The following is a 57087-nucleotide window of genomic DNA, read 5'->3' as shown; positions in this document are numbered from 1 at the left end:
ATCGCCGAGGCCGAGCAGAATGCCGACCTGACCGGTGCCCAGTGCCAGCAAGGTCGGCGGCGACATCCAGCTGCGCACCACGTTGGCGGTGCCCAGCGTGTAGATCCAGCCGAAACCGAGCCCACTGGCCCAGCCCACGAGACCCATCACCGCAAGGGTCAGGGCCGCCATCGCGGTGCCCGACAGCAGGAACGATTTGACCGTGCTGCCCAGCCGGTAGCCCAGTGCCATCGTGACGAAGCCCAGTGCCAGCAGTGACGGCAGCTTCACCTGCGACGACAGCACGATCAGGACCGAACCGCCAAGCAGTAGACCCAGTGGTTGCCAGTCCGGGCCGATCCGCCACGACTGCGGCTTGAGCGGCCGATCAGAATCGATGCCGCGCAAGGCGAACTCCGCGCCGGTCAGCATCAGCCCCAGCATCAGCGCCTCGTTGTGAATGCCGGCGACCAGGTGCATGAACAGCAGCGGGTTGGCGGCCCCCAGCCACAGTGCGCTGACTTCGGCCACCCCGCAGCGCCGGGCCAGCCGCGGCGTCGCCCACACGATCAACGCCACGCCGAACAACACCACCAGTCGGTGGCAGAGGACCGCGGCGACGATGTTCTCCCCGGTAAGACCCGAGATGCCGCGCCCGATCCACAGGAACAGCGGGCCGTAGGGGGCCGGGGTCTCGCGCCACAGGCTGGGCACCGACAGGGTGAACACATGGCCCAGGCCCAGTCCGGAGGCCGGCCCCACCCGGTACGGGTCGAGCCCTTCCAGCGAGATCTGGCTCTGGGCGAGATAGGAGTAGACGTCCTTGCTGTACATCGGCGGCGCGATCAGCAGCGGGAGCATCCACAACACCAGCGTGCGGTCCAGTTCGCCGCGCGACATCCGGCGCTTGCCGGAGGCGAACCGGCCGAGCATCAACCACGCCAGGGCCATCATGACCGCGCCGGTGGTGGTCATGGTCAGCGACACCGTCTGGATCCGTGACGGCAGGTTCAGCAGCCGCACTCCGAAGGTGGGGTCCTGAACCACCGGCCGGGCCCCGTCACCCAGGGCCCCGATCGCCATCAGCACCGTGCCGGTGGCGCCGAAAAGCCGGGTGCGCTGCATCGCGGTGTGCTCGGCGGCGTTGAGGGGCTTGCCCACCGTCTGCTCGTCGCCGTGCAGACTGGCGATCGACGAGCTCAGGGTGTGGTGGCGGGCTGCCATCAGAGCAGACTAGCCCCGGCGACAATGCCGGCCGCAAAATGCGGCCGGTTGAGGAGCGGGGCAATCGGGTGAGCACGCTGGTCCCGCAACTGTTGCGCTCGTCACCTAAGGGCACCCTTGCTGGACCGATCCCCGGAATTGCGACACACTGGTGTTGTGAAAATCCAATCCGAACCGCATGCTGCCGTGCCCGCGGCCGGCGCTGTCGGGTCGGACGGACACACCCGGCGATCCATCGTCCGCCTGCTGGTCGAGTCCGGCTCCATCACCGCCACCGAAATCAGCGACCGGCTGGGCCTGGCGCCCGCCGGTGTGCGCCGGCACCTGGACGCGCTCATCGAGGCCGGCGACGCGGAATCCTTTGCGTCGTCGTCGTGGCAGCAGGTGGGACGCGGACGGCCCGCCAAGCGGTACCGGTTGACCGCGGCCGGCCGTGCCAAGCTCGACCACGCCTATGACGACTTGGCTTCTGCCGCAATGCGGCAACTGCGGGAGGTCGGCGGCGAGGACGCGGTGAAGACGTTCGCGCGGCGCCGCATCGACGCGATTCTGTCCGGGGTCGAGGCGACCGACGGCTCCGACGAGGACGCTGTCGAAGAGACGGCCGACCGGATTGCGCAGGCGCTGACCAAAGCCGGATATGTCGCCACCACCACCCGGGTGGGCGGCCCCATCCACGGTGTGCAAATCTGCCAGCACCACTGCCCGGTGTCCCATGTCGCCGAGAAGTTCCCGGAATTGTGCGAAGCCGAGCAGCAGGCCATGTCCGAGGTGCTCGGCACCCATGTGCAGTTGTTGGCGACGATCGTCAACGGTGACTGCGCCTGCACCACCCACGTACCACTCAGCCCGGCGCCCAGCCCGCGCCACACCGCAACGAGCACCAAAGGAGCGTCCTCATGACACTCGAAGCCGCACGGACGGTCGAGCCATTGACCCAGGAGCAGACCATCGAGTCGCTGGGCCGGTACGGCTACGGCTGGGCCGACTCCGACGTCGCGGGCGCCAGCGCGCAACGCGGGCTGTCCGAGGCGGTCGTGCGGGACATCTCGGCCAAGAAGAACGAGCCCGAATGGATGCTGAACATCCGGCTCAAGGCGCTGGGCATCTTCGACAAGAAGCCGATGCCGAACTGGGGTTCCAACCTCGAAGGCATCGATTTCGACAACATCAAGTACTTCGTGCGCTCCAGCGAGAAGCAGGCCGCGACGTGGGACGATCTGCCTGCGGACATCAAGAACACCTACGACAAGCTGGGCATCCCGGAGGCCGAGAAGCAACGGCTGGTCTCCGGTGTCGCCGCACAGTACGAGTCCGAGGTCGTCTACCACTCGATCCGTGAGGATCTGGAGAAGCAGGGCGTCATCTTCCTGGACACCGACACCGCGCTGCGGGAGCACCCGGACGTCTTCAAGAAGTACTTCGGCACCGTGATCCCGGCGGGGGATAACAAGTTCTCCGCGCTGAACACGGCGGTGTGGTCGGGCGGCAGCTTCATCTACGTGCCGCCGGGTGTGCACGTCGACATCCCACTGCAGGCCTACTTCCGGATCAACACCGAGAACATGGGCCAGTTCGAGCGGACCCTGATCATCGTCGACGAGAACGCCTACGTGCATTACATCGAGGGCTGCACTGCGCCGATCTACAAGTCCGACTCGCTGCACTCCGCGGTGGTGGAGATCATCGTGAAGCCCGGAGGCCGGTGCCGTTACACGACCATCCAGAACTGGTCGAACAACGTCTACAACCTGGTCACCAAGCGGGCCCGGGCGGAGGCCGGCGCCACCATGGAGTGGGTCGACGGCAACATCGGATCCAAGGTGACCATGAAGTACCCGGCGGTCTGGATGACCGGCGAGCACGCCAAGGGCGAGGTGCTGTCGATCGCTTTCGCCGGCGAGGACCAGCACCAGGACACCGGTGCCAAGATGCTGCACCTGGCGCCGAACACGTCGAGCAACATCGTGTCGAAGTCGGTGGCGCGCGGTGGCGGCCGCACGTCCTACCGCGGCCTGGTGCAGGTGAACAAGGGCGCGCACGGCTCCAAGTCGAGCGTGAAATGTGATGCCCTGCTGGTCGATACGATCAGCCGCAGCGACACCTACCCCTACGTCGACATCCGCGAGGACGACGTCACGATGGGCCACGAGGCCACCGTCTCGAAGGTCAGCGAGAACCAGCTGTTCTATCTGATGAGCCGCGGCATGACCGAGGACGAGGCCATGGCGATGGTGGTGCGCGGATTCGTCGAGCCGATCGCCAAGGAACTGCCGATGGAGTACGCGCTCGAGCTCAACCGTCTGATCGAGCTGCAGATGGAGGGTGCGGTCGGATGACCGCCGCGCTCAACAAAGGGGAACTGTTCTCCTCCTTCGATGTCGACGCGTTCGAAGTCCCGCACGGGCGCGACGAGCTCTGGCGCTTCACCCCACTCAAGCGACTGCGCGGCTTGCACGACGGCACCGCGGTGGCCACCGGCACCGCCACCATCACGGTCAGCGAGCAACCCGGTGTGCGGACCGAGTCGGTGCGCCGCGGCGACGGACGCCTCGGTGAGGCTGGAGTTCCGGCAGATCGTATTGCGGCGCAGGCATTTTCATCGTTCAACTCGGCGACTGTGGTCACCGTCGGGCGCGACACCCAGGTCGGCGAACCGATCAATATCAGCGTCAACGGACCTGGGCAGGGCGCTGCGGCCTACGGGCACCTGCAGCTCCGGGTGGAAGAGCTCGGCGAGGCCGTGGTCGTCATCGACCACCGGGGCAGCGGAACCTATGCCGACAACGTCGAATTCGTGATCGGTGACGCCGCCCGGCTCACCGTTATCTGGATCGCCGACTGGGCCGACGATGCGGTGCACGTCAGTGCTCACCATGCCCGGCTCGGCAGGGACGCGGTACTGCGCCACGTCACCGTCACGCTGGGCGGCGAGGTGGTGCGGATGGCCGCCAACGTGCGGTTCGCCGGACCCGGTGGGGACGCCGAACTGCTGGGCCTCTACTTCGCCGACGACGGCCAGCACCTCGAGTCACGGCTGCTGGTGGACCACGCCCAGCCTGACTGCAGGTCCAACGTGTTGTACAAGGGTGCGCTGCAAGGAGATCCGTCGTCGAAGTTGCCCGACGCGCACACGGTATGGATCGGTGACGTGCTGATCCGCGCCGCGGCGACCGGCACCGACACCTTCGAGATGAACCGCAACCTGGTGCTGACCGACGGCGCGCGCGCCGACTCGGTGCCCAATCTGGAGATCGAGACCGGCGAGATCGCCGGGGCCGGACACGCCAGTGCCACCGGGCGATTCGACGACGAGCAACTGTTCTATCTGCGCTCCCGGGGCATTCCCGAAGAGCAGGCCCGCCGGCTGGTGATCCGCGGCTTCTTCGGCGAGATCATCTCCAAGATCGCGGTGCCCGAAGTGCGGGAGCGCCTCACCGCGGCCATCGAACACGAACTGGAAAAGACGGAGAAGGCAACAACCGCATGACAACCCTGGAAATCAGAGACCTGCACGTCAGCGTCGTCAACCCGAGCGGCGCCGACGGCGAACGCGAGATCCCGATCCTCAAGGGCGTCGACCTCACCGTGAAGTCCGGCGAGAAGCATGCCCTGATGGGGCCCAACGGCTCGGGCAAGTCGACCCTGTCGTACGCGATCGCCGGACACCCCAAGTACGTCGTCACCTCCGGTTCGATCACGCTGGACGGCGCAGACGTGCTCGCGATGAGCGTCGACGAGCGGGCGCGGGCCGGCCTGTTCCTGGCCATGCAGTACCCGGTCGAGGTGCCCGGCGTCTCGGTGTCGAACTTCCTGCGCTCGGCCGCCACTGCCATCCGCGGCGAGGCGCCGAAGCTGCGGCACTGGGTCAAAGAGGTCAAGGCAGCGATGTCCGCCCTCGAAATCGACCCGGCCTTCGCCGAGCGCAACGTCAACGAGGGTTTCTCCGGCGGTGAGAAGAAGCGCCACGAGATTCTGCAGCTCGAGCTGCTCAAGCCCAAGATCGCCATCCTCGACGAGACCGACTCCGGCCTGGACGTCGACGCGTTGCGGGTGGTCAGCGAGGGTGTCAATCGTTACGCGGAAGCCGAGAACGGGGGCATCCTGCTCATCACGCACTACACCCGGATTCTGCGCTACATCAAGCCCGAGTACGTGCACGTCTTCGTGGGCGGCCGGATCGCCGAATCGGGCGGCTCCGAGCTGGCCGACGAACTCGAGCAGAACGGCTACGTGCGCTTCACCCAGGCGACCGCAGGCGCGTAAGCATGCTGGACCTCACGGCGATCCGCGCCGATTTCCCGATCCTCAAGCGCGTGATGCGCAGCGGAAATCAATTGGCGTACCTGGATTCCGGGGCGACTTCGCAGCGCCCCTTGCAGGTGCTCGACGCCGAGCGTGAGTTTCTCGTCACCTCCAACGGGGGCGTGCACCGCGGCGCGCACCAGCTGATGGAAGAAGCCACCGACGCCTACGAGCAGGGTCGCGCCGACATCGCCGCGTTCGTGGGTGCTGAGCCCGACGAACTGGTGTTCACCAAGAATGCGACGGAGTCGCTGAACCTGGTGTCGTACGTATTGGGGGACAGTCGTTTCGAGGCTGCGGTCAGACCGGGCGACGTCATCGTCACCACCGAACTGGAGCACCACGCCAACCTGGTGCCCTGGCAGGAACTGGCCCGCCGCACCGGCGCCACCCTGAAATGGTTCGGGGTGACCGAAGACGGCCGCATCGACCTGGACTCGCTGCAGCTTGACGAGAAGGTCAAAGTCGTTAGCTTCAGCCATCATTCGAATGTCACCGGCGCACTGGCGCCGGTCGCCGAACTGGTCGAGCGGGCCCGCGCCGTCGGCGCCTTCACGGTGCTCGACGCCTGCCAGTCCGTCCCGCACCAGCCGGTCGACTTCCATGCACTCGGCGTGGACTTCGCCGCATTCTCCGGGCACAAGATGCTGGGGCCCAACGGGATCGGCGTGCTCTACGCCCGCCGCGAGTTGCTCGCCACCATGCCGCCGTTCCTCACCGGCGGATCGATGATCGAGACCGTCACCATGGAGACCTCCACGTACGCGCCCACCCCCCAGCGCTTCGAAGCAGGCACCCCGATGACCTCGCAGGTCGTCGGATTGGCCGCAGCCGCACGGTATCTGGACGCTGTCGGCATGCACGCCGTCGAGGCGCACGAACGTGAGCTAGTGGCCAAGGCCATCGAGGGCCTGTCCGCAGTCGACGGTGTGCGCATCGTCGGGCCCACAACGATGGAGAACCGGGGGTCTCCGGTCTCCTTCGTCGTCGACGGCGTGCACGCGCACGACGTCGGCCAGGTGCTCGACGACGAGGGCGTGGCCGTGCGGGTCGGACACCACTGCGCGCTGCCGCTGCACCGACGGTTCGGCCTGGCGGCCACCGCGCGCGCCTCGTTCGCGCTCTACAACACCGAAGAGGAAGTCGACCGCCTGATAGCCGGCGTTCGGCGGTCCGTGGAATTCTTTGGGAGAGACTGACGTTGCGTCTCGAGCAGATGTACCAGGACGTGATCCTGGATCACTACAAGCACCCGCACCACCGTGGGCTGCGGGAGCCGTTCGGCGCCGAGGTATTTCACGTCAACCCGGTTTGCGGTGACGAGGTCACCCTGCGCGTCGCGTTGTCCGAGGACGGCCAGACCGTGGCCGACATCTCTTATGACGGTCAGGGCTGTTCGATCAGCCAGGCCGCGACATCGGTGCTGACCGAACAAATCATCGGCCAGAGCGTGCCGGAGGCGCTGAAGACCATCGACGCTTTCACCGAGATGGTCTCGTCGCGCGGCAACGTGCAGGGCGACGAGGACGTGCTCGGCGACGGAGTAGCGTTCGCTGGAGTGGCCAAGTACCCGGCGCGGGTGAAATGTGCACTGCTGGGCTGGATGGCTTTCAAGGATGCCTTGGCCCGAGCCCATGCCGGCTTCGAAGAGGAGGAGGTTGCCCAATGAGCGACACCGCGGCATCTGACGAACTGCTGCTCGCAGATCTCGAAGAGGCGATGCGCGACGTCGTCGACCCGGAACTGGGGATCAACGTCGTCGATCTCGGCTTGGTCTACGGCTTGAATCTGGAAAAGGGCGACGAGGGAACCGTCGCCCTGGTGGACATGACCCTGACGTCGGCGGCCTGCCCGTTGACCGATGTCATCGAGGATCAGTCGCGCTCGGCGCTGGTAGGGGCCGGCCTGGTCGACGAGCTCAGGATCAACTGGGTCTGGAACCCGCCGTGGGGCCCGGACAAGATCACCGAGGACGGCCGCGAGCAGCTGCGCGCCCTCGGCTTCACGGTCTAAGCGCCGCGCCGCCTTTCAGCGCCGGTGCGGGCTCCCGCCGTCGGGGCACTTGCCGTTGGCGGCCTGCCGCAGGCTGATCGACGTCGCCTGCAGGGCGCCGCTGTTTTCGCTGCCACGGGCGGTGATGCATTTGCCCTGCGCGATCTCCTGTGACGCGGCCGGCCCTTCCTCGGTGTATTTCGTCTTGTCCGTGACCGTCACCGTTTGAGGCGCTCCGGACGTGTTGACCGTGATGGTGTTGCCGTTGACCGAAGCCACGGTGCCCTGGATCGGCGCATGGCGGCCTGGTGTCGTCGGTTGCTTGCCCTGCGGACATTTGCCGTCCACGGCCTGGCTGACGCGCACCAAGGCGGCGGGCTGGCCCTCGTCCTTGGAGCGGGCCGTGACACAGGCGCCCGGGGTGACGTCCGTCAGGGCCGCGTTGGTGACCTCGGTGATTTTCGTCGAGCCGGTGAAATCGACTGTGGCGGTAACGCTTTGCTGTGTCACCTGAACAGCGTTGCCGGCCACGGAAGCGATCAACCCGCGGACCTGTGTCTCGCCCTTGGGGGGCGCGGAGGCACCACTGGTCGGGGACGCCACCACGGTGCTCGGTGATGTGGCGGGACTGGAGTTGTGCGACGAGCTGCACGCCGCCAGAGACAGCCCGGCGGCGACCGCGGCAATCGCGATACGAGTAGATGACAACGTTCCTCCCCAAATCGTCAGTGCTTCTGACGATCCGGTCTACCCGCGTGAGCTGTGCGGACTCTGTGTGTTCAGAACGCGTCTTCGGAGACGCGCATGACTTCGTCGTCGATGTTCTCCAGCACCGCCCGCACGCCGGCCAGCTTCGGCAGGACGTTCTTGGCGAAGAATGCCGAAACCGCGACCTTGCCTTCGTAGAAAGCCTTGTCGGCCGCTGACAACTCGCCGGCCAGAGCCGCCTCGGCCACGTTCGCCTGCGCCAGCAGCCGCCAGCCGATGAGGAGATCTCCCACGGCGAGCAGGTAGCGCACCGACCCGAGCCCGACCTTGTAGATGTCGGTGGTGTGTTGGGCGGCGGACATCAGGTATCCCATCAGCGCACCTGTCATGCCGGTGACGTCTTCGACCGCGGCCTGCAGCAACTCGGCCTGATCCTTCAACGACTCCGTGGTGGTCTCGATGGTCTTGTTGATCTGAGTCGTCACGTGCTGCAGGGACTGGCCGTGATCGCGCACGATCTTGCGGAAAAAGAAGTCCATCGCCTGGATCGCGGTCGTCCCCTCGTACAGGGAGTCGATCTTGGAGTCGCGGATGTACTGCTCGATCGGATAGTCCGTCAGGAAGCCCGACCCGCCCAGCGTCTGCAGCGACTCGGTCAGCACCTCGTAGGCCCGCTCGGAACCCACGCCCTTGACGATGGGCAGCAGCAGATCGTCGACCCGGTGCGCCAGATCGTGATCCGCACCCGAAACATGTTGCGCCACAGCATCACATTGATGCGCGGCGGCATACATATACACCGCCCGCAGGCCCTCCGCGTACGCCTTCTGGGTCATCAGGCTGCGACGCACGTCGGGGTGGTGCATGATCGTGACCCGTGGTGCGGTCTTATCCGTCATCTGCGTCAGGTCAGCGCCCTGCACCCGCTCTTTGGCGTAGGCAAGGGCGTTGAGGTAGCCCGTGGACAGAGTCCCGGCGGATTTGACCCCGATCGTCATGCGCGCGTTCTCGATCACGTGGAACATCTGCGCGATGCCGTCGTGGACGCCGCCGACCAGATATCCGACGGCCGGGACGTCGGTGGCGCCGAAGGTCAGCTCGCACGTGGGGGAGGACTTCAGGCCCATCTTGTGTTCGACGCCGGTGACATACACCCCGTTGCGGGCGCCGAGTTCCCCGGTGTCCGGGTCGAACAGGAAGTTGGGGACGTAGAACAGGCTCAAGCCCTTGGTGCCGGGTCCCGCGCCCTCGGGCCTTGCCAGCACCAGATGGAAGATGTTCTCGGTGGTGTCGCCGACATCGCCACCGGAGATGAACCGTTTGACGCCTTCGATATGCCAAGTGCCGTCTGGTTGCTCAATCGCCTTCGCGCGACCGGCCCCCACGTCCGAACCGGCGTCGGGCTCGGTGAGCACCATGGTGGCCTGCCAGCCACGCTCGACTCCCATTGCGGCCCAACGCTTCTGCTCGTCGTTGCCCTCGACGAACAGGGATTGCGCCAGAATCGGCCCCAGGTTGAAGAAGCAGACCGACGGGTTGGCGCAGAAGATCATCTCGTTGACCGCCCAGTTGAGCGGCGGCGGCGCGGCCATCCCGCCGATCTCCTCGGCCAGGCCCAGCCGCCACCATTCGGCGTCCTTGATCGCCTGCACCGTCTTCACCAATTCCGGTGCGACGCTGATGGAGTGCGTGGCGGGGTCGAAGACCGGCGGGTTGCGGTCGGCGAAGGCGAAGGACTCGGCCACCGGACCTTCGGCCAACCGGGCCGCCTCCGACAGGATGGTGCGCACCGTGTCCTCGTCGAGGTCGGCGTATTTGCCGGTGCCGAGGACGGCGCCTACGTCAAGAACCTCGAACAGGTTGAACTCGAGGTCGCGCACGTTGGCGATGTAGTGCCCCAATGTGGTTCCTTCCACTCAGACTGATCGGCCCGATGATCAGGCACAGTCTTGCTGCTGGGGGAAAACGTACGCAACCGTAGGTAAGGGCTACCCGTGCGCGCCGAACAGCAGGCCGCCCTGGCCACCGACGCCGTTTGGAGTGCCGCCTCTGCCGCCGTTGCCGATCAAGACCGCGTTACCGCCGTTGCCGCCGTTCAAATTGCCATTGCCTCCGGCTCCGCCGTTGCCGATCAGCCCGGCCTGCCCGCCGGGCCCGGAGACGCCACCCATCGGGGCGTTGCCGCCCGCACCGCCGTTGCCGACGAACACCCCTCCTGCGCCGCCGGCTCCGGCCGGGGCGGCGTTGGCCGCGTCTCCGCCACCGCCGCCGTCGCCGAACAGGAAAGCCCTGCCGCCGTTGCCAGAGGCGCCGATGAGGGAGCTGCCGCCGCCATGGCCGCCATTGCCGTACAGCAGGCCGCCGTTGCCTCCGGCGCCGCCCGCCCCCATCCCGTTGGGGCTGGTACCACCGGCACCGCCGTTCCCCAAGAGGAATGCGGAGCCGCCGAGACCGCCGGAGCCGCCGCCGCCACCGCTGTTACCGCCGGCTCCGCCACCGCCGAACAGCCAGCCGCCGGCGCCACCCGCGCCGCCGTTCGCGCCCAACCCACCCACGCCGCCGGCCCCACCAAAACCGAGCAGCCCCGCGGCTCCGCCGTTGCCGCCGCCTACTCCCGCGACGCCTGACGAGAAACCGTTGCCGCCGTTACCGATCAGGAGGCCACCGGCCTGACCGTTCGGGCTCGCTGCCGTGCCGTCAGCGCCGTTGCCGATCAGTGGCCGTCCCAACAACAGGTTCGTGGGTGCGTTGATCAAATCGAGGATCGGTTGCAGCGGGCCGATGTTGGTCGCTTCGGCGAGGGCGTACGCGTTGGCGCCGCCGGAGAGCAACTGCACGAACTGTTCGTGAAACGCGGTGGCACTAGCGCTCAGCGACTGATACGTCTGCGCGTGTGCGCCGAAAACGGCGGCGACGGCGGCCGACACCTCATCGGCGCCGGCGGCGGCGACGGCGGTGGTCTGGGCCGCCGCCGCGTTGTTGGCTTCGCTGATCAGTGATCCGACCCGGGCCAGATTGCCCGCCGCTTGTGACACGAAATCGGTATTGGCGACCAGAAACGACATCTCGCACCTCCAGAGCGCAGAGTCGGCGATCCCAGAATCGTATCGCGATTCGGCAACGATGAATCCTTTTCGCGAGTCTTTTTGAGGGCAATTTCCGGCCGAATTTGAATAGTCCGCCAATGGAATTCGCCCGGCGGCGCTCATGGTGTCGATAGCGCCCGAACTCCGACAACCTTGCGTATAGCGAAGTGCCATAAGCCAATTCAATGACATACCGGAATCAAACCGAGACCTCTGACGACCCCGTTGTCAATACACTCGGTGCATCCTGACGCACTGCCACCCCCTGTGAGGCCGCCGGAATGACCTTGACCGCCTTCGAAGTGACCGCCCCGCAGGCTTCCTTCGACCGCGTTCCCGCCAGTGCTGCCCGCGGACTGAGTTGGCGGGCAGCGCTGTGGTCGGTGCTCTCCGTACGCTGGGCGGCCGTGGCGCTGGCGCTGTTTCTGGCAGGGCTGGCCGCTCAGCTCAACGGTGCGCCGACGGTCGTGTGGTGGACGTTGTATCTGGCCTGCTATCTGGCCGGCGGCTGGGGCTCGGCATGGGCAGGCGCGCAAGCACTCCGGAATAGGGCGCTCGACGTCGACCTGTTGATGATCGTGGCCGCGCTCGGGGCGGTGGCAATCGGGCAGATCTTCGACGGGGCCCTGCTGATCGTGATTTTCGCGACGTCCGGTGCCCTCGACGAGGTTGCCACCAAACACACCGCGGATTCGGTCAAGGGTCTGATGAGCCTCACGCCGGACCAGGCAGTGCTGTTTGACGGCGCAGGCGCCGAACATGTGGTGCCCGCCGGCCAGTTGGTGGTGGGCGACCGGGTGGTGGTTCGCCCCGGCGAACGCATACCTGCCGACGGCGTGGTGCTGTCCGGGGAATCCGAGGTCGACCAGTGTTCCATCACCGGTGAGTCGATGCCGGTCGTCAAGACCGTCGGCGACGAAGTGTTCGCCGGCACGGTCAACGGCTCCGGTGTGCTGCGCGTGGTCGTCGCCCGCGACCCCTCGCACAGCGTGGTCGCCCGGATCGTCGAGCTGGTGTCCGAGGCGTCGGCTACCAAAGCCAAAACCCAACTGTTCATTGAAAAGATCGAGCAGCGCTATTCGGTGGGAATGGTGGCGGCAACCTCGGCGCTCATCATCATCCCGCTGATGCTCGGCTGTCCGCTGCAACCGACTCTGCTGCGGGCCATGACTTTTATGATCGTCGCCTCGCCCTGTGCCGTGGTGTTGGCCACCATGCCGCCGTTGCTGTCGGTGATCGCCAATGCGGGCCGGCACGGAATCCTGGTGAAGTCCGCGGTCGTCGTCGAACGCCTCGCCGGCGCCAGCATCGTCGCGCTGGACAAGACGGGCACGCTGACGTGCGGCATGCCGCGGCTTACGGTCGTGAAGGCGCTGCGACCGGACTTGATCGGCGTGCCGAAATTGCTCGAATTAGCTGCTGCGGCAGAACAATTCAGCGAGCATCCGCTGGGCCGGGCGATCGTCGGGGCAGCGCGGCGGCGCGGTGTCGCGATCCCGGCCGCCGAGGACTTCCGCGCGGTACCGGGCCACGGCGTGCGCGCCACGGTGGGGCGGGACTTCGTCGAGGTCTGCAGTCCGCACAGTTTCCGCGGGATACTGCCGCGCGAGGTGGCACGCCTCGTCGAGACCGGTGCCACAGCCGCCGCCGTCGTCGTCAACGGGACGGCCGTCGGTGCGCTGGGGCTCACCGATCAGATCCGTTCCGACGCCGTGGACTGCGTAGCCGCCCTGGCGGAGTTGACAACGGCGCCCCCGGTGCTGCTGACCGGCGACACTGACCGCGCGGCCCGTCTCGTCGCGAGTGAGGCCGGCATCGTCGACGTGCGCGCCGGTTTGCTGCCCGAGCAGAAGGTCGCGGCGGTGCGTGAACTGCAGGCCGGCGGCCACCGGGTGCTGGTGGTGGGAGACGGCGTCAACGACGCCCCCGCCATGGCCGCGGCGTGCGCCTCGATGGCCATGGGTGCCGGCTCCGACATCACCCTGCAGACCGCAGATGCCGTGACGGTCCGCGATGAACTGCACACCATTCCGACGATCATCGGCCTGGCCCGGCAGGCGCGCCGGGTGGTGACCGCCAACCTCGCTCTGGCGGGCAGCTTCATCACGGTGCTGGTGCTGTGGGATCTCTTCGGACAGCTCCCGCTGCCGCTGGGCGTGGCCTGTCACGAGGGTTCGACTTTGCTGGTCGCCCTCAATGGCATGCGCCTGCTGAGTAACCGAACCTGGCGGTCCGCGGCAGCGCGTTGACGTACGCTCGTGTGCTGATGGGAACAGGATGTACGCGGGATCTGACGGCGGCCGACTTCCGGCAGGCGGTCAGGGGCAACGAGAACGTGTTCGTCTACTTCTGGGCGCCGTCGTGCTCACCGTGTGCCATCTTCACGCCCACTTATGAGACATCCGCGCAGAATTGCCCGGACATCGTGCACGGCAAAGTTAATTTCGAAATCGAGAAGGATCTGGTCCAGACGGCTGGCGTGACGTTGCTGCCGACCCTGATGGCCTTCAAGAAAGGCCAACTGGTCTTCAAGCAACCGGGAATCGCCAATCCGACGGTGATGGGCGAACTGGTGACGCAACTCAGGGCATATCGGCACAAGCCGACGACGCCCAGCCTCTTGTGAACGGCTGGGAACAACAACCACAACCTCGGCGTTAGGGCGAATGTGACTACCCAAGACCTCACTGCTGCGCAGTTCAACGAAACCGTCAACGGCAACGACATGGTGCTCGTTGATTTCTGGGCCTCCTGGTGTGGCCCGTGTCGCGCCTTCGCGCCCACTTTCAAGGCGGCGTCGGAGAAGCACCCTGACGTGATCTTCGCCAAGGTCGACACCGAGGCCGAGCAGGAGTTGGCTGCGGCCGCCCAGATCCGGTCGATCCCCACGCTGATGGCGTTCAAGAAGGGGCAGTTGCTGTTCAACCAGGCCGGCGCGCTGCCCCCCGCGGCGCTGGAAGACCTGGTCCAGCAGCTCAAGGCCTACGACGTCGAAGCGGCGACCGAAGTCTGAGCCCTGCCGGGGTTGGGTTCGCGGCTCGGCGCACTGCCTGCGCTACCGTTTCAAGGTGAGTTTGGTCCTCCTGGAACACCCGCGGCCTGAGATCGCCCTGATCACGTTGAATCGCCCCGAGCGGATGAACTCGATGGCGTTCGACGTCATGGTGCCGTTGAAAGAGGCCCTCGATCAGGTCACCCACGACAACTCGGTGCGTGTGGTGGTGCTCACCGGCGCCGGCCGCGGCTTCTCCTCAGGCGCCGACCACAAGTCCGCCGGCACGGTGCCGCACGTCGACAACCTCACCCGGCCGAGCTACGCGCTGCGGTCGATGGAGCTGCTCGACGAGATCATCCTGAAATTGCGACGGTTGCACCAACCGGTGATCGCTGCGGTGAACGGAGCGGCCATCGGCGGAGGACTGTGTCTGGCGCTGGCCGCGGACATCCGGGTGGCCTCCACCAGCGCATATTTCCGGGCGGCCGGCATCAACAACGGTCTGACTGCCAGCGAGCTGGGCCTGAGCTACCTGCTGCCCAGGGCCATCGGGTCGTCGCGGGCTTTCGAGATCATGTTGACCGGGCGCGATGTCTCGGCCGAGGAGGCCGAGCGGATCGGATTGGTGTCCTGTCAGGTCCCCGGAGCGCAGCTGCTCGACACCTGTTATGCGATCGCGGCGCGCATGGCGGCCTTCTCGCGGCCGGGTATCGAGTTGACCAAACGCACGCTATGGAGTGGACTGGACGCTGGCAGCCTCGAGGGGCACATGCAGGCCGAAGGCCTCGGACAGCTTTTCGTCCGTCTGCTCACCTCCAACTTCGAAGAAGCGGTTGCCGCACGCGCAGAGAAGCGCCCGGCGGTATTCACCGACGACAAATAGCGCCAAACACTTAAAGGAGCGAATGTGATCACGGCTACGGACCTCGAGGTCCGCGCTGGTGCGCGCATCCTGCTCTCGCCCGACGGTCCGGATCTGCGGGTGCAGCCCGGCGACCGGATCGGGCTGGTCGGGCGCAACGGCGCCGGCAAAACCACCACCATGCGCATCCTGGCGGGGGAGGGCCAACCGTATGCCGGTTCGGTCACCCGCAAGGGCGAAATCGGTTATCTCCCACAGGATCCCAAAGAGGGTGACCTCGACGTGCTGGCCCGTGACCGGGTCCTTTCGGCGCGCGGGCTGGACGCGCTGCTCACCGACCTGGAGAAGCAGCAGGCCTTGATGGCCGAGGTCGCCGACGACGACGCGCGCGACCGCGCGATCCGCCGTTACGGCCAGCTGGAGGAGCGGTTCGTTGCTCTCGGCGGTTACGGTGCCGAGAGCGAGGCGGGCCGCATCTGCGCGAGCCTCGGACTGCCCGACCGGGTGCTCACCCAGCAACTGCGCACCCTGTCCGGCGGCCAGCGCCGCCGAGTCGAACTGGCGCGCATCCTGTTCGCGGCATCGGACAGTGGTTCAGGGTCGTCCACGACGTTGCTGCTCGACGAACCGACCAACCACCTCGACGCGGATTCGGTTGGCTGGCTTCGGGATTTCCTGCGATCGCACAACGGCGGGCTGGTGATCATCAGCCACAACGTCGAACTGCTCGCCGACGTGGTCAACCGGGTGTGGTTCCTGGACGCGGTACGCGGTGAGGTCGACGTCTACAACATGACCTGGCAGAAGTACCTCGACGCGCGTGCCACCGACGAACAGCGCCGGCGCCGAGAACGGGCCAATGCCGAACGCAAGGCCACCGCGCTGCGGAACCAGGCCGCCAAGTTGGGCGCTAAAGCCACCAAAGCCGTTGCGGCACAGAACATGTTGCGCCGCGCCGATCGAATGATGGCGGCACTCGACGAGGAGCGGGTCGCCGACAAGGTGGCCCGGATCAAGTTCCCGACCCCGGCCCCGTGCGGACGGACGCCGTTGGTGGTCAAGGGACTGAGCCGAACGTACGGGTCACTGGAGGTGTTCACCGGGCTGGATCTGGCCATCGACCGCGGCTCACGCGTGGTGGTGCTCGGACTCAACGGCGCCGGCAAGACCACGCTGCTGCGGCTGCTGGCGGGCGTAGAAACGCCCGACACCGGCGGCCTGGAACCCGGCCATGGTCTGCGGATCGGTTACTTCGCCCAGGAGCACGACACCCTGGACAATGACGCGACCGTCTGGCAGAACATCCGGCACGCCGCGCCCGAATCCGGTGAACAGGAACTGCGCGGTCTGCTCGGTGCCTTCATGTTCACCGGTCCGCAGCTGGACCAGCTTGCCGGCACGCTGTCCGGCGGCGAGAAAACCCGGCTTGCGCTGGCCGGTTTGGTCGCGTCGACCGCCAACGTGCTGCTGCTCGACGAACCGACCAACAACCTGGACCCGGCCTCGCGCGAGCAGGTGCTCGACGCGCTGCGCAGCTATCAGGGCGCGGTGGTGCTGGTGACGCACGACCCGGGTGCGGCCGAGGCGCTCGACCCGCAGCGGGTGGTGCTGTTGCCCGACGGCACCGAGGACTACTGGTCTGAGGATTACCGCGACCTCATCGAACTGGCCTGAGGGTCGATTTCCGCCAAAGTGGCCCACCAAGGGTTGCGGATTCCTACCCTGTTGCCATGCGGAAGTCAAAGGAGACCCGCGACCAGCTGTTGCACGAGCTTCGCAACGCCTACGAGAAGGGCGCCAGCATCCGAAATCTGGCGGCCTCGACCGGGCGCTCGTACGGCTCAGTGCACAGCATGCTGCGCGAGTCGGGAGCAGTGATGCGCGGCCGTGGCGGACCCAACCACCGCGCCGTCAAGCCGTCGGCGTAGCCCTACTACGCCCGCGGCTCAGCCGCGGTGCGCACCGAATTCTCCACCAGGTCCAGCACCGCGGCCAGGCGGTGCGGATCTTCGCCGGACGCCAACCGCGCGATCAGGCCATCCAGCACCAGATCCAGGTAGCAGTGCAACACGTCGGCGGGGACGTCGTCGCGTATCCGCCCGGCCTGCTTCTGCCGGTGCAGCCGTTCGGTGGTGGCCGCCGCCAGCTCCGCTGAACGTTCGGCCCAGCCGCGACTGAACTCGGGGTCGTGTCGTATCTTGCGGGCGATCTCCAGCCGGGTGGCCAGCCAGTCGAACTGCTCGGGGGCGGCGAGCATGTCGCGCATCACCTGGATGAGGCCCGAGCGCGCCGCGACCTCCGCCATCCGCTGGGTGTCCTCGCGCGCCAGCGCGAAGAACAGGGCGTCCTTGTCCCGGTAGTGGTGGAAGATCGCGCCGCGCGACATCCCGATCTCTTGCTCCAGCCGTCGCACCGTGGCTTGGTCGTAGCCGTACTCGGCGAAACAGCGGCGTGCACCGTCGAGGATCTGACGGCGCCGAGCCTCCAGGTGGTCCTCGCTGACCTTCGGCACTGGCGGGCGCGGTGCTCGTTAGCCGGACTTGCCGGACTTGAGCATGTTGCGCAACACGTACTGCAGGATGCCGCCGTTGCGGTAGTAGTCGGCCTCGCCGGGTGTGTCGATACGGACCACCGCGTCGAACTCCACCTTGCTGCCATCTTCCTTGGTGGCGGTCACCTTCACGGTCTTCGGCGTCTTGCCATCGTTGAGCGCCTCGATGCCGGTGATGTCGTAGGTCTCGGTGCCGTCCAGCTTCAACGACTTGGCCGACTCACCCTCGGGGAACTGCAGCGGGATGACACCCATGCCGATCAGGTTCGACCGGTGGATGCGCTCGAAGGACTCGGTGATCACCGCACGCACGCCCAGCAGCAGCGTGCCCTTGGCCGCCCAGTCCCGCGACGAGCCCGACCCGTACTCCTTGCCGCCCAGCACCACTAGCGGAATCTGCTGCGCCGCATAGTTTTGCGCCGCGTCGAAGATGAACGCCTGCGGACCGCCGTCCTGGGTGAAGTCGCGGGTGTAGCCGCCGGAGACATCGTCGAGCAGCTGATTCTTCAGCCGGATGTTGGCGAACGTCCCGCGGATCATCACCTCGTGGTTGCCGCGCCGCGACCCCAGGGAGTTGAAGTCCTTGGGCTGCACCCCGTGCTCCTCGAGGTACTGGGCCGCCGGGGTGCCCTTCTTGATGGCACCGGCCGGCGAGATGTGGTCGGTGGTCACCGAGTCACCCAGCAGCGCAAGGACTCTGGCGCCCTTGATGTCTTTGACCGGCTCCGGGTCGGCGGGCATGCCGTCGAAGTACGGCGCCTTGCGCACATAGGTCGAGTCGTCGGCCCACTCGAAGGTGTTGCCCTCCGGAGTGGGCAGCGAGCGCCACCGGTCGTCACCCTTGAAGACGTCGGCGTAGGACTCGGTGAACATGTCCCGGTTGATCGAGGACGCGATGGTCTCCTCGATCTCCTGGGTGGTGGGCCAGATGTCCTTGAGGAAGACGTCGTTGCCGTCGGTGTCCTGACCGAGCGGGTCGTTTTCGAAGTCGAAGTCCATGGTGCCGGCGATGGCGTAGGCGATCACCAGCGGCGGTGAGGCCAGGTAGTTCATCTTGACGTCGGGGGAGATGCGGCCCTCGAAGTTGCGGTTACCCGAGAGCACCGCGGTCACCGACAGGTCGTTGTCGTTGATCGCCTGTGAGATCTCGTCGGGCAGGGGGCCGGTGTTGCCGATGCACGTGGTGCACCCGTAGCCACCGAGGTAGAAGCCCAGCTTCTCCAGGTAGGGCCACAGACCGGCCTTGTTGTAGTAATCGGTCACCACCTGCGAACCGGGCGCCATGTTGGTCTTGACCCACGGCTTTGAGGTCAGGCCCTTCTCGACGGCGTTGCGGGCCAGCAGGGCGGCGCCCAGCATCACCGACGGGTTGGAGGTGTTGGTGCACGACGTGATGCCGGCAACGACGACGGCGCCGTGGTCGAGCACGAATTCGCCACGCTCATCGGACTTCACGTCGATCGGCTTGGACGGCCGGCCGGAGTGGCCGTTGGCGGCGGAGGGGACCCGGTCTTCCTCGCCGTCGTCGGCGAAGGACAGCGTCACCGAGTCGCTGGCCGGGAAGGACTCCTCGACGGCCTCGTCGAGCTTGGTCTCCGGCGCCGGGTGGTTCTCCTCGACGTAGTTGTGGATGTCCTTGCGGAAGGCGACCTTGGCCTCCGACAGCGGAATCCGGTCCTGCGGACGCTTCGGGCCGGCGATCGAGGGCACCACCGTGGACAGGTCGAGCTCCAGGTACTCGGAGTACTTGGGCTCGTGATCGGGGTCGTGCCACATGCCCTGTTCCTTGGCGTACGCCTCGACGAGCGCGAGCTGCTCCTCGGACCGGCCGGTCAGGGTCAGGTACTTGATGGTTTCCTCGTCGATCGGGAAAATTGCTGCGGTGGAACCGAATTCGGGGCTCATGTTGCCCAGGGTGGCGCGGTTGGCCAGCGGCACCTCGGCCACGCCGTTGCCGTAGAACTCGACGAACTTACCGACCACACCGTGCTTGCGCAGCATGTCGGTGACGGTGAGAACGACGTCGGTGGCGGTGACGCCGGGCTTGATCTCACCGGTGAGCTTGAAGCCCACCACGCGCGGAATCAGCATCGACACGGGCTGGCCCAGCATGGCCGCCTCGGCCTCGATGCCGCCGACGCCCCAGCCCAGCACGCCCAGTCCGTTGACCATGGTGGTGTGGCTGTCGGTGCCCACACAGGTGTCGGGGTACGCCACGCCGTCACGGACCATGACGGTGCGGGCCAGGTATTCGATGTTGACCTGGTGCACGATGCCGGTGCCGGGCGGCACCACCTTGAAGTCGTCGAAAGCGCCTTGGCCCCAACGCAGGAATTGGTAGCGCTCGCCATTGCGCTCGTACTCCAGCTCGACGTTGCGCTCGAAGGCGTCGGCACGGCCGAACACGTCGAGGATCACCGAGTGGTCGATCACCAGCTCGGCCGGCGCCAGCGGGTTCACCTTCTCCGGGTCGCCGCCCAGATCCTCGACGGCCTCGCGCATGGTGGCCAGGTCGACGATGCAGGGAACGCCGGTGAAGTCCTGCATGACCACCCGGGCCGGGGTGAACTGGATCTCGATGCTCGGGTCGGCGTCGGGGTCCCAGTTGGCGATCGCCTCGATGTGCTCTTTGGTGATGTTGGCGCCGTCTTCGGTGCGCAGCAGGTTCTCGGCGAGGACCTTCAGGCTGTACGGGAGTTTCTTGGTGCCTTCAACGGCGTCGAGGCGGTAAATCTCGTAGCTGTTGTCGCCGACCTTGAGTGTGTCGCGGGCTCCGAACGAATTCTTGCTGCTCACATCAACTCCCGAAGATTAAGTTCTTGCCGCCGACGGGCCGTGTCGACGGTTGCGGTGCAACTTTAACAGTACGCTTGTCCTGCAATACGGGGGGCTGCCCGTAGGTCCCAGTCTTGTCCAGTGGGCTTCGCGGGGAAAGGGCGGCCACCTTGTTCATCGAAACTGAACACGAGCACACCGGCGCGGCGTGTCGGGCGCTTTGGTTGCAGTGTCGCGGTAACCCGGGGGCGCGGCCGCCACAAGCGGAGCCGGTACGGTGCTCGTAGCACCGTGGGAGGAGCGACGACTTTGACCTATTTGCCGCAGACGATCCCGTTCCTGCCGGAGTACATCCCGCAGGACGTCGACATCAACTCGATCAAGGCTCAGGTCGCCGCGGACGGCGTCGCCGCAACGCCCAACGTGGAACCGGGCCTGCAGGAAGTGGTCAGCCAAGCCCGAGGCGACGGCATCAATCTCAAGATCGTGCTGCTCGACCACAACCCGCCCAACGACACACCACTGCGCGACATCGCCACCGTGGTCGGCGCCGACTACCCGGACTCCACGGTGCTGGTGCTCAGCCCAAGCTACGTCGGCAGCTACAGCAGTCACTACCCGCGCGTCACGCTCGAAGCCGGCGAGGACCATTCGAAAACCGGCAATCCCGTGCAGTCCGCACAGAATTTCCTCAACGAACTCAACACGCCCGAGTTTCCCTGGACTGCGTTGACGATTGTTTTGCTGATCGGGGTGTTTGCCGCAGCCGTCGGCACCCGCCTGATGCAGCTGGGCAACCGTCGACCAGCAACGTCATCCCCGGCATCTGAAGGCCCTTCGGGCGAGGACATACAGGGCGTTTAACCAGCTCTTAACCTATTCCTCGGCGTTGATACGACACGCTGGCCGCTGATCGCGGCAAACCCCCCAGGTCACTGTTCGGTCACAGTAAACGCACTTCCAGAGTGCAATTTGTGACTTGCGTTTCTTTAGCGACAAGTGTGACGTACGGTGCGAATGATGCTTGTGATGCCTATCGCACTTTTCTGAAAACCCGCGTCGTACACCCGATTTGCCCATAGGAGACCCAAGTCGCATGAGACGGACACGCCCGGGCTCTGCTTCGCGAACCGCCGCCAGGCTGGTGCGGCCAGCCGTGCCGACCGTGCTCAGCGTCGCGCTGCTGTTCGGTACGCCCGAGCTCGGAATGGCCAGGGCCGACCCGGCGGCTGACTCGATGGCGGTGCTGATCGCCAACGTCGCCAAGGCAAGCCAGCGTCTGGAAGACCTCGCCAACGCCGTCGAGATGGAGCAGGAGGGTGTCAACAAGGCGCTGGTGGCCGTCGAAGAGGCGCGCGAACAGGCCGAGGTCGCCGGGCGGGAATTGGAAGCCAGTCAGCAATCGGTCAAGGACGCGAACGCGGCCATTGCCGCGGCGCAGCAGCGGTTCAACACCTTCGCCGCTGCTACCTATATGAACGGTCCGTCGGACGGCTTCCTGACTGCCCGCAGCCCCGAAGACATGATCGCCGCGGCGTCGGCGGCCCAGACCATGACCACCAGTTCACAGGCGGTGATGGCCAGACTGCAGCGGGCACGCACCGAGCAGGTGAACAAGGAATCGGTCGCGCGCCAGGCCAAGCAGAAGGCCGACAAAGCCGCCGCCGACGCCAAGTCCAGCCAGGACGCGGCGGTAGCGGCACTGGGCGACACCCGGCGCAAGTTCGACGAGCAGCGCGACGAGGTCAATCGCGTCGCCGCCGAGCGCGAGCAGGCCGAGGCCAAACTTCAGGCCGCACAACTCGTCGCGTGGCACGCGGCCGGCGGACAGGGGACGCCGCCGTCCGGCATGTGGGACACGGCCGACGGACCCGGGGGTGGGCGTCGCTGGGACGGTTGGGACCCCACCCTGCCGCAGGTGCCCAGCGCCAACATCCCGGGCGACCCGGTCGCCGTGGTGAACCAGGTGCTGGGCTACTCGGCGACGTCGGCGCAGGTGACCGCCCAGATGGGCCGCAGCTTCCTACAGCAGCTCGGCATCCTCAAGCCCGACGACACGGGCATCACCAACGCGCCCGCGGCGGCAAGCTCGGGCCGCATCCCGCGCGTCTACGGACGACAGGCCTCCGAGTACGTCATCCGGCGCGGCATCTCACAGATCGGCGTCCCCTACTCCTGGGGTGGTGGCAACGCTGCGGGCCCCAGTAAGGGCATCGACTCGGGCGCCGGCATCACCGGCTTCGACTGTTCGGGACTGGTGCTCTACTCGTTTGCCGGAGTGGGCATCAAGCTGCCGCACTACTCGGGTTCGCAGTACAACCTGGGCCGCAAGATTCCGACGGCCCAGATGCGCCGCGGCGACGTCATCTTCTACGGCCCCGGCGGGAGCCAGCACGTGACGATCTACCTCGGCAACGGCCAGATGCTCGAGGCGCCCGACATCGGTTTGAAGGTGCGTACCGCGCCCGTCCGCACCAGCGGTATGACGCCGTTCGTGGTCCGCTACATCGAGTATTAACGAGGTTTCATGCGTCACAAGCGATTCCGTTTCTCCCTGGCCTGGGTCACCGCGTTGGTGACCGGGCTGTTGATCGCTGTGGCCGCGCCGGCCCCGGCTTCGGCCGAGCCGGGTGAGTGGGACCCCACCCTGCCTGCCGCGATCAGTGCAGGCGCTCCCGGTGACCCGCTGGCCGTCGCCAATGCCTCGCTGCAGGCCACCGCACAGGCCACCCAGACCACGCTCAACCTCGGTCAGCAGTTTCTGTCCGGGCTGGGCATCAACCTTGGCGGTTCGGCCGCGCCGGCGGCCGCCAACACCAGCGGGAGCCGGATTCCGCGGGCGAATGGCCGGGAGGCGATCGAGCACGTGATCCGCCGCGCCGGGTCGCAAATGGGCGTTCCGTATTCCTGGGGCGGCGGCTCGCTGGACGGCCCCAGTAAGGGTGTCGACTCCGGCGCGGGCATCAACGGTTTCGACTGCTCGGGTCTGATGCGGTACGCCTTCGCCGGTGTCGGTGTGCTGATCCCGCGGTTCTCCGGTGACCAGTACAACGCCGGGCGTCACATCCCGCAGAACGAGGCGAGGCGCGGCGACCTGATCTTCTACGGCCCGAACGGGGGCCAGCACGTCACCATGTACCTCGGTAACGGTCAGATGCTGGAAGCCTCCAGCCTGGCGGGCAAAGTCACCGTCAGCCCGGTCCGCAAGCCCGGCATGACGCCGTACCTGACTAGGATCATCGAGTACTGAGCCGGTGGGGGACCCTGAGAGTCGCCTGATAGCGAACCGGTGACGTCGACGGAATTCCAGACGCCTGGAATAGTTGAACGCGGGCACGTCGCTGCCCCGCGACAGTGGTCGTGACAGCAGTCGTGTCCCGAATGAGCTCTGGAGGGTTATTGATGACAACGGCAGGTGGCGGTTACCCGGGCCAGGGTGCTCACTCGGGCCCACCCACCCAGGAGGCGCCGGCGGGCGGTGCCGACGGGCTGGCCGCCGAGGTACACACCCTGGAGCGGGCCATCTTCGAGGTCAAGCGGATCATCGTCGGCCAGGACCAGCTGGTGGAGCGGATGCTGGTCGGCCTGCTCGCCAAGGGGCACGTGCTGCTGGAAGGTGTTCCGGGCGTCGCCAAGACGCTGGCCGTCGAGACCTTCGCACGTGTCGTCGGCGGGACGTTCGCGCGCATCCAGTTCACCCCCGACCTGGTGCCCACCGACATCGTCGGTACCCGCATCTACCGGCAGGGCAAGGAAGAGTTCGACACCGAACTCGGCCCGGTGGTGGTCAACTTCCTGCTCGCCGACGAGATCAACCGTGCGCCGGCAAAGGTGCAGTCGGCGCTGCTCGAGGTCATGGCCGAGCGTCACGTCTCCATCGGCGGTAAGACCTTCCCGCTGCCCAACCCGTTCCTGGTGATGGCGACGCAGAACCCGATCGAACAAGAGGGCGTCTACCCGCTGCCCGAGGCGCAGCGCGACCGCTTCCTGTTCAAGATCAACGTCGGCTACCCGTCGCCCGAGGAAGAGCGCGAGATCATCTACCGGATGGGTGTCACCCCGCCGCAGCCCAAGCAGATCCTCGACACCGGCGACCTGCTGCGCTTGCAGAACGTCGCGGCCAACAGCTTCGTCCACCACGCGCTGGTCGACTACGTGGTCCGCATCGTGACCGCCACCCGCCACCCCGAGCAGCTGGGGATGAACGACGTCAAGACATGGATCGCGTTCGGTGCCTCGCCGCGTGCCTCACTGGGCATCATCGCCGCGGCCCGGGCGCTCGGCCTGGTGCGTGGTCGCGACTACGTGATCCCACAGGACATCATCGACGTCATCCCCGACGTGCTGCGGCACCGGCTGGTGCTCACCTACGACGCGCTCGCCGACGAGATCACCGCCGAGACCGTGATCAACCGCGTGCTCCAGACCGTCGCGCTGCCGCAGGTGAATGCCGTTCCGCAGCAAGGACATTCGGTGGCACCGGTGATGCAGGGCGCCGCGGTGGGCGGTCGGTGACAGATAAGAAGGCGGTTCGCCATCCGCCCTCGATGATGCGCGGCACCATCGACGACCCGAAGTTGTCGGCGGCGCTGCGCACCCTGGAGCTGACGATCCACCGCAAGCTGGACGGCATCCTGCACGGCGATCACCTGGGTCTGATCCCGGGGCCGGGCAGCGAGCCTGGGGAGTCGCGGACCTACCAGCCCGGCGACGACGTGCGCCGGATGGACTGGGCGGTCACGGCGCGTACCACCCACCCGCACGTGCGGCAGATGATCGCCGACCGGGAGCTGGAAACCTGGCTCGTCGTCGACATGTCGGCCAGCCTGGACTTCGGCACCTCGGTGTGTGAGAAGCGGGACCTGGCGGTGGCCGCGGCGGCCGCGATCGCCTATCTCAACGTCGGCGGTGGCAACCGGCTGGGTGCGCTTATTTCCAATGGGGACAACATGATTCGGGTCCCGGCGCGGTCTGGTCGGGAGCACGTGCACACGTTGCTGCGCACCATCGCGACCACTCCGAAGGCACCCGTCGGCGTACGCGGAGACCTGTCCGCGGCGATCGATGCGCTACGCCGCCCGGAGCGTCGGCGCGGAATGGCGGTGATCATCAGCGACTTCCTGGGCCCGATCAACTGGATGCGCCCGTTGCGCGCGATCGCGGCCCGCCATGAAGTGCTGGCTATCGAGGTCCTCGACCCGCGCGACGTCGAACTGCCCGACATCGGCGACGTGGTGCTCCAGGACGCCGAGTCCGGTGCGGTGCGCGAATTCACCATCGACGCGCAGTTGCAGACAGATTTCGCTCGGGCTGCGGCAAAGCACCGCGAGGACGTGGCCCGCACCATCCGCGGCTGCGGCGCGCCGGTGATGACACTGCGCACCGACCGCGACTGGATCGCCGACATCGTCCGCTTCATCTCCTCCCGCCGGCGCGGTGCAATGGCGGGACGACGGTGACGGACTTCTACAACATGACGGGTTTGTTATGACGTTGCCGTTGCTGGGGCCGATGTCGCTGTCCGGCTTCGAACACTCCTGGTTCTTTCTGTTTCTGCTCGTTGTCGCCGGGCTGGTAGCCCTCTACGTGGTGCTGCAACTGGCACGGCAGCGCCGGATGCTGCGCTTCGCCAACATGGAGTTGCTGGAAAGCGTTGCGCCCAAACGGCCTTCGAAGTGGCGGCATATTCCCGCCATTCTGCTGGCGGCGTCGTTGGTGCTGTTCACCATCGCGATGGCGGGGCCGACGAACGACGTCCGCATTCCGCGAAACCGCGCCGTCGTGATGTTGGTGATCGACGTGTCGCAGTCGATGCGCGCCACCGACGTCGAACCCAACCGGATGGTGGCCGCGCAGGAGGCGGCCAAGCAGTTCGCCGACGAGCTCACTCCGGGTATCAACCTGGGTCTGATCGCCTATGCCGGCACTGCGACGGTGCTGGTGTCGCCGACCACCAACCGGGATGCGACCAAGGCGGCTCTGGACAAGCTGCAATTCGCCGACCGCACGGCCACCGGGGAAGGCATCTTCACCGCACTACAGGCCATCGCCACCGTCGGCGCCGTGATCGGTGGCGGAGACACGCCTCCGCCGGCCCGCATCGTGCTGTTCTCCGACGGCAAAGAGACGATGCCGACCAACCCTGACAACCCCAAGGGCGCCTTCACCGCTGCGCGCACCGCCAAGGATCAGGGCGTGCCGATCTCGACCATCTCGTTCGGCACCCCGTACGGCTTCGTCGAGATCAACGATCAGCGTCAGCCGGTCCCGGTCGACGACGAGACCCTGAAGAAGGTCGCGCAACTGTCCGGTGGAAATGCCTACAACGCCGCCACGCTGGCGGAGTTGAAGGCGGTCTACGCCTCGCTGCAGCAGCAGATCGGCTACGAGACGATCAAGGGTGACGCGAGCGTCGGTTGGTTGCGGCTGGGCGCCTTGGTGCTGGCGATCGCCGGCTTGGCAGCGTTGCTGATCAACCGTCGCCTGCCGGCGTAATCGCCTTCTGCCCGTTGGTCCGGCCGTTGCCGTTGTGATGACCGTTGCCCTCGACGCCGTTGCCGCGTTCGCGTAGCGCGGTCAGCGCCCGCTGCTCGCCGGCGTGGGCCGCCTCGCGCAGTGCCGCCGCCTCGGCGGGTGGATCGGCGAACAGGAAGCTGCCCTGGCCGGGGCGTCCGCCCAGGCCGAGTTTGTTCATCCGCTTGGGAACCGGCGTGCCCTGGTATTCCAGCGGCAGCGGGTGGCCCTGTTCGTCGACAGCGCCCAAGGGCTGGTGCAATTCGACGTAGGCGCCGTGCGGCAGGCGTCTGATGATGCCTGTCTCGACACCGTGCTCGAGCACGGCACGGTCACTGCGCTGCAGGCTGATGCACCAGCGGTAGCTGATGAAGTAGACAAACGGCGGCAGCACCACCATCCCGATCCGGCCGATCCACGTCATCGCGTTCAACGAGATGTGGAACTGGTAGGCGATGATGTCGTTGAACGACGAGAACGTCAGCACGATGTAGAACGCGATCGCCATCGCCCCGATCGAGGTGCGCACCGGGACGTCGCGGGGACGCTGCAGCAGGTTGTGGTGAGCGTTGTCGCCGGTGAAGCGCTTCTCCAGGAACGGGTACGCCACCAGCCCGCCGAGCATGACTCCCATCAGGACGGCGACGGCGACGGCGGCCGGAACGGTGTAGTGCCCGATGTACAACTCCCAGGCCGGCCAGAGCCTTACCAGCCCGTCGGTCCACATCATGTAGAAGTCGGGCTGCGAGCCGGCCGCGACCTGAGATGGCTTGTAGGGACCCAGGTTCCAGATCGGGTTGATCTGCAGCAGGCCGCCCATCAGGCCCAGGACTCCGACGATGGCGGCGAAGAAGGCGCCCGACTTCACCGCGAAGACCGGCATGACCCGCACGCCGACCACGTTGTGCTCGGTGCGGCGGGGTCCGGGGAACTGGGTGTGCTTCTGGAACCACACGAGCGCCAGGTGCACACCGATCAGCGCCAGCATGATGCCGGGGAAGACCAGGATGTGGATGGCGTACAGCCGCGGAATCAGGATGTTGCCCGGGAAGTCTCCGCCGAACAGCCCCCAGTGCAGCCAGGTGCCGATCACCGGAATTCCCAACGTGATTGACGACAACGCGGCCCGCAGTCCGGTACCCGAGAGCAGGTCGTCGGGAAGTGAGTAGCCGAAGAAACCCTCGAACATGGCCAGGATCAGCAGCAGCGACCCGACCACCCAGTTGGCCTCCCGTGGCCGCCGGAACGCGCCGGTGAAGAAGACGCGTGCCATGTGCACCATGATCGAGGCGGCGAACATCAGCGCGGCCCAGTGGTGGACCTGTCGCACGAACAGCCCGCCCCGTACCTCGAAGGAGATGTTCAGCGCGGTTTCGTAGGCCCGCGACATCTCCACGCCGCGCAGCGGCTGGTAGACGCCGTTGTAGGTGACCTCGCTCATTGACGGGTCGAAGAAGAGCGTCAGGTAGACACCGGTCAACAGCAGGACGATGAAGCTGTACAGGGCGATCTCGCCGAGCAGAAACGACCAGTGCGTCGGAAAGATCTTATTCAGCTGGCGCCGGAGCGCCGCGGACGGGTGGTAGCGGGTGTCGATCTCGTCGGCCTGACGGGCCAGCACCGCGCCGGCATCGATTTTCGGACTCATCGGCGAACCTTCTGACTTGGCGGCTTGCAGTACAGATTCTCCACTAATGTACTACTCGTTCATTAATGAAGTAACAATAAGCTTCTGGCCTTTGTGTTCATCAGTTAACTTTTCAGGATCATCCGCACGTTTGGCAGCGGGAAGGACGCCCTGCGATGACACCTGGCCGCGGTCCGCAGGCCGCCGACACGGGGGAGGACGCCCGGGTCGTCCGAACCCGTGCCGACGTTGCGCGGACCGCCTTCGACGTGCTGGTCCGGGAGGGGGCCGACGCACTCACGCACGCTCACGTCGCCGAGCGGGCCGGCTACTCCAAGACCACCCTGTACAAGCACTGGCCCACCCGCTTCGACCTCGCCGCGATCGCCCTGGAGGCGCTCGGTGAGGTGGAGCATCACCAGCCCACCGGCGACCTCCGCACCGACCTGATCGGCGAGCTCACCACATTCCGGCAGGCCGTGCTCGACCATCGACTCGATCAGGTGCTGTCCGCGATGGCCCAGTGGGCGACCGACGACATGATGAGAGAGGTCCGCAACCAGATCAACACCGACGGTCAGCGCACCATCCGGGGCATCCTGCAGGACGCTTTCGATGGCGCCGAACTGGAAGCGGCGATCTCGATGTTGTCCGGCGTGGTCGCATGCCCGTCGCTGATGTTCGGCACCCTGCCCGACGACGAAGTCATCGAGGCGGCGGTCGACATTGTCCTGCGCGGCGCCCGGCCCTGAGCGCGCCTGTGCTGAGGGCCGCGAGAGGAACCTGGCTGCGATTTCCAGGCGGGAATCTCGCAGTGCGGTTCCTCTCGCGATCAAGCACCACGTGAGGCGCGCGCTTCCCTGACGCGGTGGATGATGTCGGCGGGATGATCTCCCGCAACGACTCGGACCACGATCCACCCGTAGCCGAGGGTCACCTTCTCGTGCCGCAGGATGTCCTTCTTGACGTGGTAGCGATTGCTCAGATGGTGATCGCCGTCGTACTCGACCGCGACCCTGATGTTTTCCCACCCCATGTCCAAATAGGCTTCGGCCCAGCCCCATTGGTTGCGCACGGCGATCTGCGTCTGGGGACGAGGGAAGCCGGCACGGATAAGCAGCAATCGCAGCCAAGTCTCTTTCGGGGACTGCGCACCGCCGTCAACCAGATCGAGCGCCGTCCGGGCGGCTTTGATGCCCCGGCGGCCCCGATGGCGTTCGGCGATCACTTCGATGTCGGGCAGTTTCAGAGAGGTTGCCTGCATCAGCGCGTCGACCGCTGCGATGGCAGGGTCCAGCGGGTACCGGCTCGCCAGGTCCAGAGCCGTCCGGGCTGGCGTGGTCACGCGCATTCCCTCGATGACGGTGATCTCGTCGGGTTCCAGGCGGTCTTTCCATACCTGCACTCCCGGCGCGCGGCGGCGGTTGGTATCGATGATTGCGGCCGGCATTTCGGCGCCGATCCACTTGGCGCCGTGCAGGGCAGAAGCCGAATAACCCGCCAGCACACCGCGCCGGCGCGAGCGTAGCCACAGCGCCTTCGCCGTCAGTCGTGCGGTCAACTCCTGGTCGCGCGGGACATAGACGTCCTTGTGTACTGCGACGTACCGGCTGCGCAATTGGTAGGGCGTCAGTGTTCGCGCTGCGAGGGCTTCGCTGCTGAGAATCGGATCGGTCATGACCGCAGCGTGCTGAGCCACCCCGACATCTCCGCGCTCCACCCGCGCAGCGGGGAGCCTGGCTGTGGACAACCGCGCCGCAGAAAGGCCCAATTTCGGCCACCAAGCGTGAAGGCGCTAGGTTGTCGGGGTGACTGACACGGCCACCGACACCACGAGCGAGGCCGCCACCGAGGGCGGCAAACCCCCATTCGTCTCCCGATCGGTGCTGGTCACCGGCGGGAACCGGGGGATCGGGCTGGCAATCGCGCAGCGGCTGGCCGCCGACGGCCACAAGGTTGCCGTCACCCACCGCGGATCCGGTGCGCCCGAGGGGCTGTTCGCCGTCGAGTGCGACGTCACCGACAACGACGCCGTCGACCGCGCCTTCAAAGTGATCGAGGAGCACCAGGGTCCGGTGGAGGTGCTGGTGTCCAACGCCGGCGTCTCCGCGGACGCGTTCCTGATCCGGATGACCGAGGAGCGGTTCGAGAAGGTCATCGACGCGAACCTCACCGGGGCGTTCCGGGTGACTCAGCGGGCCGCGCGCAGCATGCAGCGAAAGAAGTTCGGCCGGTTGATCTACATCGGTTCGGTCTCCGGCAGCTGGGGCATCGGCAACCAGGCCAACTACGCGGCTTCCAAGGCCGGCGTGATCGGCATGGCACGTTCGATCGCCCGTGAGCTGTCCAAGGTCAATGTCACCGCAAATGTGGTCGCCCCCGGTTACATCGACACCGACATGACGCGAGCCCTGGATGAGCGCATCCAGGAGGGGGCGTTGCAGTTCATCCCGGCCAAGCGCGTCGGCACCGCTGCCGAGGTCGCCGGGGTGGTCAGCTTCCTGGCGTCGGAGGATGCCAGTTACATCTCCGGCGCCGTCATCCCGGTAGACGGCGGCATGGGCATGGGCCACTGAGAGCTAGAGGGGACGAAACAATGGCAGGACTGCTCGAAGGCAAACGGATCCTGGTGTCCGGGATCATCACCGACTCATCGATCGCGTTCCACATCGCCAAAGTCGCTCAGGAACAGGGCGCTTCGCTGGTATTGACGGGATTCGACCGGCTGCGGCTGATCCAGCGGATCTGCGACCGGCTCCCGGAGAAGGCCCCGCTGATCGAACTCGACGTGCAGAACCAGGAGCACCTCGACAGCCTGGCCGGCCGGGTGACCGAGGTCATCGGCGAGGGCAACAAGCTCGATGGCGTCGTGCACTCGATCGGATTCATGCCGCAGAGCGGGATGGGCATCAACCCGTTCTTCGACGCGCCCTACGAGGACGTGTCCAAGGGCATCCACATCTCGGCGTACTCCTATGCCTCGTTGGCAAAAGCGTTGTTGCCGATCATGAATCCCGGCGGCGGTATCGTCGGCATGGACTTCGACCCCACCCGCGCGATGCCGGCCTACAACTGGATGACGGTCGCCAAGAGTGCGCTGGAGTCGGTCAACCGGTTCGTCGCGCGTGAGGCCGGCAAGTACGGTGTGCGCTCGAACCTGGTTGCCGCAGGCCCGATCCGGACGCTGGCGATGGCCGCGATCGTCGGTGGAGCACTGGGCGACGAGGCGGGTGCCCAGATCCAGTTGCTCGAGGAGGGCTGGGACCAGCGCGCGCCGATCGGCTGGAACATGAAGGACCCGACTCCGGTCGCCAAGACGGTGTGCGCGCTGCTGTCCGAGTGGCTGCCGGCGACCACCGGTGACATCATCTACGCCGACGGTGGCGCCCACACCCAATTGCTCTGACACACTATGGAATTCGATGCGGTCCTGCTGCTGTCGTTCGGCGGGCCGGAAGGGCCCGAACAGGTCCGGCCGTTTCTGGAGAACGTCACCCGCGGCCGGAACGTGCCCCCGGAGCGGCTCGATGACGTCGCCGAGCATTACCTGCACTTCGGTGGTGTCTCGCCGATCAACGGCATCAACCGTGCGCTGATAGCCGAGCTGGAGAAGCAACAGGAGCTGCCGGTCTACTTCGGCAACCGGAACTGGGCGCCTTTCATCGAGGACACGGTTGCGGCCATGCGCGACAACGGTATCCGCCGTGCGGCAACGTTCACCACATCAGCGTGGAGCGGCTACTCCAGCTGCACCCAGTATGTCGAGGACATCGCCCGGGCCCGGGCGGCGGCCGGTTCCGGCGCGCCCGAGCTGGTCAAGCTGCGTACCTATTTCGACCATCCGCTCTTCATCGAGATGTTCGCCGACGCGGTCACGGCGGCCGCCGCGACCGTGCCTCGAGACGCACGCCTGGTCTTCACCGCCCATTCCATACCCGTCGGCGCCGATCAGCGCTGCGGGCCCAACCTCTACAGCCGCCAAGTCGCCTACGCCGCAAGGCTTGTCGCTGCGGCGGCCGGACATGCCGAACACGACCTGGTGTGGCAGTCGCGCTCGGGCCCGCCGCAGGTGCCCTGGCTGGAGCCCGATGTCGGCGATCACCTTTCGGCACTGGCCGGAGCCGGCACCGAGGCGGTCATCGTCTGTCCCATCGGCTTCGTGGCCGACCACATCGAGGTGGTATGGGATCTCGATCATGAGTTGCGGCTGCAGGCCGACGAACTGGGCGTCGCGCTCGCCCGCGCCGGCACGCCGAATGCCGACCCTCGATTCGCCCGGCTGGCAATCGATTTGATCGACGAAGTGCGCGAAGGCCGCGAGCCGGCGCGGATCGCCGGACCGGGTCCGGTACCGGGTTGCCTGGGCAGCGTCGACGGCGCACCGTGCCGTCCGCCGCACTGCGCGGCCGGCTAGTCCATCCAGGCCGAGTGCAGGATGGCGTCGACAGCGGCCATCCGGGCCGAACGCACCACGGCGGTCAACGGCCGCAGTGCGTCGGTTGCGATCTGACCCTGTGACGACGATTGGGTGCCAACCAGTTCCGGTGCGGCGGTCATGCGGTCGGGCAGCCGGCTGAGCCCGGCGCTGACGGCGATGATCGCGTCGACGTGTGCCGCGTTCTCGAGCACCCGAAGCGCACGCGTCGGCGCATGATCGGGAACCCGGTGCTGGCGTTGCGATTCCAGCAACTGCTCGACCAGGCCGCGCGGATTGTCTACCCCGCTCGACGATCCCAGTCCCATCACGCTCAGCGCATCGGCGGCCGAGCGTACCGCTGACTTCAACTCGTATTCGGCGCCGCCGAGATCGTGGTAGTCAGAGGCCGGCGGGCCGGGCAGCGAATACACCATCCATGTCAGCGCACACAATTCCGGCTCGTCATCACTGTCGTCGCTGTCGCTGTAGGTGAAATCGGGGACAAGGCCGATAGCGGTGCGCGAATCGGTCGGATGACTGATGATCACGGCTTCACCGGCGGCCATCGCGTCGGTCGCAAACTGTGTTCCGGCGAAAAGACCCCGCACATCGCCGGGCACCGGCAGGACCACGTTGATCGTGCCGCGCAGCGAGCCTGTGGAGCGACCTACCGCGCCGCGCAACGTCTGCAGCAGACACACCGTTCCGGCGTCGTTCACATCGGGCCACGGCAGACCGGTGTGGCCCGCCGCCACCGCATCATACGCTGCTACCGATTGCCTTGGCGCCCATAGTGATAACGCGTCCAGGACGTCGTCGGGCGCGGCCTTGCCGGCGAGCCAGGCGTTGGCCCACATGGACAGCGAAACACTCGGGCACCACATGACCTCGCAGTGTAGTTGTTCGCCGCCATTGAAGTGGATCACGCGTATTCTGTGCCCATGCCCGCCGCGCTGATCTGGTTGATCGCCGCGCTGGTGCTCGCCGGCGCCGAAGCTCTCACCGGAGACATGTTTCTGTTGATGCTGGGCGGTGGCGCGCTGGCCGCGGCCGGTGCCAGCTGGCTCACCGACTGGCCGGTCTGGGCCGACGGGCTGGTGTTCCTCATCGTCTCGGTCCTGCTGCTGTCGGTGGTGCGGCCCGAGCTCAGGCGGCGGCTGACGCCGGCCAAGGCGCCGGCCATGGGCATCAAAGCGCTCGAGGGCAAGAACGCGCTGGTGCTTGACCGGGTGGCCCGCGACGAGGGTCAGGTGAAGCTTGACGGTCAGGTGTGGACGGCGCGCCCGCTCAATGACGGGGACGTCTATGAACCCGGGCAGTCGGTGACCGTCGTCAAGATCGACGGTGCCACCGCGGTGGTGTTTCAGAGTTTGTAGGGCTTTCGAGAAAGGGAATCCCGGTGGAAGGTGCGGTAGCTGGTCTGGTGTTGCTGGCCGTTCTGGTGATCTTCGCGATCATCGTGGTGGCCAAGTCGGTTGCGTTGATTCCGCAGGCCGAGGCCGCGGTCATCGAGCGGCTGGGCCGCTACAGCCGTACGGTCAGCGGTCAACTGACCCTGTTGGTGCCATTCATCGACCGGGTGCGGGCCCGGGTGGACCTGCGCGAGCGCGTTGTCTCGTTCCCGCCGCAGCCCGTCATCACCGAGGACAACCTGACCCTCAACATCGATACCGTCGTCTACTTCCAGGTCACCGTGCCGCAGGCGGCGGTCTACGAGATCAGCAACTACATCGTCGGCGTCGAACAGCTGACCACCACCACGCTGCGCAACGTCGTCGGCGGCATGACCCTCGAGCAGACCCTGACCTCCCGCGACCAGATCAATGCACAGCTGCGCGGCGTGCTCGACGAGGCGACCGGTCGGTGGGGTCTGCGTGTCGCCCGGGTGGAGTTGCGCAGCATCGACCCGCCGCCGTCGATTCAGGCGTCCATGGAGAAGCAGATGAAGGCCGACCGCGAGAAGCGCGCCATGATCCTGACGGCCGAAGGCACCCGGCAGGCGGCCATCATGCAGGCGGAGGGGCAGAAAGCGTCGCAGATCCTGGCCGCTGAGGGTGCCAAGCAGGCGGCGATCCTGTCCGCCGAAGCCGATCGGCAGTCCCGGGTGCTGCGCGCCCAGGGTGAGCGGGCCGCGGCCTATCTGCGGGCGCAGGGTCAGGCCAAGGCCATCGAGAAGACCTTCGCCGCGATCAAAGCCGGCCGGCCCACGCCCGAGATGCTGGCCTACCAGTATCTGCAGACGCTGCCGGAGATGGCGCGCGGGGACGCCAACAAGGTGTGGGTGGTACCCAGCGATTTCAACGCGGCGCTGCAGGGCTTCACCCGTCTGCTCGGCAAGCCCGGTGAAGATGGTGTCTTCCGGTTCGAGCCGTCCCCGGTCGACGATCAGCCCAGGCACGCCGCCGACGCCGACGACGCCGAGGTCGCGGACTGGTTCTCCACCGAGACCGACCCGACGGTCGCGCAGGCGGTGGCAAAGGCGGAGGCGATCGCCAACAAGCCGGTGGATCGCCCGCTGGGCGCACCCCCGGAGTTGCGTCAATAGGATTGACGGATGAGCACTCTGAGTTCACCGAAAACCTATGCCGCGCTGGCAACTTTTCATGCCGTAGACGCGGTGGCGTGCGCCGTGCAGGTGCCCCCGATCAAGAAGGTGCTGGACACCGTGGAGGTTCCGGAGAACGTCCGCCCTGTCCTGCCGGTGGTCAAGGCCGCCGCCGCGGTGGGGCTGGCGTCGGTCACCCGATTTCCGGGGCTGGCCAGGCTGACCACCGCGATGCTCACCGTCTATTTCGTGCTGGCTGTGGGTGCCCACGTCCGCGTGCGGGACAAGGTGACCAATGCCCTTCCGGCGGTGTTGTTCCTGGCCTTGTTCGCCGCGATGACGGCCAAGGGGCCCGAGAACAGTTAGTCCCGCCGCAGCTCGACCATCGGCAGGGGGGCGCCGGCGTCGGTGATCGGCGCGCCGAGCGTCTCCTCGAGCACGTGCTTGAACTGCCCCCACGCGCGCGGATGGCGCTCGCGGTAGCTCGCCAACACCCGATCGACCTCCTGCTGGCCGAGCACCCGTGCGGTGGCGGGCGCCGGCGCGTGGCTGCCGAGGTAGATCCGTACCCGCGGATTGGCCTCAATGTTGCGGAACCACTGAGCTTTTGGGCCAAACCCTGACGGGACGACATAGCTGTCGGGGGCGGGACGGTCGACCACTTCCAACACGACGTAGCGGGGCCGGCCCGACTTGCGTCCGACGTGCTCGAGCATCAGCGTGCGGGATCCGAAGAGTGCCCCGGCGCGTGCCCGGTAGATCCAGATCGGTGCGCGCACCAGGCGGCGGGAGCGCAACAGCCGTGCCCCGGCCCGGGCTAACGCGTGAGATGTCATATGTGCCTCCCCTCTTAACGAGGGTGCCACGCGCTCCTCACCCCGGCCGGTCGCGAGGGTGCGCAGAGGTACAGCGACACGCCGTCGGGCGTGACATTCCGCGCACCCTCGCGAAGCCGAAGTGGGCTACCGCGGCGCGGCCGGAGTCGCGCTAGGCCCGGCCGACGGCGGCGCCGGCACCTGGCCCGGTTGGGGCGGCTGGGCACCCGGGCCACCCGGCGCCATCGGCGGCGGGCCGCCGGGGAAGGGCGGCCGCAGGCCGGGGCCACCCGGCCCCATCGGCGGCGCCATGCCCAGCGGGCCCTTCGGCCCGGCCATCGGCCCTCCGGGACCGCCCGGTCCGCCCGGTCCACCCGGTCCCGGGAAACCGAAGTGCGACGAGCCGGGCGGGCCGAAGCCCGGCCCCGGCGGCGGCGGAGGCCCGAAACCGAAGGCCATGATCAGAAACGCGGCGCCCGCGGTGAAAACAGCACCGAAAAGCCCACCGAGAAGCCCGGCGCCGAGCACCACGCGGGTGGAGAAGTGGCGCTTCTCTGCCACTACCGGTGCTGCGGGCACCGGGGCGGGTGGCGCGGTCGCGGGGACGGCGGCTGACGGGTCAGTCGTCGGGGTGTCGTCGGAGGTCATGCGACTCCTCACGTCGTTGAATGGTTGGTGATCGCGACGGTAGAAGCCGAACTTGAAGTGGATCTGAAGAAATCAGGGCGGTCCGGGCAGCGGAGGCCGGCTGGGGAGCAGACTGGCCGGCGCGGATGTCGGGGGTGCGCTCGGCGGCTGGGTTGGCACAGCAGTCGAGAACTGCGGGTACGGCGGCGGGGGTAGCTCGACGCGGACCGTGAAGACCAGGCCGGTCACTGCGAACGCGGCGGCCGCGCCGAGTGCCGCGCCGGCGATCCCGGCGCCGACCAGCGCGCCGGTGGAATAGCGGCGAGGAGGTGCTGGGGTATTGGTGCGGTCGGAGGTCATAGGGGGATTGTGCGCCGTCAGCGGGAAATGCGGCCGGAAATTCGCGGGCACGTCCGGGTCGCGACTAAGAATGGGGGCATGACGGACAGCCGGTCGGCGACGGACCAGTTCAGTGTCGGCACTCCGCGTGTGTTGGTGGTCGAGGACTCCGAAACTATTCGTGAGATGGTCAGCGAGGCATTGGCCGATGCCGGATATCACACCGACACCCGTTGCGATGGAACAGGATTGGAAGAGACGCTGGCGGGTCTGCGGCCCGATCTGGTGGTGCTCGACGTGATGTTGCCGGGCCGGGACGGGTTCGAACTCATCGATGTGGTCCGCGAATACGGTGAGGTCGGGATCGTGTTGATCACCGCGCGTGACGGGCTGCCGGACCGGTTGCGCGGCCTCGACGGTGGCGCCGACGACTACGTGGTCAAACCCTTCGAACTCGCCGAACTGGTATCGCGGGTCGGCGCTGTGCTGCGGCGACGGGGACGACTGCCCAAAGTGGTGCAGTTCGGCGACGTGATCCTCGACGCCGACGCCGGGGTGGCGGCGCGCGACGGGCACCCCCTGGACCTGACCGCCACCGAATTGCGGTTGCTGGAATTCCTGGTCGAACAGCGCGGCCGGATCGTCAGCGCCCACCAAATCCTGAACGCGGTCTGGGGTTACGACGCCTACGACGCGAACCTGGTGCAGGTGCACGTCAGCAGCCTGCGGCGCAAACTCGAAACGCACGGACCCCGGATTCTGCAGACCGTGCGCGGCATCGGGTACCGCCTGCAGCCGCAGCGATCATGACCACCGACCCGACGACCGCCACCCCGTCACTGCAGCGCCGGGTGGTGCTGCTGGTGGTGGCACTGCTCGCCGCCCTGCTGGCAGTGCTCGGCGTGACGATCGACGTCACCCTGGGCATGCAGGCCCAACGCAGTCTGCACGACCGCCTGCTCGCTGCCACGTCGCGGGCCGACGCCCTGGTCGCCGCCAATACGCCGCCCGATCTGCTGGCCGCTCAGCTCAACGGCGGCACCGTGCGGGCGCTGGTGGTGCTTTCCGACGGCGCGAAATATGGCGACCCGGGAATCAGCCCCGACATCAAAGCGGGATCGGTGGTACCGCCACCCGGCCCACCGCCGCCACCCGGCCCGATGCCGATGCCGCCGTCAGGTCCGGTGCTGTTGCCTCCGCCACCGCCGCCGGGACCCCCGCCTGACGGCACGGCCACGGTGGTGGTGCACCCGTTGCCCGACGGCGCCCGGCTGATCCTGGTCGCGGACACCACTCAGACCACCCAGGTGACCCGGCAGCTGCGGCAGCTGATGGTCGGTGCCGGACTGGTGACGCTGCTGGTGGCGGCGCTCCTGCTGATCGCCGTCAGCAAGGCGGCCCTGCGGCCCTTGGACCGGTTGACGACCCTGGCCAGGGACATCGCCACCGGCGATCGTGGCCGACGGCTGCGTCCGTCCCGGGCCGACACCGAGTTGGGCCGGGCCGCAAACGCTTTCGACGAAATGCTGGACGCCCTGGAGGATTCGGAGCTGCGGGCCAGGCAGGCTGCCGAGACCGCGCAGCGGGCCGAAGCCGCGACCCGTCAGTTTCTGGTCGATGCCGCGCACGAGTTGCGCACCCCGATAGCGGGCATGCAGGCGGCCGCAGAACAGCTGGCCGCCCACGAGAGCGACTCGGCGGCGAGTGCGCAATACCGGCGGGCCAGCCTGTTGCAGTCCGATGCTCGCCGGGCGGGACGGCTGGTCGCCGACATGCTGGACCTGAGTCGCATCGACGCGGGGCTGCCACTCGACGTCCAGGACACCGACCTGGCGGCCATCGCCGAGGCCGAGGCGCAGCGCGCCGCGATGCTGGCTCCGCAGCTTTCCGTCGTCCGGACCGGCCTGCCGCAGCTGAGCGTCCGGGCGGATCCCACGCGCGTCGCGCAGATTCTGTCCAACCTGCTGGACAACGCCCGCCGGCACACTCCGGCCGACGGCGTCATCACCGTCGACGTGACCGCGGACGCCGCGGCGGCGCAGGTGATTGTCACCGACACCGGCCCGGGCATCCCGGACGACGAGCGTTACCGCGTTTTCGAGCGGCTGGTGCGCCTGGACGCCGCGCGTGCCCGCGACCATGGCGGGGCCGGGCTGGGACTCTCGATCGCGCGCGCCCTGGCCCGCGCGCACGGCGGTGACCTGGTGTGCCTGCCGCACGACGGAGGCGCGCAGTTCAGGCTGAGCCTGCCGTTGGGTGGTCGGCCCGGGTCCGCGTCGAGATTGCCGTGACGGCTGTGCGTTGCGCCTAAGGCACAACCGTGGTCGCAATTTCGCCGTCACGGGGACCGCGCCGCGTCAGTCCGTCACCACCGTCAGTCCCCACTGGTCGAGCCACGGCCGCACCAGTTCGGCGACGGAAAACGTTGCGGGGCGCGAACATCCGGGATTGGGGTCATTGGCTCGCCCGCCGCGGATGTGAATTCCCACCGCCGCCGCGCCGTCGGGCTGGATGAGGTAGACGGGCCCGCCGGAGTCGCCACACTGGCTGGCCGCCAGGAACACCACCTTGCTCTCGGTGACTTCGGTGACCTGACCGCATTCGACCCGGCCGGTCTTCATCCCGAATTTGCACAACTGCTCGCCGACCTGGACGTCGCCGGCCACCCGGGCGACCGGCATCGCCCCCGCGATCGACGCGGTCCGGGGAACGGTGTCGGAGTCCAGAGTGATGAGCCCCATGTCGTGGGCCTCGCCGCGGGTGCCCTCGCTGACGGTCTGGGTGAACGTTCCCACGCTCTGGTACGGACCGCCACCGGCATTCATGCTCACCCGGCTGGCCTCGCCGGGCTTGTTGCAGTGACCCGCGGTGAGCAACCCGGTCTCGCCGCCGGCGCTGCGCACCAGAAACCCTGCGGTACAGGCCATTCCGCCAGTGCCGTCGGCAAAGGTGACGGCGACGGCGGTTCCGGGGCCGATGGTGGGCAGCGGAGGCAGTTCGACGAGCGGCTGCGCGGTGGGCTTCCTGACACCGGGCACGAAGATGGCGGCCACGAACGCTGCCGCGCTCAACAGCGCGACGAACGACAATCGCCAGCTGTAGGCACGTGACTGCCCGCGCGCCAGCAACGGCCAGGACGCCACCACCAGCGACACCAACGCTCCGGCCAGCAGCGCGAGCGTGCGCAGGAACTGCGCCTGTGACATCAGAAGAGACCCTGCGCGGGCAGGTCAGGCGTCAGGGCGTGACCGCCGGTTCGTGCTCCGGTTCGGAGACATGCGCCGGCCCGGAGACAGGTTCCGCCTCGGTGGTGTGCCGGTGGTGTTGCCGGTACTGGTGGATCTCGTAGCCCAGCCCGCACAACCCGAGCGCCCCGGTGCACACCGACACCAGCACCAGCAGCGGGCTGGCATCCCCGGCGAACGCGTTGCCGAGAATCACCACGGCCGCGGTACCGGGCAACAGGCCGGCCACCGTCGACCACGTGTAGGGCATCACCCGCACGGCCGAGGCGCCGGCGGCGTAGTTGATCGCCGAGAACGGCACAAAGGGAATGAACCGTAGCGACAGGATGGCCAGCCAGCCTCGCTCGCGCAGTCGCTGATCAAGCCGCCCGATCGTGCGGCTGCGCACCAGCCGGTTGAGCCGCCAGCCGGTCGCGCGGATCAGCAGTGTCGCCAGCACAGCGCTGGCCGTGCTGGCCGTCACCGCGATGGCCACGCCGATCACCGGTCCGAACAGCAGGCCGGCAGCCAGGGTGAACGCGGTGCGGGGGAAGGGGGGCACGGTGACGACGGTGTGCACCAGCCAGAACACCAGCGGGAACCACGGTCCCAGTGAGCGGGCCCAGTCGCGCATTTCCATCGCCGTAGGCAGCGGGACCAGCAGCGCCACCGCCACCAGGACTGTGATTCCCACCACGGTTGCGATAAGTCGCGGCACCGATGCCTGACGCGCCGCCGAGATCAGAGCGAGGGCGATGCCGCGCACCGTATCGGTGGTTTTGCTGATCGCGGCGGTCGTCACGGATATCAAGCGTACGGGGCGAAAATGAATATCGAGTTTCCCGGGGCTGGCGTTTCGTGGCGGTGGTGTTCCGCTCGGCGGCACCTCGATTCCTAGATTTTGGTGCCGATCAATTAGCCTTATTAGCCAAGCGACAAGCCCGAAGTAAGCCGAAGCAAGACTGCCTATTGCTGCGGAAACAGGAGTAAATCGGTGTCCATTGACGTACCCGAACTCGCCGACCTAGAACAGGTTCGCGGGCGCTGGCGCAGTGCGGTTGCCGGTGTGTTGGCCAAGAGCGCCCGAGTCGATCCCGCCGAGCTGGGCGATCACCCGGAGCAGCGCCTAGAGACCCCGACCTACGACGGGTTCGTCATCCGGCCGCTGTACACCGCATTCGACGAATTGCCCGAGCCGCCGCTGCCCGGGCAATGGCCGTTCGTGCGTGGCGGTGACCCGTCGCGCGACGTCAAGTCCGGCTGGAAGGTCGTCGAGGCGTTCCCCCTGCCCGGGGTGTCGGTAGGTGAGGCCAACGCAGCGTTGCTGGCCGCGCTCGGCGAGGGGGTCAGCGGGCTGCTGCTGCGGGTCGGGGAGTCCGGTGTGGCGCCCGACCAGCTGGCGGGTCTGCTCGACGGTGTGTACCTGAGCATGGCTCCGGTCATCATCGACGCCGGGGCCGACTACGTCGCCGCCGCCGACGCCATGTTTTCGCTGGCTGAGCAGGTGGAGGCCGATCAGCGCGCGCTGGTGTCGGTGGATCTGGGCGCCGACCCGCTGACCGCGACGCTCAGTGAGCGCGACGCCCCGACGCTCGAGGACGTCGTCGCGGTGGCGACGCGCGCCGGCGACCAGCATGGCGTGCGGGCGATCACCGTCGACGGACCTGCTTTCCACAATCTGGGCGCCACCGCCGCCTGGGAACTCGGCGCGACGATCGCGGCGGCGGTCGCCTACCTGAGGGCGCTCACCGAAGCCGGGCTGCCGGTGCAGCAGGCGCTGCGTCAGGTCAGCTTCCGGCTTGCCGCCGACGACGACCAGTTCATGACGCTGGCCAAGATGCGTGCCGTGCGCCAGTTGTGGGCGCGGGTGGCCGAGGTGGCCGGAGAAGCCGACAGCGGCGCGGCCGTCGTGCACGCGGAGACGTCGTTGCCCATGATGACCCAGCGCGACCCCTGGGTGAACATGCTGCGCTGCACGCTGGCGGCCTTCGGCGCTGGTGTCGGTGGAGCCGACACCGTGCTGGTCTACGCCTTCGACGTGTCTATCCCCGGCGGCTGGCCGGGCACGGCCACCAGCTTCGCGCGCCGGATCGCCCGCAACACCCAGTTGCTGCTGCTCGAGGAGTCGCACGTGGGGCGGGTCCTCGACCCGGCCGGCGGGTCGTGGTTCGTCGAGGACCTGACCAAGCAGCTGGCCGAGCGGGCCTGGGAGCACTTCCAGTCCATCGAGTCGCACGGCGGGTTCGTCGACGCGCACGACTACCTGGCCGCACAGATCGGCGAGCTGGCCGCCCGGCGCGCCGACGACATCGCGCACCGCCGCATCGCGATCACCGGCGTCAACGAATTTCCCAACCTCGGCGAAGCGCCGCTGCCACAAGGTGATTCACTTGGCAGAGCGGGCCACGTGGTGCGCTACGCCGCGGAGTTCGAGGCGCTGCGCGACCGCTCGGACGCCTATCTCGCCGAGCATGACGCGCGCCCACAGGTATTGCTGCTGCCACTGGGACCGCTGGCCGAACACAACGTCCGCACCACGTTCGCGGCAAACCTGTTGGCGTCCGGCGGCATCGAAGCGGTCAACCCCGGCACCGTCGACGCCGCGAGTGTCGCGCAGGCCGCCCTGGCGGCGGGGTCTCCCACGGCGGCGGTGATCTGCGGGACCGACAAGCGCTACCCGGACGAGGTGTCCGGTGTGGTGCAGGCCGCACGCGACGCCGGCATCGAGCGGGTGTACCTGGCCGGGCCGGAAAAAGCCGTGGGCGATGCCGAGCACCGGCCCGACGAGTACTTGACAGCGAAAATCAATGCAGTCGAAGCGCTTTCGAATCTGCTCACCAGGTTGGGGGCATAACGGTGACGGCCACAGTTCCTTCAATCGGAAGCTTCGCCGACGTTCCGCTACAGAGCGAACGCAGCGCGCCGAAACCCACGGCCGCCGCCGTGGATGAGCACATCGCCGCCGCGGCCAAGGCCCATTGGTACACCCCAGAGCAACTGCAGTGGCAGACACCGGAGGGCATCGACGTCAAGCCGGTGTACATCTCCGAAGACCGGGCGGCGGCCGGCGAAGAAGGCTACCCGCTCAACACTTTTCCGGGCGAGGTGCCGTTCCTGCGCGGGCCGTATCCGACGATGTACGTCAACCAGCCGTGGACCATTCGCCAGTACGCCGGGTTCTCTACCGCCGCCGAGTCCAACGCCTTCTACCGGCGCAACCTGGCCGCGGGTCAGAAGGGTCTGTCGGTGGCCTTCGACCTGGCCACCCACCGCGGGTACGACTCGGATCACCCACGAGTGCAGGGTGACGTCGGAATGGCCGGTGTGGCAATCGATTCCATCCTCGATATGCGCCAGCTGTTCGACGGTATCGACCTGTCCTCGGTGTCGGTGTCGATGACCATGAACGGCGCGGTGCTGCCGATCCTGGCGCTCTACGTAGTGGCAGCCGAGGAGCAGGGGGTGCCGCCGGAGAAGCTGGCCGGCACCATCCAGAACGACATCCTCAAAGAGTTCATGGTCCGCAACACCTATATCTACCCGCCCAAGCCGTCGATGCGGATCATCTCCGACATCTTCGCCTACACCAGCGCCAAGATGCCGAAGTTCAACTCCATCTCGATCTCCGGTTACCACATCCAAGAGGCCGGTGCCACAGCCGATTTGGAGCTGGCCTACACCCTGGCCGACGGTGTCGAGTACATCAAGGCGGGTCTGGACGCCGGCCTGGACATCGACAAGTTCGCGCCCCGTCTCTCGTTCTTCTGGGGCATCGGGATGAACTTCTTCATGGAGGTCGCCAAGCTGCGGGCCGGCCGGTTGCTGTGGAGCGAGCTGGTGGCCAAGTTCGATCCCAAGAGCGCGAAATCGCTGTCGTTGCGCACCCATTCGCAGACCTCGGGCTGGTCGCTGACCGCCCAGGACGTGTTCAACAACGTCGCCCGGACGTGCATCGAGGCGATGGCCGCGACCCAGGGCCACACCCAGTCGTTGCACACCAACGCACTGGACGAGGCGCTGGCGCTGCCGACGGATTTCTCCGCCCGCATCGCGCGCAACACTCAGCTGGTGCTGCAGCAGGAGTCGGGCACCACCCGGCCGATCGACCCGTGGGCGGGTTCGTATTACGTGGAGTGGCTGACTCATCAGCTCGCGCAGAAGGCGCGCGCCCATATCGAGGAGGTCGCCGAGTACGGCGGCATGGCCCAGGCGATCGGCGAAGGTATCCCGAAGCTGCGCATCGAGGAAGCGGCCGCGCGCACCCAGGCCCGCATCGACTCCGGCCAGCAGCCGGTGATCGGGGTGAACAAGTACCAGGTGGTCGAGGATCAAGAGATCGAGGTGCTCAAGGTCGAGAACAGCCGGGTGCGCGCCGAGCAGTTGGCCAAACTCGAACAGCTGCGGGCCGACCGGGACGCCGACGCGGTCGCGGCCGCCCTGGCCGAGTTGAGCCGCGCTGCCGCGGCCAGCGGCCCGGCCGGTGAAGACGGGTTGGGCAACAACCTGATGGCTCTGGCCATCAACGCGGCACGAGCCAAGGCGACGGTGGGGGAGATCTCGGACGCGCTGGAGAAGGTCTACGGACGTCACCAGGCTGAGATCCGCACCATTGCCGGCGTCTACCGTGACGAGGTGGGAACGGCCCCGAACATCGCCAAAGCAACCGAACTCGTCGAGAAGTTCGCCGAGGCCGACGGCCGACGGCCCCGGATCCTGATCGCCAAGATGGGCCAGGACGGACACGACCGCGGCCAGAAGGTGATTGCGACGGCGTTCGCCGACATCGGGTTCGACGTCGACGTCGGCTCGTTGTTCTCCACGCCGGAAGAGGTCGCCCGACAGGCCGCTGACAACGACGTGCACGTCGTCGGGGTGTCGTCGCTGGCCGCCGGGCACCTGACCCTGGTGCCGGCGTTGCGCGACGCATTGGCCGAGGTCGGGCGCCCGGACATCATGATCGTGGTCGGCGGGGTCATCCCGCCCGGCGACTTCGACGAGCTGTACCAGGCGGGGGCCGCCGCCATCTATCCGCCGGGGACGGTGATCGCCGACTCCGCGATCGGCCTGCTGCACAAGCTGGCCGACCGGCTGGGATATGACCTGGATTAGTGCGCGTGTGACGACTCTTACGTCCGCTCAGGGTGGCCCTGCGGTGAAAGGCTCGCCGAGACTGAAACTACGCACTCCGTCCTCGGCGTGTCTTGTACCTGGATTCAGTGTCGACGCAACCGCGGGGTGGGCCCGGGCATGAACGTCGAGGATCTGGCCGAGGCGATTCGCTCCGGTGACCGCGCCGCGCTGCCGCGGGCCATCACCATGCTGGAATCCACCCGCGCCGACCACCGCGAGAACTCCCAGCGGCTGCTGCTCGCCCTGCTGCCGGATGCCGGCAACGCGCATCGAGTCGGAATCACCGGGGTGCCCGGGGTGGGCAAATCCACCACCATCGAAGCGCTGGGGATGCACCTGATCGAACAGGGGCACAAGGTCTCGGTGCTGGCTGTGGACCCTTCGTCCACTCGCACCGGGGGGTCGATTCTGGGTGACAAGACCCGCATGGCTCGCCTCTCGACGCACCCCCACGCCTACGTCCGGCCGTCTCCGACATCCGGAACCCTCGGCGGGGTAGCAAAGGCCACCCGGGAAACCGTTGTCCTGTTGGAGGCGGCGGGTTTTGACGTGATCCTGATCGAGACCGTCGGGGTAGGGCAGTCCGAGGTGGCGGTGGCCAATATGGTCGACACCTTCGTGCTGCTCACCCTGGCCCGCACCGGGGATCAGCTGCAGGGCATCAAGAAAGGCGTGCTGGAGCTCGCCGACATCGTCGTGGTGAACAAGGCCGACGGTGAGCACCTCAAGGACGCGCGGCTGGCGGCCCGAGAGCTCGCCGGAGCGATCCGGTTGATTCATCCGCGCGAATCGATTTGGCGGCCACCAGTTCTCACGATGAGCGCAATCGAAGGCACCGGCCTGGCCGAGCTGTGGGAAACCATTCAGAAGCACCGCGAAGTGCTCACCGAAGCCGGCCAGTTCGAGGCGCGCCGCCGCGAGCAGCAGGTTGACTGGACCTGGCAGATGGTCCGCGACACCGTGTTGGACCGGGTGATGTCCAATCCCGAGGTGCGAAAGATCCGCCGGGACGTGGAACGTCAGGTACGCGACGGCGAGCTGACGCCGGCCCTAGCCGCCCAGCAAATACTTGAGATCGCAACGACCTAACGGAAAGGTAAATTTGTCCTTGTTTGCCCGTGGACTCTACGAAAGCGAAGTAAATTCAAAGCCGTGACGGTAGACATCGGAGTCGATCGCCGCGCTGTCCCTTCTCACGATGCCCCTGACGCAGGGCATGGTGTGTTCGGTGCCGCGGACTCCCACTTTGGTTGCGTCGTTCGTGCATTCTCGACCATGTTCCCTGGTCACCGCTTCGGCGGCGGGGCGCTGGCGGTCTATCTCGACGGGCAACCCGTCGTCGATGTCTGGAAGGGCTGGGCGGACCGCGACGGCAAGGTGCCGTGGTCGGCGGACTCCGCCCCGATGGTCTTCTCGGCCACCAAAGGCATGGCGGCCACGGTGATTCACCGCCTGGCCGACCGCGGGCTGATCGACTACGACGCACCGGTCGCCGAGTACTGGCATTCCTTCGGCGCCAATGGCAAGGCGAACATGACGGTTCGCGACGTCATGAAGCACACCGCCGGCCTGTCGGGGCTGCGCGGGGCCAAGCAGGAGGAGTTGCTGGACCACGTCCTGATGGAGGAGCGGCTGGCCGCGGCGTCTCCGGGACGGCTGCTGGGCAAACCGGCCTATCACGCGCTGACGTTCGGCTGGCTGATGTCCGGGCTGGCCCGGGCGGTCACCGGCAAGGACATGCGCGTCCTGTTCCGGGAGGAACTGGCCGAGCCGCTGGGTACCGACGGCTTCCACCTGGGCCGCCCGCCCGCCGGCTCGCCGACCCGCGCGGCCGAGATCATCATGCCGCAGGACCTCGCGGCCAACCGGCTGGTGACCTGCGCCGTGCAGCGAATCGCCAACCAGTTCTCCGGTGGTTACCGGTCCATGTACTTCCCGGGTGTGATCGCTGCCGTGCAGGGCGACATGCCGATGCTGGACGGCGAGCTTCCCGCCGCCAACGGGGTGGTGACGGCCCGCGCGCTGGCGCGGATGTACGGCGCGATCGCCAACGGCGGAGAGGTCGACGGCACCCAGTTCCTGTCGCGGCGGCTGGTCGCCGGCCTGACGGGGGAGAAGGTCGTGCAGCGCGACCGCAACATCTTCGTGCCGATGGCCTTCCACCTGGGCTACCACAGTCTGCCGATCGGCAACGTGATGCCGGGATTCGGTCACGTCGGTCTGGGTGGCTCGGTCGGGTGGAACGACCCGGAGACCGGGGTGGCGTTCTCCGTCGTGCACAACCGGTTGCTGACGCCGTTCGTCGCCACCGACCATGCCGCGTTCCTCGGGCTCTACAAGATGATCCGCGACGCCGCCAAGAAAGCGCGCAAGCGCGGGTACCGTCCGGTGCACGGGCTCGGTGCGCCCTACACCGAGCCGGGTCAGGTCGCGGGCTGAGCATTCTGAGTCGACGGGATCGCTTCCAGCCGTCGAACGCTCTGCGGTGAGACAATCGAACGGTGAATGAGGTTGACACCCGGATCGCGGACGCCACCGAGGCGCTGCGCCAGCACGGCGCCGTGTTTGCCTACTTGCACGGCAGCCGAGCCTCGGGCACTTCCGATGCACAATCCGACGTCGATATTGCGGCCTATTTTGAAGAGCCGCACCCGGACGCGTTCGAGGTCCTGCTGCCCGTTGGTGTCGACCTGCTCGTACTCAATGACGCTCCTCTTGAACTTGCGGGACGGATCGCGTTGTACGGAAAGCTCCTATTCGAGCGCGACCGCAATGCCCGTGTGGTGTGGGAGGCGACGAAACGCAAGATCTATCTTGATGAGCTGCCGCGGATAAATAGCGCTCACCGCGACTTCGCCCAAGCGGTGCTCCAACGTGGTGGATGAGGTCCGCGTACTCAGACTTCTGCGAGTCGTCACAGACGACCTCGACGTGTTGCGTCAAGAGGCGAAGGCTAACGAAGAGCGTCGCACCGACCCGATGTGGCTACGCGGAGTGAAGTACACCTTCGTCACGTCGATCGAAGCGTGCATCGACGTGGCCCAGCACATCTGTTCAGCGCAGGGGTGGGGTCCGCCGGCCGATAACGGAGACGCGATGAAGGTGCTGGGGCGTCACGGTGCACTCTCGGCTGATGCGTCTGACTCCATGCGCAGGGCGGTCGGGTTCCGCAATGTTCTCGTGCACGAGTACGTCAAGGTGTCGGACGAGATTGTCGTGTCCAGACTGCAGGACTTGCGCGATCTAGAGCAATTCGTTGCGCAGGTGACCGCTTACTTGCCCTGAAGCGCGCGGGCTGAGCCGGGTTTACGAATCTTCCAGGCGGAAGCCGACTTTCATGGTCACCTGGTAGTGCGCAACCTCGCCGTCTACCAGGTGACCACGAACGGATTCCACCTCGAACCAGTCCAGATTGCGCATCGTCTGCTTCGCTCGGGTGAGACCGCTTTGGATGGCGGCGTCGATCCCGTCCGGTGAGGTGCCGACGATCTCGATTACGCGGTAGGTGTGGTTGCTCATCGTCGCGACCCTATACGGCCGCGGGGGTCAATCGAGGCTTTCGAACGCGGCGATTTGCTCCGTGGTGACTGCGAGCAGGTCGGCGCCGTCGTGCACGCGGCGTTCCCACTCGATGGTCCAGGCGACGGCATCGTGGAAGCCGAGGCGGTTGCGCCAGCCTAGTTCGGCCTGCGCCTTGGTGGCGTCGAGGGCCAGCAGGTTCGCCTCATGGGGGTGCTCGCCGGGTTGGCGGTCCCAGTGGGCGCCGCCGCCCCACAGTTCCGCAGCCAGGCCGGCCACTTGGCCGACTTCGACGAAGCTGTCCCGGCCGGGCCCGATGTTCCACTGGCCCAACCCAGTACCGCCGAGCAGTGCGTCGGCGATGGTGAGGTACCCGTTGAGGCAGTCGAGCACGTGCTGCCAGGGGCGCACAGCCTTGGGGAATCGCAACAACGGCGCCTGGCCGCTTGCATAGGCACGCACCAGGTCGGGCATCAGCCGCTCGTGGCTGGCGTCGCCGCCTCCGATGACGTTGCCGCCCCGGGCAATTGCGGTGGGGCACCCGGGAAAGCTGCGGATCCAGGACTGAGTCAGCAGATCGGCCATCGCCTTGGAAGCGCTGTAGGGATCGTCACCGCCGAGTGGGTCGGTTTCGACGTAGCCGGCTTCCTGGTCGACGTTGCGGTAGACCTTGTCGGTGGTGATGACGACATGCGCGCGCACCGACGGAGTGGCTCCGACCGCCTCCAGCACATTCATCGTGCCCATCGCGTTGGTCTCGTAGGTGAAGCGCGGTTCCCGGTAGGACTCGCGAACCAATGATTGGGCGGCCATGTGCACCACGACGTCCGGGGCGGCGGCCTGGATCGCTGATGCAGTGGCGGCGGCGTCGCGGATGTCGACGCGGTAGTCGTTCAGCAGGTGGTCGGCGAGGTTGGCCCGTTCGAAAAGGCTGCCGTCGGGTGGATCCAGGGCGAGACCGGACACTTGGTGGCCGCGGCCGAGAAGGAGCAACAAGAGCCAGGGACCCTTGAAGCCGGTGTGCCCGGTGATGAGGTAGTGCATATGAGGTCTCCTCACGGTGCATCACGTCAGACGGGCAGCATCCGAACCTACAGCATGCATTCGGCACGGAATGGCCGCCGTCGGCATACCTGCGGTATATGCGCCAAACGCCGCATCTGCGCACAAGAAATTTCGTACGCTCAGGCGTGTTCGGCTGACTGTTGGGGACAGTTTGGCCGCGTCCGCATTCGGACGGGGCCGGGCATGCATGGGAGGGGCGATTCGCGTGGCGAATCAGCACAACAAGCGCATCTGCATCGTCGGCGGTGCGGGGCACGTCGGTTTACCGCTGGCGCTGGTCTTGGCCGACGAGGGCTACACGGTCGACATCCTGGATACCAATGCGCTGGCGTTGAAGACGATCATGGCCGGCAACATGCCCTTCATCGAGAACGGCGCGGAGGAACTGCTCAAGCGTCTGCTGCCCACCGGGCGTCTCTCGGCGAGCACCGATTCATGGATTGTCCGCAACGCCGACATCGTCATCTGTGTCGTCGGTACGCCTGTCGACGAGTTCCTGACTCCACAGGCCCACACCTTCTTTCGGATCATCAACGAAATCAGCCCGTACTTCCACGACGAGCAGACACTCGTGCTCAGAAGCACGGTGTACCCGGGGCTCACCCAGCGCGTGCATGACCTTTTCCAAGAGCGCGGCATCGGTGTGCACGTGACCTTCTGCCCGGAGCGCATCGCGCAGGGACACTCGCTCCGTGAGTTGAGGATCATTCCGCAGATCATCAGCGGATTCGACGACGAGGGTCTGCGCGTGGTGCGGGAGCTGTTTTCCGGGATCACCAGCGAGATCATCGAGGTGGCGCCGCAAGAAGCCGAACTGGCCAAACTGTTCTGCAACAGCTATCGCTACATCCAGTTCGCGGTTGCCAACCAGTTCTACCTGCTCAGCCGCGAGGCCGGGCTGGACTACAACCGCGTCCACCACGCGGCAACGTACAAGAACGGTCGAGTCGACAGCTTGCCGAGAGCCGGCTTGGCCGCCGGCCCCTGCCTGTTGAAAGACACGATGCAGCTGGCGGCCTTCAGCAACAACAACTTCATGCTCGGTCACTCGGCCATGCTGATCAACGAAGGACAGCCACAGTTCATCGTCAACATGCTCAAGCGCCGAGTCGACCTGCGCGACAAGGTCGTCGGCATCCTGGGTATGACGTTCAAGGCCGATTGCGACGACACGCGCGATTCGCTCAGCTTCAAATTACGGCATCTGTTGATGCTCGAGGCGAAAGAAGTGATCCGTCACGACCCCTTCCTCGACGGTCCGGATTACCTGCCCCTGGAGACCGTTGTCCGTCGCGCCGACGTCATCGTCGTCGGAGTTCCGCACTCGGAATACCGAGGCCTGCGGGTGCCCGAGGGCACTATCGTCGAGGACGTCTGGGGTTGCCTTGACCTCACCGAGGCAGATGACAACGCACTCAACGGAGCAGAATTGGCAACTCTGGGAATGGGAGCTGCAGCCCGGTGAGAGTATTCGTTACGGGCAGTGCGGGATTCATCAACGGTTACGTAGTCGACGAGTTGCTGCGGGCGGGTCACGAAGTCGTCGGCATCGACAACTACTCGAAATATGGTCCCGTCGCGAAAAGCTACGACAATCATCCGAACTATCAGTTCGTAGAGGGTGACGTCAAAGACGTTGACCTGATGTTCCGCCTGGTGGAGGGGTGCGATCAGATGGTCGCCAGCGCGGCACGCATCGGTGGCATCACCTACTTCCACGAGTATGCCTACGACCTGCTCGCCGAGAACGAGCGCATCGCAGCCGCTCACTTCGATGCCGCGATTTACGCATACAAGAAGGGCTGGTTGAAGAAGATCAACGTGATCAGCTCGTCGATGGTGTTCGAGAACGCGACGATCTTTCCGACGCCGGAGAAGCACATCACCGAGTGCCCGCCTCCGACAAGCACTTACGGATTCCAGAAGCTGGCGTGCGAGTACTTCGCGCACGGCGCCTACGAGCAGTACGGATTGCCGTACACCATCATCCGTCCCTTCAACTGTGTCGGGACGGGGGAGCAGCGGGCTATCGGTGGCCGTGAAATCCCCAGCGGTAACGTCAAACTCGCCATGAGTCACGTCGTCCCGGACCTGATCCAGAAGGTGGCGAAGGGGCAGGACCCACTGCACCTACTCGGCGACGGCACGCAGGTGCGGCACTACACCTACGGCGGGGATCTGGCCCGCGGTATCCGTACCTGTATGGAACATCCGGCGGCACTCAACGGCGACTTCAACCTGTCCACCCCGGAGGCGACCACCGTCGTGGAACTCGCGGAAGTGATCTGGCGCAAGATGCGGCCGGACACGCCCTTTCGCTACGAAAGCGACCCGCCGTTCGAGCACGACGTTCAGTTGCGTTCGCCGGATGTTCAGAAGGCTTCGGAGGTGCTTGGGTTTTCCGCGGCGACAACCCTCGATGCCATGCTCGACGAGGTCATCCCCTGGGTCGTCAGCGCCGTTGAAGCGGGCACCATCTGACGCGCGGTCGAGCTGGCCCAGAGGACAATATGCGAATCGCTGGTGAAACCGACCTACAGCAGCTGTACCGCAACCGATTCGGTCATGACCTCGAGGCGCGATCCGAGATATGGACCGTTCTGGTACATGACTTCTTCCAAGCGTGGATCAGGAGAAGCGACACCGTCGTCGACCTGGGTTGCGGCTACGGCGAATTCCTGAACCAGGTGAAGGCGGCGCGGCGGATCGGGGTCGATCTGAACCCCGACAGCGCGAGCAAGCTCAATGCCGACATTGAATTTCACGAAAGCCGGGCAGACGAGCTCGATTTTCTCGCCGACGGCTCGGTGGACGTCGTCTTCAGCAGCAACATGCTGGAGCACTTACAGGACAAGGCGCAGGTGGAGCGCACCATCGCCGAAGTTCGGCGGGTGCTGCGACCGGGGGGACATTTCATCGCCTTGGGGCCCAACATCCGATTCCTTGCCGGCGCCTACTGGGATTTCTGGGATCATTCGGTCCCGATCAGCGATCGCTCGCTGACGGAACTGTTGCAGCTCAACGACTTTGAGGTGGTCGACACCCACCAGCGATTCTTGCCGTACTCCACCTACTCACCTTTGCCCAAGGCGCCGATCCTGGTCCAGCTGTACGTGCGATCCAGGTGGGCCTGGCCGGTGTTCGGCAAGCAGTTCGTCATTCGCGCCCGCAAACCGGCCGAGTCGGCCGACAGCGAGCGGCTGATCAGCGTGGTGATACCGGTCTACAACGAAGGCGAGAACATCCAGGTCTGCGTCAGGCGGCTCGCTCAGACACTGGCGGACACACCGCACGAATTGCTGATCTGCTACGACTTCGACGAGGACACCACACTGCCGGCTTTGGCCGCGATGGCCGACCGTCCCCCGACAGTCCGTCTGGTGCGCAACTCCCTGGGCAAGGGCGTGGCCAATGCTCTGATCGCCGGCTTTGCGGCGGCCCGGGGTGATGTGATTGTCAGCAGCATGGCCGATCTGTCGGATCCGCCGTCGGTTATTCCCCTGATGGCGGCCAAGATTCGCGACGAGGGCGCAGACGTCGTGAGCGGTTCGCGCTATATGCCCGGTGGCTCGCAGACCGGTGGACCCCGGTTGAAGACTGCCATGTCGCGCACGGCGGGTCTGAGTCTGCACTACGTCGGTCGCTTGCCCACACACGACGCCACCACGAATTTCCGCGGCTACAGCCGTCGACTCCTCAGCGAGGTCGCGATCGAAAGTGAGCGTGGATTCGAGGTGGGTCTGGAGCTCACGACGAAGGCGCATCTGCTCGGCTACCGGGTGGACGAGGTCCCGAGCAGCTGGGAGGACCGTACCGCCGGGGAAAGTAAATTCGATCTGGTCGGGTGGTTGCCGGCGTACTTGCGGTGGTACGGCCTGGCGATGCGGCGCCCGGTGATGCAGTGGGCCGGAAGCGGTGCCGCCGGGCTAGGCGCAGTGAATGCGTTGCAGCGATTCCGACGGCGAAAGAGCCTTTCGTCCTGACGAGTTGGCTCAGGGGGTAGATCAACCGATGAATCAGATGGAGCGTCGACGTTCAGTCCGGGGGAGGTGCGCGTGACCCGGACGACTGAGGGACTGACAGTGCGTGGAGGCGACGAGGTGATATCAACCGAGGCGAATACTCGGTCGCCGGTCGGACGACGACGCTGGTTTGCTTTGTTCACGGCTTTGGCCTGCACGGTGTTCGGGTCCCGGCTCATCATCGTTTCCGCGTTCAGCTCATCAGTGCCGCTGCTCGATCAATGGGACGCTGAGGGGCAAGCCCTGTATTCGCCGTACCTCAAGGGCACCTTGTCCTTTGCCGACCTCGTCGCATCGCACAACGGCCACCGCATCCTGATCACCCGCCTCGTTGCGTTGTCTCACCTCGAGATGGCCGGTGAATGGAACACCCGCCTGGAAATGATTTTCGGCGCTGCCGTGCTGACCGCTCTAGTCACGTTGCTCGCCGCCCTGCTGATTCCTCTTGTCGCACCACACCTTCAGGTGCTCCTGACCTGCTTTGTCGCGCTGATTTTCGCATTTCCGATCGACTTCGAGAACACCGTGTGGGGATTTCAATCCCAGGTCTATCTGTCGTTGTTCTTCGGCGTACTTGCAGTAGCCGCTTTCTCCACTGCGCCGGCATTCTCGTTGCGCTGGTTTGCCGGTTTGTCGGCGGCAATCCTCAGCTACTTCACCTTTGCCACAGGCGTTGCCACCCTGCCGGCCGCCGCGACGTTGGTGGCACTGCAGATCGTGACGAACAGCAGGAAGCGCAGTACCCGCGAAATCGCAGCCGTCCTCTTACTGGCGTCGATCGCCGTCGCGGTGACCGCGTGGGGAGCTGGGAGCGCGAAGTCAATGGCCACTCCTGCGGGTTTCGTTGCAGGACTTGGGATTTTCGCGGCTCTGACGATTGCCGGAGGAATCCCGATCGCCCTGTACTGCCGGCATATCTTGAAGACCCGCCCGAGTATTTCCGACGGCGCCTGGGTCGTCCTCGGAATCTCCTGCTGGGTCACCATTCAACTAGTGCTGTTCGCCTACGGACGCGGAAGTTTGGTAGCACCACGTTATTTGGACGTGGTGCTGCTGGTGTATCCCATGGCCTTCGTAAGCATCTTCGCCCTGTGGGACAGGGCGCGCGGCGCGGAGGTGAGCCCACGGGTCCAACGTGGCCCGGTGTTCTGGGTGTTCGCCGTGGCCGCCGCATTCACGGTGGCAGGTTGCGTGTCGGTGCTCGCCTGCAGTTACTGGAGCAAGGCGGCAGACCAACAGACCGCCAATGTGCGCGCCTATCTGGCCACCGGAGACCTGAAACAGCTCAAGGAGCGCGGGAGCGCCAATCATGGCGTCACACTTGCCCATCCGTATCCAGAGCGGCAGGCGCAGGTACTTGGCGATCCTGATCTCAGGGCCATCTTGCCGCCCGATATCCGGCCCGCCGACGCGGACAACCGCGTGGTGCGCAGTCACCTGCTGCTTCGGGGCGCGCCCGCCGCCGCGACGGCGACGGTTGTTCGCTCCTTCCTGACGGGCGGACCTGCCTTCCTGGCAATCGGCGTCGGTTTGTTCTTCGGTGTCGGCACGGCTCGAGGTCTGGTCGCCCCTGCCTCTAACCTCAGTGATTCGACGAGCGGGTGACGGCAGCCCGGAATTGCGGATTGTCGGCGAGCATGCGGCCGGCCAGGAATCTGCTACCCGTCTCGTTGAGATGGTTTGAGTCGCGGAACAAAAGCGAGTCGCCCTGATTCATACGGCAGGAGTATTGGTCGCAGAAATACTGCGCCGTCTCGAGCAGGGCTGCTCCAGGCACCTTGTTGACAGTGGATCGCAGCGCGGGGAAGTACGTAGCGTAGTCATCTTCAAAGCGTTGCCGATCCTCGCTGCACTTCGGGTAGGGCAAAACGGGAGCGATGCGGTATTTGCAAGCTACGGCGTCGAACCGGAACCAGGGAACGTCGTCAGTCACGAACACCGCCTTGCCCTTCGCTGTGAAGGCCTTGAGGGTCGTCGCGAGCTGCTCTCCATTGCCTATGCCCCGGCTGGGCCAATCGCCATTGATGACGACGGTTTGGATCGCTGGATCTGAGGCGAAGTGGTCGATCACCTTCTTCATACCCGGCGTTGATTCAAGCGGTAGCCCGTTCGCCATGTAGTAAAGGATGTTCTTGTCGGGTAGTGCCTCCGCCAGGCCGAGGAACAGATGCTCGGCGTGACTGTCGCCGATCACCGCGACGTCCACGGGAGCATTGGCTTTGGACTGGCGGCAGTGGCTCAGTCCCTTCCATTGCACAGCACTGTCTCGTGATGCTTGGTCGTTGCAGGGATACGAGATTCGTCCGAGGAACGCATAGAACTCATCCCAATCAGTACTGCCGTGGTGCGTCGTCGGGAGGGTCTGCTGCACGATCAGGTGACAGTTTCGGTCACGCGGCCTGACTGGCCGGTGTGGTCATGATTGCTTCGAATTCGATCGGGGTCAACCGCCCGAGGCCGGACTGGCGGCGGCGCCGGTGGTAGGTGCGCTCGATCCAGGTGACGATCGCGATGCGGAGTTGTTCTCGGGTGTCCCAGCGGCGGCGGTCGAGCACGTTCTTCTGCAGCAGGCTAAAGAAGCTCTCGATGGCGGCGTTGTCGCCGGCGGCTCCGACACGGCCCATAGAGCCGACCATCTCGTGTTGATTCAAGGCGTGTACGAATTTCCTTGACCGGAACTGAGATCCGCGATCCGAGTGCAGAATGCACCCCGCGACATCTCCGCGTCGGGCTACCGCGCTGTGTAGTGCCCGGATGGCCAGTTGTG

55 protein-coding genes and 1 pseudogene (1 of these 56 only partly in view) are annotated in these 57087 nt (G+C 66.4%); 38 read left to right on the top strand and 18 right to left on the bottom strand.

The window, feature by feature from the left end; all coding sequences use genetic code 11:
• A protein-coding gene (mptB, locus tag AO501_RS20560; protein ID WP_055579457.1) for a polyprenol phosphomannose-dependent alpha 1,6 mannosyltransferase MptB crosses the window boundary here: on the bottom strand, positions 1-1203 show its 5' portion. 510 nt of this gene lie to the left of the window's left edge; 1203 of the gene's 1713 nt are visible here — the first part of the coding sequence; its start codon is at positions 1201-1203; its stop codon lies off the left edge, out of view.
• Positions 1204-1320: 117 nt separating this feature from the next.
• Between mptB and AO501_RS20555 the strand changes: the two genes are divergently transcribed.
• The 7 genes from AO501_RS20555 to AO501_RS20525 are packed head-to-tail and all read left to right on the top strand — an operon-like array spanning position 1321 to position 7521.
• Positions 1321-2106, top strand: coding sequence for a helix-turn-helix transcriptional regulator (locus tag AO501_RS20555; RefSeq protein ID WP_055579456.1), 786 nt, complete (start codon positions 1321-1323; stop codon positions 2104-2106).
• Entirely contained in the window at positions 2103-3542 is a 1440-nt protein-coding gene (gene sufB, locus AO501_RS20550) for a Fe-S cluster assembly protein SufB (protein ID WP_055579455.1), read from the top strand. Before AO501_RS20555 ends, sufB begins: the two co-directional genes overlap by 4 nt.
• Positions 3539-4693, top strand: coding sequence for a Fe-S cluster assembly protein SufD (sufD, locus tag AO501_RS20545; protein WP_055579454.1), 1155 nt, complete (start codon positions 3539-3541; stop codon positions 4691-4693). The genes sufB and sufD overlap by 4 nt, the downstream gene beginning before the upstream one ends.
• A complete protein-coding gene (sufC, locus tag AO501_RS20540; RefSeq protein ID WP_055579453.1) occupies positions 4690-5469 on the top strand; it encodes a Fe-S cluster assembly ATPase SufC in 780 nt (259 codons plus the stop codon). Before sufD ends, sufC begins: the two co-directional genes overlap by 4 nt.
• A 2-nt stretch (positions 5470-5471) precedes the next feature.
• A complete protein-coding gene (locus tag AO501_RS20535) occupies positions 5472-6707 on the top strand; it encodes a cysteine desulfurase (RefSeq protein WP_055579452.1) in 1236 nt (411 codons plus the stop codon).
• Complete coding sequence (gene sufU / locus AO501_RS20530; protein WP_156452707.1) at positions 6704-7177, top strand: Fe-S cluster assembly sulfur transfer protein SufU; 474 nt, start codon at positions 6704-6706, stop codon at positions 7175-7177. The genes AO501_RS20535 and sufU overlap by 4 nt, the downstream gene beginning before the upstream one ends.
• On the top strand, positions 7174-7521 hold the full coding sequence (locus AO501_RS20525) for a metal-sulfur cluster assembly factor (RefSeq protein ID WP_055579450.1): 348 nt from the start codon (positions 7174-7176) through the stop codon (positions 7519-7521). The genes sufU and AO501_RS20525 overlap by 4 nt, the downstream gene beginning before the upstream one ends.
• 15 nt (positions 7522-7536) lie before the next feature.
• Here the strand turns inward: AO501_RS20525 and AO501_RS20520 are convergent, their stop codons facing one another.
• From AO501_RS20520 to AO501_RS20510, 3 genes are all read right to left on the bottom strand, one after another.
• Positions 7537-8208 carry a DUF5666 domain-containing protein gene (locus AO501_RS20520; RefSeq protein ID WP_082658750.1) on the bottom strand — a complete coding sequence of 224 codons (672 nt, stop codon included), beginning with the start codon at positions 8206-8208 and terminating at the stop codon, positions 7537-7539.
• 71 nt (positions 8209-8279) lie between these two features.
• Complete coding sequence (locus AO501_RS20515; protein WP_055579590.1) at positions 8280-10109, bottom strand: acyl-CoA dehydrogenase; 1830 nt, start codon at positions 10107-10109, stop codon at positions 8280-8282.
• 87 nt (positions 10110-10196) lie between these two features.
• Positions 10197-11273, bottom strand: a complete 1077-nt coding sequence (locus AO501_RS20510) for a PE family protein (protein ID WP_055579448.1) — start codon at positions 11271-11273, stop codon at positions 10197-10199.
• Positions 11274-11575: 302 nt separating this feature from the next.
• Between AO501_RS20510 and AO501_RS20505 the strand changes: the two genes are divergently transcribed.
• Genes AO501_RS20505 through AO501_RS20480 form a run of 6 tightly spaced genes read left to right on the top strand, consistent with a single transcriptional unit; the run spans position 11576 to position 17079 of the window.
• Positions 11576-13543, top strand: a complete 1968-nt coding sequence (locus tag AO501_RS20505) for a heavy metal translocating P-type ATPase (RefSeq protein WP_055579447.1) — start codon at positions 11576-11578, stop codon at positions 13541-13543.
• 17 nt (positions 13544-13560) lie between these two features.
• Complete coding sequence (locus AO501_RS20500) at positions 13561-13920, top strand: thioredoxin family protein (RefSeq protein ID WP_055579589.1); 360 nt, start codon at positions 13561-13563, stop codon at positions 13918-13920.
• 42 nt (positions 13921-13962) lie between these two features.
• Entirely contained in the window at positions 13963-14307 is a 345-nt protein-coding gene (gene trxA / locus AO501_RS20495) for a thioredoxin (protein WP_055579446.1), read from the top strand.
• Between the two features lie 37 nt (positions 14308-14344).
• On the top strand, positions 14345-15172 hold the full coding sequence (locus AO501_RS20490; RefSeq protein WP_371935013.1) for an enoyl-CoA hydratase: 828 nt from the start codon (positions 14345-14347) through the stop codon (positions 15170-15172).
• Between the two features lie 24 nt (positions 15173-15196).
• Positions 15197-16825 carry an ABC-F family ATP-binding cassette domain-containing protein gene (locus tag AO501_RS20485; protein WP_055579444.1) on the top strand — a complete coding sequence of 543 codons (1629 nt, stop codon included), beginning with the start codon at positions 15197-15199 and terminating at the stop codon, positions 16823-16825.
• Positions 16826-16881: 56 nt separating this feature from the next.
• Complete coding sequence (locus AO501_RS20480) at positions 16882-17079, top strand: helix-turn-helix domain-containing protein (RefSeq protein WP_055579443.1); 198 nt, start codon at positions 16882-16884, stop codon at positions 17077-17079.
• A gap of 5 nt (positions 17080-17084) precedes the next feature.
• Here the strand turns inward: AO501_RS20480 and AO501_RS20475 are convergent, their stop codons facing one another.
• Complete coding sequence (locus AO501_RS20475; protein ID WP_055579442.1) at positions 17085-17663, bottom strand: TetR/AcrR family transcriptional regulator; 579 nt, start codon at positions 17661-17663, stop codon at positions 17085-17087.
• 18 nt (positions 17664-17681) lie between these two features.
• Positions 17682-20498, bottom strand: a complete 2817-nt coding sequence (locus tag AO501_RS20470; RefSeq protein ID WP_055579441.1) for an aconitate hydratase — start codon at positions 20496-20498, stop codon at positions 17682-17684.
• Between the two features lie 288 nt (positions 20499-20786).
• Between AO501_RS20470 and AO501_RS20465 the strand changes: the two genes are divergently transcribed.
• From AO501_RS20465 to AO501_RS20440, 6 genes are all read left to right on the top strand, one after another.
• On the top strand, positions 20787-21341 hold the full coding sequence (locus AO501_RS20465) for a DUF6676 family protein (protein WP_055579440.1): 555 nt from the start codon (positions 20787-20789) through the stop codon (positions 21339-21341).
• 232 nt (positions 21342-21573) lie between these two features.
• Entirely contained in the window at positions 21574-22995 is a 1422-nt protein-coding gene (gene ripA / locus AO501_RS20460; protein ID WP_055579439.1) for an NlpC/P60 family peptidoglycan endopeptidase RipA, read from the top strand.
• A gap of 9 nt (positions 22996-23004) precedes the next feature.
• The gene (gene ripB, locus AO501_RS20455) at positions 23005-23727 is read left to right on the top strand and encodes an NlpC/P60 family peptidoglycan endopeptidase RipB (protein WP_055579438.1); all 723 of its coding nucleotides are present in this window, start codon (positions 23005-23007) and stop codon (positions 23725-23727) included.
• 152 nt (positions 23728-23879) lie between these two features.
• The gene (locus AO501_RS20450) at positions 23880-24992 is read left to right on the top strand and encodes an AAA family ATPase (RefSeq protein ID WP_055579437.1); all 1113 of its coding nucleotides are present in this window, start codon (positions 23880-23882) and stop codon (positions 24990-24992) included.
• Positions 24993-25024: 32 nt separating this feature from the next.
• Positions 25025-25936: a DUF58 domain-containing protein gene (locus tag AO501_RS20445; RefSeq protein ID WP_082658749.1), complete on the top strand. Its 912-nt coding sequence runs from the start codon at positions 25025-25027 to the stop codon at positions 25934-25936.
• Positions 25937-25964: 28 nt separating this feature from the next.
• Positions 25965-26972, top strand: coding sequence for a VWA domain-containing protein (locus tag AO501_RS20440; RefSeq protein ID WP_055579435.1), 1008 nt, complete (start codon positions 25965-25967; stop codon positions 26970-26972).
• Here AO501_RS20440 and AO501_RS20435 read toward each other — a convergent pair.
• Complete coding sequence (locus AO501_RS20435; RefSeq protein ID WP_055579434.1) at positions 26950-28638, bottom strand: cytochrome b; 1689 nt, start codon at positions 28636-28638, stop codon at positions 26950-26952. The two genes, AO501_RS20440 and AO501_RS20435, sit on opposite strands and share 23 nt — an antisense overlap.
• Before the next feature lie 155 nt (positions 28639-28793).
• Between AO501_RS20435 and AO501_RS20430 the strand changes: the two genes are divergently transcribed.
• Positions 28794-29369: a TetR/AcrR family transcriptional regulator gene (locus tag AO501_RS20430; protein ID WP_055579433.1), complete on the top strand. Its 576-nt coding sequence runs from the start codon at positions 28794-28796 to the stop codon at positions 29367-29369.
• A gap of 80 nt (positions 29370-29449) precedes the next feature.
• On the opposite strand, the gene AO501_RS20425 is transcribed toward AO501_RS20430, so the two are convergent.
• A complete protein-coding gene (locus AO501_RS20425) occupies positions 29450-30295 on the bottom strand; it encodes a hypothetical protein (protein ID WP_055579432.1) in 846 nt (281 codons plus the stop codon).
• Between the two features lie 130 nt (positions 30296-30425).
• Between AO501_RS20425 and fabG1 the strand changes: the two genes are divergently transcribed.
• The 3 genes and pseudogenes from fabG1 to AO501_RS20410 all read left to right on the top strand — a co-directional run.
• Positions 30426-31193 (top strand): 3-oxoacyl-ACP reductase FabG1, encoded by a 768-nt coding sequence (gene fabG1, locus AO501_RS20420; RefSeq protein ID WP_055579431.1) that lies wholly within the window; start codon positions 30426-30428, stop codon positions 31191-31193.
• A gap of 20 nt (positions 31194-31213) precedes the next feature.
• The gene (gene inhA / locus AO501_RS20415; protein WP_055579430.1) at positions 31214-32023 is read left to right on the top strand and encodes an NADH-dependent enoyl-ACP reductase InhA; all 810 of its coding nucleotides are present in this window, start codon (positions 31214-31216) and stop codon (positions 32021-32023) included.
• Positions 32024-32029: 6 nt separating this feature from the next.
• A pseudogene (locus AO501_RS20410) lies at positions 32030-33053 on the top strand (ferrochelatase); the annotation flags it as partial.
• On the opposite strand, the gene AO501_RS20405 reads toward AO501_RS20410, so the two are convergent.
• Positions 33028-33918 (bottom strand): hypothetical protein, encoded by an 891-nt coding sequence (locus AO501_RS20405; RefSeq protein ID WP_055579588.1) that lies wholly within the window; start codon positions 33916-33918, stop codon positions 33028-33030. The pseudogene AO501_RS20410 and the gene AO501_RS20405 sit on opposite strands and share 26 nt — an antisense overlap.
• Positions 33919-33975: 57 nt before the next feature.
• On the opposite strand from AO501_RS20405, the gene AO501_RS20400 reads away from it, so the two are divergent.
• Genes AO501_RS20400 through AO501_RS20390 form a run of 3 tightly spaced genes read left to right on the top strand, consistent with a single transcriptional unit; the run spans position 33976 to position 35945 of the window.
• A complete protein-coding gene (locus tag AO501_RS20400) occupies positions 33976-34410 on the top strand; it encodes an NfeD family protein (RefSeq protein ID WP_055579428.1) in 435 nt (144 codons plus the stop codon).
• Between the two features lie 23 nt (positions 34411-34433).
• Positions 34434-35579: an SPFH domain-containing protein gene (locus tag AO501_RS20395; protein ID WP_055579427.1), complete on the top strand. Its 1146-nt coding sequence runs from the start codon at positions 34434-34436 to the stop codon at positions 35577-35579.
• Between the two features lie 9 nt (positions 35580-35588).
• Positions 35589-35945 (top strand): DoxX family protein, encoded by a 357-nt coding sequence (locus tag AO501_RS20390; RefSeq protein WP_055579426.1) that lies wholly within the window; start codon positions 35589-35591, stop codon positions 35943-35945.
• Here the strand turns inward: AO501_RS20390 and AO501_RS20385 are convergent.
• From AO501_RS20385 to AO501_RS20375, 3 genes are all read right to left on the bottom strand, one after another.
• The gene (locus tag AO501_RS20385; RefSeq protein WP_055579425.1) at positions 35942-36415 is read right to left on the bottom strand and encodes a nitroreductase family deazaflavin-dependent oxidoreductase; all 474 of its coding nucleotides are present in this window, start codon (positions 36413-36415) and stop codon (positions 35942-35944) included. The two genes, AO501_RS20390 and AO501_RS20385, sit on opposite strands and share 4 nt — an antisense overlap.
• A 126-nt stretch (positions 36416-36541) precedes the next feature.
• Positions 36542-37042 (bottom strand): hypothetical protein, encoded by a 501-nt coding sequence (locus AO501_RS20380; protein WP_055579424.1) that lies wholly within the window; start codon positions 37040-37042, stop codon positions 36542-36544.
• A gap of 72 nt (positions 37043-37114) precedes the next feature.
• Positions 37115-37381, bottom strand: a complete 267-nt coding sequence (locus AO501_RS20375; protein ID WP_055579423.1) for a hypothetical protein — start codon at positions 37379-37381, stop codon at positions 37115-37117.
• A gap of 78 nt (positions 37382-37459) precedes the next feature.
• On the opposite strand from AO501_RS20375, the gene AO501_RS20370 reads away from it, so the two are divergent.
• Positions 37460-38170, top strand: coding sequence for a response regulator transcription factor (locus tag AO501_RS20370; RefSeq protein ID WP_055579422.1), 711 nt, complete (start codon positions 37460-37462; stop codon positions 38168-38170).
• Positions 38167-39651 (top strand): sensor histidine kinase, encoded by a 1485-nt coding sequence (locus AO501_RS20365; protein WP_055579421.1) that lies wholly within the window; start codon positions 38167-38169, stop codon positions 39649-39651. Before AO501_RS20370 ends, AO501_RS20365 begins: the two co-directional genes overlap by 4 nt.
• Before the next feature lie 66 nt (positions 39652-39717).
• On the opposite strand, the gene AO501_RS20360 is transcribed toward AO501_RS20365, so the two are convergent.
• Positions 39718-40566 carry a S1 family peptidase gene (locus AO501_RS20360; RefSeq protein ID WP_055579420.1) on the bottom strand — a complete coding sequence of 283 codons (849 nt, stop codon included), beginning with the start codon at positions 40564-40566 and terminating at the stop codon, positions 39718-39720.
• Between the two features lie 31 nt (positions 40567-40597).
• Positions 40598-41386, bottom strand: coding sequence for a TVP38/TMEM64 family protein (locus AO501_RS20355; RefSeq protein ID WP_055579419.1), 789 nt, complete (start codon positions 41384-41386; stop codon positions 40598-40600).
• A 192-nt stretch (positions 41387-41578) separates the two neighbouring features.
• Here AO501_RS20355 and mutA point away from each other — a divergent pair, with 192 nt between their 5' ends.
• The 6 genes from mutA (at position 41579) to hepT (ending at position 48999) form a co-directional block, all read left to right on the top strand.
• The gene (gene mutA / locus AO501_RS20350; RefSeq protein WP_055579418.1) at positions 41579-43438 is read left to right on the top strand and encodes a methylmalonyl-CoA mutase small subunit; all 1860 of its coding nucleotides are present in this window, start codon (positions 41579-41581) and stop codon (positions 43436-43438) included.
• A gap of 2 nt (positions 43439-43440) precedes the next feature.
• A complete protein-coding gene (gene scpA, locus AO501_RS20345; RefSeq protein WP_055579417.1) occupies positions 43441-45693 on the top strand; it encodes a methylmalonyl-CoA mutase in 2253 nt (750 codons plus the stop codon).
• A gap of 138 nt (positions 45694-45831) precedes the next feature.
• A complete protein-coding gene (gene meaB / locus AO501_RS20340; protein WP_055579416.1) occupies positions 45832-46803 on the top strand; it encodes a methylmalonyl Co-A mutase-associated GTPase MeaB in 972 nt (323 codons plus the stop codon).
• 63 nt (positions 46804-46866) lie between these two features.
• Entirely contained in the window at positions 46867-48153 is a 1287-nt protein-coding gene (locus AO501_RS20335; RefSeq protein ID WP_055579415.1) for a serine hydrolase domain-containing protein, read from the top strand.
• 62 nt (positions 48154-48215) lie between these two features.
• On the top strand, positions 48216-48599 hold the full coding sequence (locus AO501_RS20330; RefSeq protein WP_055579414.1) for a nucleotidyltransferase domain-containing protein: 384 nt from the start codon (positions 48216-48218) through the stop codon (positions 48597-48599).
• Positions 48589-48999, top strand: a complete 411-nt coding sequence (gene hepT, locus AO501_RS20325) for a type VII toxin-antitoxin system HepT family RNase toxin (protein WP_055579413.1) — start codon at positions 48589-48591, stop codon at positions 48997-48999. The genes AO501_RS20330 and hepT overlap by 11 nt, the downstream gene beginning before the upstream one ends.
• A gap of 21 nt (positions 49000-49020) precedes the next feature.
• Here the strand turns inward: hepT and AO501_RS20320 are convergent, their stop codons facing one another.
• Positions 49021-49233 (bottom strand): dodecin, encoded by a 213-nt coding sequence (locus AO501_RS20320; RefSeq protein WP_055579412.1) that lies wholly within the window; start codon positions 49231-49233, stop codon positions 49021-49023.
• A 27-nt stretch (positions 49234-49260) separates the two neighbouring features.
• Positions 49261-50277 carry a CDP-glucose 4,6-dehydratase gene (gene rfbG / locus AO501_RS20315; protein WP_055579411.1) on the bottom strand — a complete coding sequence of 339 codons (1017 nt, stop codon included), beginning with the start codon at positions 50275-50277 and terminating at the stop codon, positions 49261-49263.
• 70 nt (positions 50278-50347) lie between these two features.
• On the opposite strand from rfbG, the gene AO501_RS20310 reads away from it, so the two are divergent.
• The 4 genes from AO501_RS20310 to AO501_RS20295 all read left to right on the top strand — a co-directional run bounded on the left by AO501_RS20310 (position 50348) and on the right by AO501_RS20295 (position 55925).
• Positions 50348-51763 (top strand): nucleotide sugar dehydrogenase, encoded by a 1416-nt coding sequence (locus AO501_RS20310; RefSeq protein WP_231752557.1) that lies wholly within the window; start codon positions 50348-50350, stop codon positions 51761-51763.
• The gene (locus tag AO501_RS20305) at positions 51760-52779 is read left to right on the top strand and encodes an NAD-dependent epimerase/dehydratase family protein (RefSeq protein ID WP_055579409.1); all 1020 of its coding nucleotides are present in this window, start codon (positions 51760-51762) and stop codon (positions 52777-52779) included. The genes AO501_RS20310 and AO501_RS20305 overlap by 4 nt, the downstream gene beginning before the upstream one ends.
• Positions 52780-52808: 29 nt before the next feature.
• Complete coding sequence (locus AO501_RS20300) at positions 52809-54281, top strand: glycosyltransferase (RefSeq protein WP_055579408.1); 1473 nt, start codon at positions 52809-52811, stop codon at positions 54279-54281.
• A gap of 72 nt (positions 54282-54353) precedes the next feature.
• Entirely contained in the window at positions 54354-55925 is a 1572-nt protein-coding gene (locus AO501_RS20295) for a hypothetical protein (RefSeq protein WP_156452705.1), read from the top strand.
• Here the strand turns inward: AO501_RS20295 and AO501_RS20290 are convergent.
• The gene (locus AO501_RS20290; RefSeq protein WP_156452704.1) at positions 55903-56691 is read right to left on the bottom strand and encodes an SGNH hydrolase domain-containing protein; all 789 of its coding nucleotides are present in this window, start codon (positions 56689-56691) and stop codon (positions 55903-55905) included. The two genes, AO501_RS20295 and AO501_RS20290, sit on opposite strands and share 23 nt — an antisense overlap.
• 19 nt (positions 56692-56710) lie before the next feature.
• Positions 56711-57087: integrase core domain-containing protein (locus tag AO501_RS20285; RefSeq protein WP_156452583.1), on the bottom strand; the 377-nt coding region annotated here is incomplete at its 5' end.

This window comes from Mycobacterium gordonae (assembly GCF_001417955.2).
GTDB classification, from domain to species: domain Bacteria; phylum Actinomycetota; class Actinomycetes; order Mycobacteriales; family Mycobacteriaceae; genus Mycobacterium; species Mycobacterium gordonae_B.
This window is presented reverse-complemented; position numbering and strand designations above follow the sequence as displayed.

Excerpts from the sequence above, each read along its gene's own strand:
- sufB (WP_055579455.1), top strand. The coding sequence starts at position 2,103 with ATGACACTCGAAGCCGCACGGACGGTCGAGCCATTGACCCAGGAGCAG.
- sufD (WP_055579454.1), top strand. The coding sequence starts at position 3,539 with ATGACCGCCGCGCTCAACAAAGGGGAACTGTTCTCCTCCTTCGATGTC.
- sufC (WP_055579453.1), top strand. The coding sequence starts at position 4,690 with ATGACAACCCTGGAAATCAGAGACCTGCACGTCAGCGTCGTCAACCCG.
- AO501_RS20535 (WP_055579452.1), top strand. The coding sequence starts at position 5,472 with ATGCTGGACCTCACGGCGATCCGCGCCGATTTCCCGATCCTCAAGCGC.
- AO501_RS20525 (WP_055579450.1), top strand. The coding sequence starts at position 7,174 with ATGAGCGACACCGCGGCATCTGACGAACTGCTGCTCGCAGATCTCGAA.
- AO501_RS20510 (WP_055579448.1), bottom strand. The coding sequence starts at position 11,273 with ATGTCGTTTCTGGTCGCCAATACCGATTTCGTGTCACAAGCGGCGGGC.
- AO501_RS20505 (WP_055579447.1), top strand. The coding sequence starts at position 11,576 with ATGACCTTGACCGCCTTCGAAGTGACCGCCCCGCAGGCTTCCTTCGAC.
- AO501_RS20500 (WP_055579589.1), top strand. The coding sequence starts at position 13,561 with ATGGGAACAGGATGTACGCGGGATCTGACGGCGGCCGACTTCCGGCAG.
- AO501_RS20480 (WP_055579443.1), top strand. The coding sequence starts at position 16,882 with ATGCGGAAGTCAAAGGAGACCCGCGACCAGCTGTTGCACGAGCTTCGC.
- ripA (WP_055579439.1), top strand. The coding sequence starts at position 21,574 with ATGAGACGGACACGCCCGGGCTCTGCTTCGCGAACCGCCGCCAGGCTG.
- ripB (WP_055579438.1), top strand. The coding sequence starts at position 23,005 with ATGCGTCACAAGCGATTCCGTTTCTCCCTGGCCTGGGTCACCGCGTTG.
- AO501_RS20450 (WP_055579437.1), top strand. The coding sequence starts at position 23,880 with ATGACAACGGCAGGTGGCGGTTACCCGGGCCAGGGTGCTCACTCGGGC.
- AO501_RS20445 (WP_082658749.1), top strand. The coding sequence starts at position 25,025 with ATGATGCGCGGCACCATCGACGACCCGAAGTTGTCGGCGGCGCTGCGC.
- AO501_RS20440 (WP_055579435.1), top strand. The coding sequence starts at position 25,965 with ATGACGTTGCCGTTGCTGGGGCCGATGTCGCTGTCCGGCTTCGAACAC.
- AO501_RS20435 (WP_055579434.1), bottom strand. The coding sequence starts at position 28,638 with ATGAGTCCGAAAATCGATGCCGGCGCGGTGCTGGCCCGTCAGGCCGAC.
- AO501_RS20430 (WP_055579433.1), top strand. The coding sequence starts at position 28,794 with ATGACACCTGGCCGCGGTCCGCAGGCCGCCGACACGGGGGAGGACGCC.
- AO501_RS20425 (WP_055579432.1), bottom strand. The coding sequence starts at position 30,295 with ATGACCGATCCGATTCTCAGCAGCGAAGCCCTCGCAGCGCGAACACTG.
- inhA (WP_055579430.1), top strand. The coding sequence starts at position 31,214 with ATGGCAGGACTGCTCGAAGGCAAACGGATCCTGGTGTCCGGGATCATC.
- AO501_RS20405 (WP_055579588.1), bottom strand. The coding sequence starts at position 33,918 with ATGTGGTGCCCGAGTGTTTCGCTGTCCATGTGGGCCAACGCCTGGCTC.
- AO501_RS20400 (WP_055579428.1), top strand. The coding sequence starts at position 33,976 with ATGCCCGCCGCGCTGATCTGGTTGATCGCCGCGCTGGTGCTCGCCGGC.
- AO501_RS20390 (WP_055579426.1), top strand. The coding sequence starts at position 35,589 with ATGAGCACTCTGAGTTCACCGAAAACCTATGCCGCGCTGGCAACTTTT.
- AO501_RS20385 (WP_055579425.1), bottom strand. The coding sequence starts at position 36,415 with ATGACATCTCACGCGTTAGCCCGGGCCGGGGCACGGCTGTTGCGCTCC.
- AO501_RS20380 (WP_055579424.1), bottom strand. The coding sequence starts at position 37,042 with ATGACCTCCGACGACACCCCGACGACTGACCCGTCAGCCGCCGTCCCC.
- AO501_RS20375 (WP_055579423.1), bottom strand. The coding sequence starts at position 37,381 with ATGACCTCCGACCGCACCAATACCCCAGCACCTCCTCGCCGCTATTCC.
- AO501_RS20370 (WP_055579422.1), top strand. The coding sequence starts at position 37,460 with ATGACGGACAGCCGGTCGGCGACGGACCAGTTCAGTGTCGGCACTCCG.
- AO501_RS20365 (WP_055579421.1), top strand. The coding sequence starts at position 38,167 with ATGACCACCGACCCGACGACCGCCACCCCGTCACTGCAGCGCCGGGTG.
- AO501_RS20360 (WP_055579420.1), bottom strand. The coding sequence starts at position 40,566 with ATGTCACAGGCGCAGTTCCTGCGCACGCTCGCGCTGCTGGCCGGAGCG.
- meaB (WP_055579416.1), top strand. The coding sequence starts at position 45,832 with ATGAACGTCGAGGATCTGGCCGAGGCGATTCGCTCCGGTGACCGCGCC.
- AO501_RS20320 (WP_055579412.1), bottom strand. The coding sequence starts at position 49,233 with ATGAGCAACCACACCTACCGCGTAATCGAGATCGTCGGCACCTCACCG.
- rfbG (WP_055579411.1), bottom strand. The coding sequence starts at position 50,277 with ATGCACTACCTCATCACCGGGCACACCGGCTTCAAGGGTCCCTGGCTC.
- AO501_RS20310 (WP_231752557.1), top strand. The coding sequence starts at position 50,348 with ATGGCCGCCGTCGGCATACCTGCGGTATATGCGCCAAACGCCGCATCT.
- AO501_RS20300 (WP_055579408.1), top strand. The coding sequence starts at position 52,809 with ATGCGAATCGCTGGTGAAACCGACCTACAGCAGCTGTACCGCAACCGA.